The 57,671-nt window shown below is 64.8% G+C and carries 50 protein-coding genes, 3 tRNA genes and 1 pseudogene (2 of these 54 only partly in view); 22 read left to right on the forward strand and 32 right to left on the reverse strand.

The genetic code is table 11. The annotated features are described in order from the left end of the window. The 3 genes from HOY44_RS19415 to HOY44_RS19425 all read left to right on the forward strand — a co-directional run. On the forward strand, positions 1-36 hold the 3' end of the coding sequence (locus HOY44_RS19415) for an RDD family protein (RefSeq protein ID WP_287437038.1). 420 nt of this gene lie to the left of the window's left edge; the window shows 36 of its 456 coding nt (coding positions 421-456); the start codon falls outside the window, past its left edge; it ends in the stop codon at positions 34-36. Positions 37-140: 104 nt separating this feature from the next. Next, positions 141-977 carry an arginyltransferase gene (locus HOY44_RS19420; RefSeq protein WP_008328747.1) on the forward strand — a complete coding sequence of 279 codons (837 nt, stop codon included), beginning with the start codon at positions 141-143 and terminating at the stop codon, positions 975-977. A gap of 79 nt (positions 978-1,056) precedes the next feature. Then, positions 1,057-1,737 carry a hypothetical protein gene (locus tag HOY44_RS19425; protein ID WP_287437041.1) on the forward strand — a complete coding sequence of 227 codons (681 nt, stop codon included), beginning with the start codon at positions 1,057-1,059 and terminating at the stop codon, positions 1,735-1,737. Between the two features lie 68 nt (positions 1,738-1,805). On the opposite strand, the gene HOY44_RS19430 is transcribed toward HOY44_RS19425, so the two are convergent. After that, positions 1,806-3,668, reverse strand: coding sequence for a PhoX family protein (locus tag HOY44_RS19430; protein WP_287437043.1), 1,863 nt, complete (start codon positions 3,666-3,668; stop codon positions 1,806-1,808). Positions 3,669-4,138: 470 nt separating this feature from the next. Between HOY44_RS19430 and HOY44_RS19435 the strand changes: the two genes are divergently transcribed. Then, on the forward strand, positions 4,139-5,893 hold the full coding sequence (locus HOY44_RS19435; protein ID WP_008328736.1) for an acetolactate synthase 3 large subunit: 1,755 nt from the start codon (positions 4,139-4,141) through the stop codon (positions 5,891-5,893). A 12-nt stretch (positions 5,894-5,905) separates the two neighbouring features. Then, positions 5,906-6,469: an acetolactate synthase small subunit gene (gene ilvN / locus HOY44_RS19440; RefSeq protein WP_008328734.1), complete on the forward strand. Its 564-nt coding sequence runs from the start codon at positions 5,906-5,908 to the stop codon at positions 6,467-6,469. A gap of 70 nt (positions 6,470-6,539) precedes the next feature. On the opposite strand, the gene HOY44_RS19445 is transcribed toward ilvN, so the two are convergent. Continuing rightward, the gene (locus tag HOY44_RS19445) at positions 6,540-9,416 is read right to left on the reverse strand and encodes an Rne/Rng family ribonuclease (RefSeq protein WP_287437045.1); all 2,877 of its coding nucleotides are present in this window, start codon (positions 9,414-9,416) and stop codon (positions 6,540-6,542) included. A gap of 475 nt (positions 9,417-9,891) precedes the next feature. Then, complete coding sequence (locus tag HOY44_RS19450; protein WP_008328730.1) at positions 9,892-12,408, reverse strand: penicillin-binding protein 1A; 2,517 nt, start codon at positions 12,406-12,408, stop codon at positions 9,892-9,894. A gap of 65 nt (positions 12,409-12,473) precedes the next feature. Between HOY44_RS19450 and HOY44_RS19455 the strand changes: the two genes are divergently transcribed. Next, positions 12,474-13,175, forward strand: a complete 702-nt coding sequence (locus HOY44_RS19455) for a class I SAM-dependent methyltransferase (protein WP_287437048.1) — start codon at positions 12,474-12,476, stop codon at positions 13,173-13,175. A 1-nt stretch (position 13,176) separates the two neighbouring features. On the opposite strand, the gene HOY44_RS19460 is transcribed toward HOY44_RS19455, so the two are convergent. Both HOY44_RS19460 and HOY44_RS19465 read right to left on the reverse strand, forming a co-directional pair. Then, positions 13,177-14,373 (reverse strand): N-acetylmuramoyl-L-alanine amidase, encoded by a 1,197-nt coding sequence (locus HOY44_RS19460; protein WP_287437050.1) that lies wholly within the window; start codon positions 14,371-14,373, stop codon positions 13,177-13,179. 172 nt (positions 14,374-14,545) lie between these two features. Beyond that, positions 14,546-15,685, reverse strand: a complete 1,140-nt coding sequence (locus HOY44_RS19465) for a pyridoxal phosphate-dependent aminotransferase (RefSeq protein WP_287437052.1) — start codon at positions 15,683-15,685, stop codon at positions 14,546-14,548. A 135-nt stretch (positions 15,686-15,820) separates the two neighbouring features. On the opposite strand from HOY44_RS19465, the gene HOY44_RS19470 reads away from it, so the two are divergent. After that, positions 15,821-16,573: a DsbA family protein gene (locus HOY44_RS19470; protein WP_040885426.1), complete on the forward strand. Its 753-nt coding sequence runs from the start codon at positions 15,821-15,823 to the stop codon at positions 16,571-16,573. Between the two features lie 12 nt (positions 16,574-16,585). Here HOY44_RS19470 and HOY44_RS19475 read toward each other — a convergent pair whose 3' ends face one another. The 6 genes and pseudogenes from HOY44_RS19475 to HOY44_RS19495 all read right to left on the reverse strand — a co-directional run bounded on the left by HOY44_RS19475 (position 16,586) and on the right by HOY44_RS19495 (position 21,524). After that, positions 16,586-16,987: a VOC family protein gene (locus tag HOY44_RS19475; protein WP_287437055.1), complete on the reverse strand. Its 402-nt coding sequence runs from the start codon at positions 16,985-16,987 to the stop codon at positions 16,586-16,588. Further along, positions 16,984-18,117 carry a flavodoxin-dependent (E)-4-hydroxy-3-methylbut-2-enyl-diphosphate synthase gene (gene ispG / locus HOY44_RS19480; RefSeq protein ID WP_287437057.1) on the reverse strand — a complete coding sequence of 378 codons (1,134 nt, stop codon included), beginning with the start codon at positions 18,115-18,117 and terminating at the stop codon, positions 16,984-16,986. The genes HOY44_RS19475 and ispG overlap by 4 nt, the downstream gene beginning before the upstream one ends. Before the next feature lie 79 nt (positions 18,118-18,196). Then, a complete protein-coding gene (locus HOY44_RS19485; protein ID WP_502710711.1) occupies positions 18,197-19,171 on the reverse strand; it encodes a DUF4115 domain-containing protein in 975 nt (324 codons plus the stop codon). After that, positions 19,172-19,423 (reverse strand): annotated as a pseudogene (locus tag HOY44_RS22720) (helix-turn-helix domain-containing protein); the annotation flags it as partial. 129 nt (positions 19,424-19,552) lie between these two features. Beyond that, the gene (gene hemA, locus HOY44_RS19490) at positions 19,553-20,776 is read right to left on the reverse strand and encodes a 5-aminolevulinate synthase (RefSeq protein WP_287437061.1); all 1,224 of its coding nucleotides are present in this window, start codon (positions 20,774-20,776) and stop codon (positions 19,553-19,555) included. A gap of 145 nt (positions 20,777-20,921) precedes the next feature. After that, on the reverse strand, positions 20,922-21,524 hold the full coding sequence (locus HOY44_RS19495) for a hypothetical protein (RefSeq protein ID WP_040884355.1): 603 nt from the start codon (positions 21,522-21,524) through the stop codon (positions 20,922-20,924). Positions 21,525-21,649: 125 nt separating this feature from the next. Here HOY44_RS19495 and HOY44_RS19500 point away from each other — a divergent pair, with 125 nt between their 5' ends. Both HOY44_RS19500 and HOY44_RS19505 read left to right on the forward strand, forming a co-directional pair. Beyond that, positions 21,650-23,041, forward strand: a complete 1,392-nt coding sequence (locus HOY44_RS19500; protein WP_287437064.1) for a M20/M25/M40 family metallo-hydrolase — start codon at positions 21,650-21,652, stop codon at positions 23,039-23,041. Then, positions 23,038-23,904 carry an alpha/beta fold hydrolase gene (locus tag HOY44_RS19505; protein ID WP_287437066.1) on the forward strand — a complete coding sequence of 289 codons (867 nt, stop codon included), beginning with the start codon at positions 23,038-23,040 and terminating at the stop codon, positions 23,902-23,904. The genes HOY44_RS19500 and HOY44_RS19505 overlap by 4 nt, the downstream gene beginning before the upstream one ends. An 87-nt stretch (positions 23,905-23,991) precedes the next feature. Here the strand turns inward: HOY44_RS19505 and HOY44_RS19510 are convergent, their stop codons facing one another. Continuing rightward, a complete protein-coding gene (locus tag HOY44_RS19510) occupies positions 23,992-24,861 on the reverse strand; it encodes a glycosyltransferase family protein (protein ID WP_287437068.1) in 870 nt (289 codons plus the stop codon). Between the two features lie 129 nt (positions 24,862-24,990). Between HOY44_RS19510 and HOY44_RS19515 the strand changes: the two genes are divergently transcribed. Next, positions 24,991-25,734 (forward strand): hypothetical protein, encoded by a 744-nt coding sequence (locus tag HOY44_RS19515; protein ID WP_287437070.1) that lies wholly within the window; start codon positions 24,991-24,993, stop codon positions 25,732-25,734. Here the strand turns inward: HOY44_RS19515 and HOY44_RS19520 are convergent. The 6 genes from HOY44_RS19520 to lon form a co-directional block, all read right to left on the reverse strand. Further along, positions 25,731-25,955, reverse strand: coding sequence for an RND transporter (locus HOY44_RS19520; RefSeq protein WP_287437072.1), 225 nt, complete (start codon positions 25,953-25,955; stop codon positions 25,731-25,733). The two genes, HOY44_RS19515 and HOY44_RS19520, sit on opposite strands and share 4 nt — an antisense overlap. A 138-nt stretch (positions 25,956-26,093) precedes the next feature. Next, positions 26,094-26,170, reverse strand: a tRNA-Asp gene (locus tag HOY44_RS19525). Positions 26,171-26,327: 157 nt separating this feature from the next. Beyond that, positions 26,328-26,403, reverse strand: a tRNA-Val gene (locus HOY44_RS19530). Positions 26,404-26,547: 144 nt separating this feature from the next. Further along, positions 26,548-26,622, reverse strand: a tRNA-Val gene (locus tag HOY44_RS19535). 21 nt (positions 26,623-26,643) lie between these two features. Beyond that, entirely contained in the window at positions 26,644-27,069 is a 426-nt protein-coding gene (locus tag HOY44_RS19540; protein ID WP_138423157.1) for an HU family DNA-binding protein, read from the reverse strand. A 200-nt stretch (positions 27,070-27,269) separates the two neighbouring features. After that, positions 27,270-29,675 (reverse strand): endopeptidase La, encoded by a 2,406-nt coding sequence (lon, locus tag HOY44_RS19545; RefSeq protein ID WP_138423156.1) that lies wholly within the window; start codon positions 29,673-29,675, stop codon positions 27,270-27,272. A gap of 361 nt (positions 29,676-30,036) precedes the next feature. Here lon and HOY44_RS19550 point away from each other — a divergent pair, with 361 nt between their 5' ends. Both HOY44_RS19550 and HOY44_RS19555 read left to right on the forward strand, forming a co-directional pair. Then, complete coding sequence (locus HOY44_RS19550; protein ID WP_008328688.1) at positions 30,037-31,008, forward strand: hypothetical protein; 972 nt, start codon at positions 30,037-30,039, stop codon at positions 31,006-31,008. A 94-nt stretch (positions 31,009-31,102) separates the two neighbouring features. After that, positions 31,103-32,092 (forward strand): hypothetical protein, encoded by a 990-nt coding sequence (locus tag HOY44_RS19555; RefSeq protein WP_287437076.1) that lies wholly within the window; start codon positions 31,103-31,105, stop codon positions 32,090-32,092. On the opposite strand, the gene tgt is transcribed toward HOY44_RS19555, so the two are convergent. Further along, positions 32,089-33,219 carry a tRNA guanosine(34) transglycosylase Tgt gene (tgt, locus tag HOY44_RS19560; RefSeq protein ID WP_287437078.1) on the reverse strand — a complete coding sequence of 377 codons (1,131 nt, stop codon included), beginning with the start codon at positions 33,217-33,219 and terminating at the stop codon, positions 32,089-32,091. The two genes, HOY44_RS19555 and tgt, sit on opposite strands and share 4 nt — an antisense overlap. 135 nt (positions 33,220-33,354) lie before the next feature. Between tgt and rimK the strand changes: the two genes are divergently transcribed. After that, complete coding sequence (rimK, locus tag HOY44_RS19565) at positions 33,355-34,734, forward strand: 30S ribosomal protein S6--L-glutamate ligase (RefSeq protein ID WP_008328685.1); 1,380 nt, start codon at positions 33,355-33,357, stop codon at positions 34,732-34,734. Positions 34,735-34,888: 154 nt separating this feature from the next. On the opposite strand, the gene HOY44_RS19570 is transcribed toward rimK, so the two are convergent. Together HOY44_RS19570 and HOY44_RS19575 are read right to left on the reverse strand one after the other, a co-directional pair. After that, complete coding sequence (locus HOY44_RS19570; protein WP_287437084.1) at positions 34,889-35,962, reverse strand: hypothetical protein; 1,074 nt, start codon at positions 35,960-35,962, stop codon at positions 34,889-34,891. Further along, a complete protein-coding gene (locus tag HOY44_RS19575; protein ID WP_287437086.1) occupies positions 35,959-36,294 on the reverse strand; it encodes a 4a-hydroxytetrahydrobiopterin dehydratase in 336 nt (111 codons plus the stop codon). The genes HOY44_RS19570 and HOY44_RS19575 overlap by 4 nt, the downstream gene beginning before the upstream one ends. A gap of 245 nt (positions 36,295-36,539) precedes the next feature. On the opposite strand from HOY44_RS19575, the gene HOY44_RS19580 reads away from it, so the two are divergent. From HOY44_RS19580 to HOY44_RS19615, 8 genes are all read left to right on the forward strand, one after another. Beyond that, positions 36,540-36,905: an SUF system Fe-S cluster assembly protein gene (locus HOY44_RS19580; protein WP_040884351.1), complete on the forward strand. Its 366-nt coding sequence runs from the start codon at positions 36,540-36,542 to the stop codon at positions 36,903-36,905. Positions 36,906-36,912: 7 nt separating this feature from the next. Continuing rightward, complete coding sequence (locus tag HOY44_RS19585; protein ID WP_008328681.1) at positions 36,913-37,278, forward strand: HesB/IscA family protein; 366 nt, start codon at positions 36,913-36,915, stop codon at positions 37,276-37,278. Further along, entirely contained in the window at positions 37,275-37,586 is a 312-nt protein-coding gene (locus HOY44_RS19590; protein WP_287437089.1) for a TfoX/Sxy family protein, read from the forward strand. The genes HOY44_RS19585 and HOY44_RS19590 overlap by 4 nt, the downstream gene beginning before the upstream one ends. Positions 37,587-37,646: 60 nt before the next feature. Further along, entirely contained in the window at positions 37,647-38,393 is a 747-nt protein-coding gene (gene tpiA / locus HOY44_RS19595) for a triose-phosphate isomerase (protein WP_287437091.1), read from the forward strand. Positions 38,394-38,435: 42 nt separating this feature from the next. Then, on the forward strand, positions 38,436-39,836 hold the full coding sequence (locus HOY44_RS19600; RefSeq protein ID WP_287437093.1) for a pyridoxal phosphate-dependent decarboxylase family protein: 1,401 nt from the start codon (positions 38,436-38,438) through the stop codon (positions 39,834-39,836). Next, entirely contained in the window at positions 39,833-40,672 is an 840-nt protein-coding gene (locus tag HOY44_RS19605; protein WP_287437095.1) for a TPM domain-containing protein, read from the forward strand. Before HOY44_RS19600 ends, HOY44_RS19605 begins: the two co-directional genes overlap by 4 nt. Before the next feature lie 79 nt (positions 40,673-40,751). Continuing rightward, a complete protein-coding gene (gene trhA / locus HOY44_RS19610; RefSeq protein WP_287437097.1) occupies positions 40,752-41,396 on the forward strand; it encodes a PAQR family membrane homeostasis protein TrhA in 645 nt (214 codons plus the stop codon). Between the two features lie 117 nt (positions 41,397-41,513). Then, positions 41,514-42,080 carry a lipid-binding SYLF domain-containing protein gene (locus tag HOY44_RS19615; protein WP_287437099.1) on the forward strand — a complete coding sequence of 189 codons (567 nt, stop codon included), beginning with the start codon at positions 41,514-41,516 and terminating at the stop codon, positions 42,078-42,080. Here HOY44_RS19615 and HOY44_RS19620 read toward each other — a convergent pair. The 3 genes from HOY44_RS19620 to HOY44_RS19630 all read right to left on the reverse strand — a co-directional run bounded on the left by HOY44_RS19620 (position 42,077) and on the right by HOY44_RS19630 (position 44,220). Further along, positions 42,077-42,682, reverse strand: coding sequence for a hypothetical protein (locus HOY44_RS19620; protein WP_287437101.1), 606 nt, complete (start codon positions 42,680-42,682; stop codon positions 42,077-42,079). The two genes, HOY44_RS19615 and HOY44_RS19620, sit on opposite strands and share 4 nt — an antisense overlap. Next, positions 42,679-43,263 (reverse strand): HupE/UreJ family protein, encoded by a 585-nt coding sequence (locus HOY44_RS19625; RefSeq protein WP_287437103.1) that lies wholly within the window; start codon positions 43,261-43,263, stop codon positions 42,679-42,681. Before HOY44_RS19625 ends, HOY44_RS19620 begins: the two co-directional genes overlap by 4 nt. Positions 43,264-43,356: 93 nt before the next feature. Then, positions 43,357-44,220 carry an NAD(P)-dependent oxidoreductase gene (locus tag HOY44_RS19630; RefSeq protein WP_287437105.1) on the reverse strand — a complete coding sequence of 288 codons (864 nt, stop codon included), beginning with the start codon at positions 44,218-44,220 and terminating at the stop codon, positions 43,357-43,359. 77 nt (positions 44,221-44,297) lie between these two features. On the opposite strand from HOY44_RS19630, the gene HOY44_RS19635 reads away from it, so the two are divergent. Continuing rightward, positions 44,298-46,781 (forward strand): penicillin acylase family protein, encoded by a 2,484-nt coding sequence (locus tag HOY44_RS19635; protein ID WP_287437107.1) that lies wholly within the window; start codon positions 44,298-44,300, stop codon positions 46,779-46,781. 281 nt (positions 46,782-47,062) lie between these two features. On the opposite strand, the gene hflX is transcribed toward HOY44_RS19635, so the two are convergent. The 8 genes from hflX to HOY44_RS19675 form a co-directional block, all read right to left on the reverse strand. Continuing rightward, a complete protein-coding gene (hflX, locus tag HOY44_RS19640) occupies positions 47,063-48,346 on the reverse strand; it encodes a GTPase HflX (RefSeq protein ID WP_287437109.1) in 1,284 nt (427 codons plus the stop codon). A gap of 2 nt (positions 48,347-48,348) precedes the next feature. After that, on the reverse strand, positions 48,349-48,585 hold the full coding sequence (hfq, locus tag HOY44_RS19645) for an RNA chaperone Hfq (RefSeq protein WP_008328667.1): 237 nt from the start codon (positions 48,583-48,585) through the stop codon (positions 48,349-48,351). A 139-nt stretch (positions 48,586-48,724) separates the two neighbouring features. Continuing rightward, positions 48,725-50,251, reverse strand: a complete 1,527-nt coding sequence (locus tag HOY44_RS19650) for a TrkH family potassium uptake protein (protein ID WP_287437112.1) — start codon at positions 50,249-50,251, stop codon at positions 48,725-48,727. Between the two features lie 9 nt (positions 50,252-50,260). Then, the gene (gene trkA, locus HOY44_RS19655) at positions 50,261-51,637 is read right to left on the reverse strand and encodes a Trk system potassium transporter TrkA (protein WP_008328664.1); all 1,377 of its coding nucleotides are present in this window, start codon (positions 51,635-51,637) and stop codon (positions 50,261-50,263) included. 57 nt (positions 51,638-51,694) lie between these two features. Beyond that, positions 51,695-53,131 (reverse strand): nitrogen assimilation response regulator NtrX, encoded by a 1,437-nt coding sequence (ntrX, locus tag HOY44_RS19660; protein WP_008328662.1) that lies wholly within the window; start codon positions 53,129-53,131, stop codon positions 51,695-51,697. 16 nt (positions 53,132-53,147) lie between these two features. Next, positions 53,148-55,403: a sensor histidine kinase NtrY-like gene (locus tag HOY44_RS19665; RefSeq protein ID WP_502710705.1), complete on the reverse strand. Its 2,256-nt coding sequence runs from the start codon at positions 55,401-55,403 to the stop codon at positions 53,148-53,150. 108 nt (positions 55,404-55,511) lie between these two features. After that, a complete protein-coding gene (locus HOY44_RS19670) occupies positions 55,512-56,873 on the reverse strand; it encodes a response regulator (RefSeq protein ID WP_008328659.1) in 1,362 nt (453 codons plus the stop codon). Between the two features lie 6 nt (positions 56,874-56,879). Continuing rightward, positions 56,880-57,671, reverse strand: partial view of a two-component system sensor histidine kinase NtrB gene (locus HOY44_RS19675; RefSeq protein WP_008328657.1) — the 3' portion only. It continues 276 nt past the right edge of the window; 792 of the gene's 1,068 nt are visible here — the last part of the coding sequence; its start codon lies beyond the right edge, outside the window; its stop codon occupies positions 56,880-56,882.

Below are 57,671 nucleotides of genomic sequence, written 5' to 3' on the forward strand. Positions count from 1 at the left end.
GGCACCGCCGCGATCAACCGCTCCGCGCGGATGTGACCGGCGGTGATTTACCCAAATGCCCTGCGGGGCTTGGCGGGTTAAGGTTTCGTTGATAGGTTTCGTGAAACTGGGTCCGAAACCACCGAACACTTCGCGTCTCTATGCGTCACACTCTTCCCCTCGCCCCGCAGTTCTACGTGACTGCGCCGCAGCCCTGCCCTTACCTCGAGGGTCGGCTGGAGCGGAAGTTGTTCACGGCGCTTCAGGGCGAACAGGCCGAGGCGCTGAACGATACCCTGTCCAAGCAGGGGTTCCGCCGGTCCCAGAACGTGCTTTATCGCCCGTCATGCTCGGATTGTAACGCCTGCCTGTCCGCCCGGATCAGGGTCAAGGATTTCACCGAGTCGAAAAGCCAGCGGCGCACCGAGAAGAAGAACGCGCAGCTCGCCCGCCGCACCCGTGCGCCCTGGGCGACCGAGGAACAATACGAGCTTTTCCGCAAATACCTCGACGCGCGTCATGCGGACGGCGGTATGGCCGACATGGACGTGTTCGAATTCGCCGCGATGATCGAGGAAACCCCGATCAAATCGCGGGTGATCGAATATTCCGTCCGGTCCGAGGATCGCCGGACCCGTGATCTGGCCGCCGTCTGCCTGACCGACGTGCTCGATGACGGGCTGTCGATGGTCTACAGCTTCTATGATCCCGCCCGCCACGCCGACAGCCTCGGCACCTACGTGATCCTCGATCACATCCGGCTCGCGCAGGAGGCGGGGCTGCCTTACGTCTACCTCGGCTACTGGGTGCCCGGATCGCCCAAGATGGACTACAAGGCCAAGTTCGCGGCGCTCGAAGTCTATGTCGGCGGTCAGTGGACCCCGATGGAAGACGCCGAGAATTTCGACACGCGCCAGCATCCGCTGTCCAACGATCCGATCGCCGAACAGGTCGCCCAGATCGCCCTGCCCGGCGCGCAGCCGGTCAAGAAGCGCTAGTCAAACGCCTCCCAGACGCTAGACTGATCCCGCATTATACTGAACGGGTTCGTTTTCGACGTTTTTTCGGGGGACAGCCATGTCAATACGTGGGTCATTGCAGCGCAATTACGCGGCTCAACGGTCGGCCAAGGTGCCCGATCCATCGTTCAAGCTCGACATGGACGAGGTCATGGGCCTCGCCCGCCTTGCCCGCGACAATGGCGAGAGCGTCGAGACGCTGGAAGCCCGGATCGCCGCAGCCGCTGCGCAGGAGCCGAAGCCGGATGCGGACGCCGACCCCGGCACGGCCAAGGCCAAGGTCACCTCGGCCCTCGACGTGTTGGGGCAGTATTTCCCGGCCGAGATCATGGCGTTCTACATCACCGGGCTTGCGATCTTCAACGGGCTTGGCCAGACCGATGGCGCGGTGTTCTGGCCCTACCTGTTCGTGGCCTGCCACCTGCTGATCTGGCTTTACGTCTTCGTGGACTACAAGGTCGAAAAACGGGCGGAGGACGCAGCCGCCGCGGCCCGCGAAAAGGCGGGGAAGCGTGCGACGCCGTCGGTCCTCACCTTTCCGATGTGGCCGTTTTTGTCTTCGGTCATCGCGTTCTGGGCCTGGGCCGCCGCGACGCCCGGCGACCCCATCGTCACCAGCCCCGCCGCCACGGCCATCGCTGCCGTCGTCGCGATTTTCGTCTCGCTCCTCCTGCCGCAACTTGAGGTGCTCTGGGGCCCGTCGCGCAAGGTCGAGCCGGAACCCGATAACGCCGACTGACCTGCTCCGCTTGAAAAAACAGGCGCCTCCCGTGAGGGAGACGCCCGACCGTCATCAAATGCGTTGGATCAGCCGACCGGGGCACCGTCCGTGCGCCAGACCTGAATGATCGACGAGCGCGGCTTGCCGTTGCCATCGGGCCAAGAACCGCCCGGATGCTGGATGCCGACGAAGGCGACCGTGTTGTCTTCGTTCCAGCACAGGCCCGTCACTTCGGCCCCATTGGGTGCGGTGAGGAAGCGGGCGATTTCCCCGGTTTCGGTGTTCCCGACGAGCATCTGGTTGTTGCCCTGCCCGGCGAAGTCGCCCTCGTTCGAATCGTCGCCATCGGTTTGGATCCACAACATCCCCTTGCTGTCGAACGCCATGCCGTCGGGCGAGTTGAACATGTTGCCGTCGGTGACGTTCTCGGACCCGCCGTATGCGTTGTCGTAGACCTGCGGGTTGCCCGCCATCACGTACAGATCCCAGGCAAAGGTGTCGGCGCCGTGGTCGTCGCCCGCCGGAACCCAACGCACGATCTGACCGTATTCATTGGTCTCACGCGGGTTGGCCGCGTTCACCGGCATGGCGTCGCCGCCGCGCTTGGAGTTGTTGGTGAGCGCGCAATAGGCCTCGGCCTTGAGCGGGTTCGCCGCGATCCATTCCGGGCGGTCCATCGACGTCGCGCCGACAGCCGAGGCGGCCATGCGCGAGAAGACGAGGGTTTCTTCCAGCGACATGCCGGTGGCTTCGGGGGTCAGCGCGATCCATTCGCCGGTCATGTCGTCGTTGAACTTGGCGACGTAAAGCTGACCGTCCGACAGCAGACCCTCGGTCGAGCCGCCTTCGGCATAGGTGCCGTTCGAGACGTAGCGATAGATGAACTCGCCCCGCTCATCGTCGCCCATGTAGACCACGACACGGCCATCGGCGGCCTGCACCATCTCGGCGTTCTCGTGCTTGAAGCGGCCAAGGGCGGTGTGCTTGACGGGGGTGCTTTCGGGATCGGTCGGGTCGATCTCGGTGATCCAGCCGTGGCGGTTCGGCTCGTTCGGCTCGGCGGTCAGGTCGTAGCGCGGGTCGAATTTTTCGTAGGCATAGCGGCCCTCGCCGCCGATGCCGTAGCGCGACAGACCGTCGGTTTCGTCATAACCGCCGGTGGCACCGAAGTAGCCGTTGAAGTTCTCTTCACAGGTCAGGTAGGTGCCCCACAGCGTCTTGCCCGAACCGCAGTTGTTCATCGTGCCTTTGGGGCTCATGCCTTCGGGGTCGGCGTTGGTCTGCACCAGCGCGTGACCGGCTGCGGGGCCGTCCATGGTCATCTGGGTTTCATGCGTGATGCGGCGGTTGTAAGGGCTGTCCTTCACCACCTCATAGGTGCCGCCGTTCTGCGCGACTTCCATGACCGTCACGCCCTGAAGGTTCTTCAAGAGCATCACCTCATCCGCGTTCTGCGGCGTGCCGTCCGAGGCGGCGGGCAGGTTGATCTTGGGGTTCACGTATTCCGAGTTCACGGCGATCAGTTCCTTGCCATCGACAAAAAACGTCTCCATCCCGTCCGTGTTCTCACCGAACACCTTGTCCGACATGGCGGGCGAAACGCCGGTCTCGGCGTCATAGGCGCCATCGGCTTCGGTCCAAAGCGCATCGCCCCAGCGCACGAGCGTTTTCCACTCGTATCCTTCGGGCACGTGGATGTCGAAATCGGTGGCGATGTCGATCGGCTCGAACCCGAAGCCCCCGTGGGCCGCAGCCTGAGCGCGGCTTGAGGTCAGCATGGCCGACCCAAAAACGGTCGCGGCCGAGCCGAAGGCCAGCGCGCCGCCCAGAAAGCCGCGACGGGTGATGGCCCGTTCCACGACGGCGTCGAAATCATTGGTCGCCGGGCGCGGGTCGCGCATCTCGTCGAATTCGTCCCACGACAGGTTCGAGGTGTCTTGGTCTTTCACGGGGCTTGCTCCTTATTGGCTGGCTGTTCGGGTGCGCCGAGTCGGCGTCCGTGCGCGAGCCTCGTTTCGACCTGTGACAAAGCGGAGTCGCTTCCATGACAGCCGTGTAAAATCCGACCGGACTCTATCACGGATGCGTTTCTTCCCGCCTGAAAACACCCGAGTCGGTATCTCGGACGCGCTCGCATTTTCACAATCCCCCTTCAGGCCCGCAAAAAGGAAAGAAAATGTCGCCAAAATCCACTAGTGCGACACTTTATTCAGCCATTTGGCGTTGACGCCCCGACAGCCGACCCATAATGTCCCCGCACCACAAAGGAGAGCGGTCGTGGAAAGCCTTGTAGTCATCGTAGGATATAGGCGCATGGGACGGTAACGGACCCCTGAAGGTTCCCCATGCGCCCCCGACAGAAAATCGGGGGCTTTTTTATGACCGGAGATACGGGCGCGACGCCCACACGGAGAAAGACATGACACGTCAGATGACCGGCGCGAAAATGGTGGTTCAGGCCCTGAAGGATCAGGGTGTGGACACGGTATTCGGATATCCCGGCGGCGCCGTTCTTCCGATCTATGACGAGGTGTTCCAACAAAACGACATCCGTCATGTTCTGGTGCGCCATGAACAAGGCGCGGTCCATGCCGCCGAGGGCTATGCCCGTTCGACCGGGAAACCCGGTGTCGTGCTCGTCACCTCCGGCCCGGGCGCGACCAACGCGGTCACGGGTCTGACCGACGCCCTGCTCGACTCGATCCCGATCGTCGTGCTGACCGGCCAGGTGCCCACCTTCATGATCGGCACCGACGGGTTTCAGGAGGCCGATACGGTCGGCATTACCCGCCCCTGCACCAAGCACAACTGGCTGGTGAAGGACACGAACAAGCTGGCCGACACGATCCATCAGGCGTTCCACGTGGCGACCACGGGCCGCCCCGGCCCGACGCTCATCGACATCCCCAAGGACGTGCAATTCGCCCAAGGCACTTACGTAGAGCCGCAGAAGGCGCGCACCGAACATTACCAGCCGCAGGTGAAGGGCGATATCGACGCGATCACCCGTCTGGCCGAGATGATCGAAGCGGCGGAACGCCCGGTGTTCTACACTGGCGGCGGCGTCATCAACTCCGGCACGGCGGCGAGCCAGCTTTTGCGTGAACTGGTGGATGCCACGAACTTCCCGATCACCTCGACCCTGATGGGTCTGGGCGCCTACCCGGCATCCGGCAAGAACTGGCTCGGGATGCTGGGGATGCACGGGCTTTACGAAGCCAACATGGCGATGCACGACTGCGACCTGATGATCAACGTCGGCGCGCGGTTCGACGACCGGATCACGGGGCGCATTGACGCGTTCTCGCCCGGCTCGAAGAAGGTGCATATCGACATCGACCCCTCGTCGATCAACAAGGTGATCCATGTCGACCTGCCCATCGTCGGGGACGTGGGCCATGTGCTCGAAGACCTTCTGCGCATATGGAAGTCGCGCGGGCGCAAGACCAATGTCGAGGCGCTGGGGAACTGGTGGAAGCAGATCGACGCGTGGAAAGAGGTGAACTGCCTCGACTACAAGAACTCGACCCAGACGATCAAACCACAGCACGCGCTTCAGCGGCTGGAAGCGATCACGCGCGGCATGGATCGTTACGTGACGACCGAAGTGGGCCAGCACCAGATGTGGGCCGCGCAGTTCATGGGCTTCGACGAACCGGGCCGCTGGATGACCTCGGGCGGTCTGGGCACAATGGGTTACGGCCTGCCGGCGAGCGTGGGTGTGCAGATGGCGCACCCGGACAGCGTGGTCATCAACGTGGCGGGCGAAGCCTCGTGGCTGATGAACATGCAGGAAATGGGGACGGCGGTGCAGTTCCGCCTGCCGATCAAGCAATTCATCTTGAACAACGAACGGCTCGGCATGGTGCGCCAGTGGCAGGAGCTTCTGCACGGCGAGCGCTATTCCCATTCGTGGTCCGAGGCCCTGCCCGACTTCGTGAAACTCGCAGAAGCCTTCGGCTGCAAGGGACGGCTGGTCAAAGACCCCGCCGAGCTGGACGACGCTATTCAGGAGATGCTGGACTACGACGGTCCCTTCATCCTCGACGTCATGGTCGAGAAGCACGAGAACTGCTTCCCGATGATCCCGTCGGGCGAGCCGCACAACAAGATGCTTCTGGGTGAAGCCTCGACCGCCGATGCGATCGGCACGTCGGGCGCGGTGCTGGTGTAAGGGGGACAGGATATGAACGCTCTCAAGATCAAAAAAGGCTCCTCCAAGAAGTCGGCCTATGACCTGCGCGATCCGAATTCGGATATCGTCGAGACGCATACGCTGGCGGTGATCGTGGACAACGAACCGGGTGTGCTGGCGCGCGTGATCGGGCTGTTTTCGGGCCGTGGTTACAACATCGACTCGCTGACCGTGGCCGAGGTCGACCACACCGGGCACCAGTCGCGCATTACCATCGTCACGGGCGGGACACCTGCGGTGATCGAACAGATCAAGGCCCAGCTTGGGCGGATCGTGCCGGTGCACCGGGTGCATGACCTGACGGTCGAAGGTGCTTCGGTCGAACGGGAACTCGCGCTGTTCAAGGTGGCGGGCACTGGCGAAAAACGGGTCGAGGCCCTGCGCATGGCCGACATTTTCCGGGCCAATGCAGTGGACTCCACGCTGGAAAGCTTCGTCTTCGAACTGACGGGTGCGCCGGACAAGATCGACGCCTTCGCGGACCTCATGCGCCCGCTCGGCTTGGTCGAAATGGCGCGCACCGGGGTCGCGGCCCTGTCACGCGGGGCCGAGTAAAGCCCTGACATAGAATGAGAAAGGGCGGGTCGCTTGACCCGCCCTTTTTGTTTGTCCGGTGCCCGGGGTCTTACCCTCGGTTCCACCACCCGCGCCGCTTGGGCTTGGATTTCTCGTCCGCCTCGCCCTCGGCCATCGCAGGTTCCGGTTCGGGCTGCGGCGCCGGCTGGGCAAGGGTTTCTTCCACGACCGGATCGCTTTTCTGCGACGGGGCCTCCGCCTCGGACGGCATGTCCTCGGGGTCGTTGCCCGTGGGCGTGGCTTCCGGTTCCGGCGTCGTGTCGGCCTCGGCCATCGCCGCATCGACGGGCGCAGGCGTTTCGTCAGCAACCTCCGGCGCGACCTCGGCTTCCGGGGCCGTGGCTTCGGACACCGTTTCCGGCGCTTCCGTGACCGGCTCGGCCACCGCTTCGGTCACCGGCTCGGTCGGCGTGTCCGCGACCGCCTCGACCGTCTCGTCGGTCTTCTTCTTGCGCGGGGCGCGCTTGCGCTTGGGCTTTTCGGCCTCGGCCGGTTTCTCGGCTTCCGCCTCGGCAGGCGCGGCTTCGGCCTCGTCGGTCTTTTTCTTGCGCGGCGCACGCTTGCGCTTGGGCTTCTCGGCTACGTCCGGCGCTGCTTCGGCTTCGGCAGCCTCGGGCGTCACGTCGGCCTCGGCGGGCGCTTCGGTCGCCGCATCCGCGCCTTCGCTCTCCGCAGGGGCCTCGGCGGCTTCGCCCGGCCCTTGCGCCTCGTCGCCGCTCTCGTCGCCATCCTCATCGGAGCGCGACTTGTTGCGGCCTCGGCCACCGCGACGGCGGCGGCGGCGGCGCTTTTTCTTCGGCTGATCGTCGTCCTCGTTGGTCTCGGACGCTTCCGAGGTCTCTTCGGACTGATCCTCTTCGGTCTCGTCCTCGATATCCTCGTCCAGATCCTCCATCAGCGACGCATCGACTGAGACGACCGGCGCGGTCACTTCGGCCACGCTGCGGGTCGCGGTCTTGAACTTCTCGATCTCGAAATCGGGCGAGATCAGGAAGGGATCGGCCTCAAGCCGGATCGCCATGCCATAACGCGCCTCGATCTGCGCGATATGCTCGCGCTTCACGTTCATGAGGAAGTTCACGATACCTACCGGGGCCTTGAGCAAGACCTCTTTCGAGCGGCCCCGCGTGCCCTCTTCTTCCAGCTGACGCAGGATGTTGAGCGCGAGGTTGTCGTCGGACCGGATCAGACCCGTGCCGTGGCAATGGGCGCAGGGCTGGGTCGTCGCCTCGATCATGCCGGGGCGCAGGCGTTGGCGGCTCATCTCGAGCAGGCCGAAGCCCGAGATGCGGCCCACCTGAATGCGCGCGCGGTCGGTCTTGAGCTTGTCTTTCAGCTTCTTCTCGACCGCGTTGTTGTTCTTGCGCTCTTCCATGTCGATGAAGTCGATCACGATCAGACCGGCAAGGTCGCGCAGACGCAGTTGGCGCGCCACTTCTTCGGCGGCTTCGAGGTTGGTCTTGAGCGCCGTTTCCTCGATCGAGCCCTCTTTTGTGGCCCGGCCCGAGTTCACGTCGATGGCGACCAGCGCCTCGGTCACGCCGATGACGATGTAGCCGCCGGATTTCAGCTGAACGGTCGGGTTGAACATCGACGACAGGTAGCTTTCGACCTGATAGCGGGCGAAGAGCGGCAGTTGGTCGTGGTAGTTCTTCACGTTCTTGGCGTGGGACGGCATGATCATTTTCATGAAGTCCTTGGCGATCCGGTAACCGCCCTCGCCCTCGACGAGCACCTCGTCGATGTCCTTGTTGTAAAGGTCGCGGATCGACCGTTTGATGAGGTCACCCTCTTCATAAATCTTCGCCGGCGCCGTGGATTTCAGCGTCAGTTCGCGGATCTGTTCCCACATGCGCTGAAGGTATTCGTAGTCGCGCTTGATCTCGGTCTTGGTGCGCTTGGCACCCGCCGTGCGCACGATCAGCCCCGCGCCCTTCGGCACGTCGAGCGAGGTCGCGATTTCCTTGAGCTTCTTGCGGTCCACCGCGTTGGTGATCTTGCGCGAAATGCCACCGCCACGGGCGGTGTTCGGCATCAGCACGCAGTAGCGACCCGCCAGCGACAGGTAGGTGGTAAGCGCCGCACCTTTGTTGCCGCGCTCCTCTTTCACGACCTGAACGAGCAGGATCTGGCGAACCTTGACGACTTCCTGAATCTTGTACTTGCGCGGGCGCGGTTTGCGCGGCGGGCGAATATCTTCGTGGTCGTCGTCGTCGGCCACGGATTCGATGGTGTCGTCCTTTTCGGCCGCATCGACCGGCTTGGCGTCTTCCTCGTCGCTCGGGCGCGATCTGGACCGCGACCGGGAGCGCGACCGCGAGCGGCGCGACCGGGACGGTTTCGCATCAGAGTCGTCGTCGCCGGAAGCCTCGGCCTCGTCGGAGGCATCGGCACCCTCTTCGGCGTCGTCCACATCCTCGCCCGTCTCGTCCGACGGTTCTTCAACCGGCGTATCCGCGACCCGTTCCATCGGCGACGAGGCTTCGTCAGCCTCCCCACCTTCGTCGAGGTCGATCACGTCCATGCCCTGCGGCTCGGCGTCCTTGGTCACGACCTCGTCGTCCGAGCGGGTTTCCTCGGCTCTGGGCGCGCTGCGGCGGGACTTGCGCCCCTCTTCCTCACGCTCGAGCGCCTCGGCATAGGCGCGCTCTTCCTCGAGCAGCGCCTCACGGTCGGCGACCGGGATCTGGTAGTAGTCCGGGTGAATTTCCGAGAACGCGAGGAAGCCGTGGCGATTCCCGCCGTAATCGACAAAGGCCGCCTGAAGCGAGGGCTCCACACGGGTGACTTTGGCGAGGTAGATGTTTCCGGCTAGCTGGCGTTTGTTTTCGGATTCGAAGTCAAATTCTTCGACTTTGTTTCCGTCCACCACGACAACGCGGGTTTCTTCCGCGTGCGTGGCGTCGATGAGCATTTTCTTGGCCATTTGATCTCATTGCACCCGCATATGCGAATGCCGCCCCCGGGGGAGCGGTCGTCGATTTGGGGTGTCTTGTCTGGGCGAGCGTCGGTGCGGTGGCACGCAGGCTGCGCACGGGCTCTTGCCCTGCGTCATGTCCCATCAGTGCCGCGTCGCGCCTCATCGCGTTTCTTCTCCGACCCCTTGATGGGGCCCGTTCGGGTCCGGACGGGTCTGTGCCCCCGGACGAATGTCTGGCGTTCGGGTTTTGTCATGCCCGCCTGCCCTGGCCTTGCGGCCAACTCGGTCTGCTCCCAGCCTCCTGCGCGATCCTCGCGCGGTGCGGCGTGCAAGCAGCGAAACTTTCGGGTCATCCGGCAAGCGGACCACCGCCCATTGAACATAGTGGTCCGGGGGGTGTCATGACAATGGCGAAAATGATCCGAAGATCGGATTATTCCGGTGATCGCATGAACAGGTGGCCCACAACCCTTTGTTCAGGTTAATAAAGTCCGCCTGCGGACAGGGACGAGGAATTCGCGCGGTCGGGAATGACCACAGTTTCGCCCGTCGAGGTCTGGACCTGCTGCTGGCCGCCGAAACCGCTGTCCGGATCGCCGAAAAGCGGCAGGTTCGACCCCATCGCGAAGCCCCCGTCGAACACGATGCCGAAGATCGGTTCTTCGCCGTCACGGAAATATTCCGCCACCACGCTCGGCCCCGACGCGCTGTCGGGCAGACGGGCGCCGGAATAGCGGTCGATTTTCACGAAGTGACCGCCCGGCGGGATCTTGAACTTGCCGCCACCGTATTTCTTGACCGCTTCGACCATGAAACGCTGGAACACCGGGCCGCAGGTGCCGCCGCCCGACGCCCCACCCAAGGGGCGCGGTCGGTCGAAACCGATGTAGCAACCCGCCACGATGTTCGAGGTGAAGCCCACGAACCAGACGTCCTTCGAATCGTTGGTGGTCCCGGTCTTGCCCGCCGTCGGCACCGGAAGGCGCACGGACCCCGATGCCGTGCCGCGCTGAACCACGCCCTGCATCATCGAGGTGAGCTGATAAGCGGTAATCGCGTCCATCACCCGTTCGCGGTTCGAGGTGATCTGCGGCGCTTCGCCGGACGGCAGGCGGGCCGCCTTGCAGTCGGCACAGTCGCGCTGGTCGTGACGATAGATCGTACGCCCCCAACGGTCCTGTACGCGGTCGACGAGCGTCGGTTCCACCCGCTCGCCGCCGTTTGCGAACATGGCATAGGCCGACACCATCTTGAACAGCGTCGTTTCCGCCGAGCCGAGCGCGTTGGCGAGATAGGGGTCGAGGTGATCGTAGACGCCAAACCGTTCGGCATAACGCGCGACGGTCTGCATTCCGACCTCCTGCGCCAGACGCACGGTCATCAGGTTGCGCGACCGTTCGATGCCGGTGCGCAGCGGCGTGGGCCCGTAAAACTGGTTCGACGCGTTCTTGGGCCGCCAGATTTCGCCACCCGTGTCGATCTCGATCGGCGCGTCGATGATGATCGAGGCGGGCGAGAACCCGGTGGAAAGCGCCGAAGCGTAGACGAAGGGTTTGAAGGACGAACCGGGCTGGCGCGTGGCCTGCGTCGCGCGGTTGAAGGTCGAATGCTCGTAAGAGAACCCGCCCTGCATCGCGATCACGCGGCCGGTGTTCACGTCCATCGCCATGAACCCGCCCTGCACTTCGGGCACCTGACGCAGCGACCAGCGCACGAAGTTACCCTCGGACCCCTCGCCATCCGTCATGCGGCGCACGTGGATCACGTCGCCGCGTTCGAAATTGTCGGCGAAGCTGCCCCGGAACCACGATGTATCGCTGCGCGGAATGACCCAAGGCTGCGGCTCGGGCTGGCCTTCGATCTTGACCGTCATTTCGTTCGAGCCGATCTGGTCCACGACCGCGACATACCATTGCCCGTTCAGGTCGATGTCGCGCGCCACGCGCAATTCCCCCAGCGCCTCTTCCCAGGTGCCGTTGTCGATGGTGGCCGGGTCGATGGACTTGCCGGTCCCGCGCCACGGCGAGCGGGCGCGGTCATAGTCCTCCAGCGCCTTGCGCAGCGACCATGCGGCGATTTCCTGCATCTCCGGGTCGACCGTCGCGCGGATCGTCAGACCGCCGCCGAAGAATTCCTCTTCCCCGAAATCGCGGCTCAACTGACGGCGGATCTCGTCGGTGAAATAGTCGCGGCGCGGCATGGCCGACCGGAAGCTTTCGAAATCGCCGTTCTGGACCGAGCGAATGGGCTCCTGCCGTTCGGACAGATACTGATCCTCGGTGATGTAGCCGTTCTCGTACATCTCCTTGAGGATGAAATTCCGGCGGTTGAGCAGCCGGTCGTAGTTGCGCACCGGATGATAGTCGGACGGCGCCTTTGGCATCGCCGCCAGCGTCGCCGCCTCATGCGGCGCAAGCTCGTCCAGCGTCTTGTTGAAATAAGTCTGCGAGGCCGCCGTGACCCCGAACGAGTTCTGGCCCAAGAAAATCTCGTTCAGATACAGCGCGAGGATGTCTTCCTTGTCGAGCGTGTTTTCCAGACGGCTCGCGAGGATCAGTTCCTTGATCTTGCGCTCCGCCGAACGGTCGGACGACAGAAGGAAGTTCTTCATCACCTGCTGGGTGATCGTCGACGCCCCGCGAAGCCGCCCGCCCCGCGCGGCTTCCACCGCTGCCGCCAGCATCCCGCGCGGATCATACCCTTTGTGGGTGTAGAAATTCTTGTCCTCGGCCGAGATGAAGGCGTATTTCACCAGATCGGGGATCTGCTCCGGCGGCGTATAAAGACGACGCTCGCGCGCGAATTCGTCCATCAGCTGCCCTTCGCCCGAATAGATCCGGCTGATCGTGGCGGGCTGATAATTCTCGAGCTGCTCGGTCGACGGCAGACCCTGCCCGTACATCCAGAAGATGCCACCGATGGCAAGGGCGGCCATGAGCGCACCAAGGGTCAGCCACGAGAAGATGGCGCCGAAAAATCCCAGTATGAATCGGATCAAGACTGCCTCCGAGGTTGAGCCAAAGGGTATAGGGTCGATCGTTGTCCGGGTCAAAAAAGAACGGCATGACATGGCCTGCACGAATGCGCGATGGGCAGGATTTCGCCCGCCATTCAAATGCCTTCTGGACATGCGGGAAGTTCCGCCCCCTTCTCGCCCGCATGAGACCCGACGACATCCTTCCCACATACGACCGAGTCGCGCGCGGATTCGCCCGGTCCCGCGACCGGACGCTTTTCGAACGCCGATGGCTGGACCGTGCGCTGAACCATGCGCCGGGGCGTCGGGTGCTCGACCTCGGCTGCGGTCCGGGCAAGCCCATCGCGGCCTATTTGCAGGAACGCAATGGCGAGGTCACGGGGGTCGACGGGGCCGGGTCGATGCTGGTCCTGTTTCGCGACAACCTGCCCCGCGCTCGCGCCATTCACGCCGATATGCGCGGGCTCGATCTGGGCGAAACCTTCGACCTGATCCTCGCGTGGAATTCGATGTTCCACTTGTCGGCGGACGACCAGCGCGGCATGTTCGCCACCTTCGCGGCCCATGCCCGGCCACGCACCGCGCTTCTCTTCACCACCGGGCCGGCGGCGGGCGAAGCGATGGGCCGGGTCGAAGGCGAAAGCGTCTATCACGCATCGCTGGACCCGGACGAGTATCGCAAGCTCCTGAACGAAAACGGCTTCGACGAGGTCGCCTTCGTGCCGGAAGACCCGACCTGCAACGGCCACTCGGTCTGGCTTGCTCAGTATCGCGGGCTAAACGCCTGACCTACTGCCTCAGCCGGTCCTGCGCCGCCGTGTCTTCGAGCGCCCAGTCGAGGATCGCGTTGCGAATGCCCTCGGCGGCCTGACGCCGCCATTCGGGGTCGACCATCTTTTCGCGGTCCCGCTTCGACGACAGGAACCCCAGTTCGATCAGGACCGAGGGAATGTCGGGCGCCTTGAGGACCGAGAACCCGGCCTCCAGCCGCGGCGTCTTGTAGGTCGAGCCGGTCGCCTCGCGGATCCCTTCGACGATCGCATCCGCAAGCGCGTCGGACCGGGGCCGGGTTTCGACCCGCGCCATATCCATCAGAACCAGCGCCACCTCGTCGCCCGTCTCGCTCAGGTCCACCCCGGCCAGCAGGTCGGCCCGGTCATGGCGTTCGGCCAGCTTCTGCGACGCGATATCGGTGGCCTCTTCGGCCAGCGTATAGACCGTCGCCCCGTTGGCCCGGCCTTCGGCCAGAGCGTCGGCATGGAGCGACAGGAAAATATCGGACCCGGCGGCACGCGCCATCGACACCCGCTCCTCGAGCGGGACGAACACGTCCTCGTCGCGCGTCAGAACGACCTCGACCCCGTCCTGCCTCAGCAAAACCTCCTTCAATTCACGCGCGAAGGTGAGCATGAGATCGGCCTCACGAATGCCTTCGCGTTCGGCGCCCGGATCGATCCCCCCATGGCCGGGGTCGAGCATGACCACCAGCGGCCCCTCGCCCCGGCGCACCGGCGGCGGCGCGTCGGCCATCCTGAACACCGCGCTCGGCGGTGCCCCGACCGTGCGCGCAAAGGTCGCCGCATCCGTCGGCACCGTGCGCACCGACACCTCGGACCGGGTCTCGCTCACCTTGCGCATTCCCGCGCTTTCGACAAGAAACGGGCCGTCCAGCGTCACGACGATCCGCGACCAGCCGGGCCGAAACAGCCCCGTCCGCACCTCGCCCACACCGTCCACGGTCGCGAGCGCCGCCTCGTCCACACCAGTCCAGTCCAGTTCCGAGAAATCCATCACCAGCCGCGCCGGATCGGCGAGCGAGAACACGCGCCACGGCACCGCCCGTGTCATGTCGATGCGCAAAGCGACCCCGCCCGCGTTCGGCGACAGAATGACCCCGTCGCCGGTCAGACGCGCCAATGCCGACATCTGCGCCTGTGCCATCCCGGCCCAGCACGTCATCACGATCAGAAAAATCGCCCGTCTCATGCACCACCCGCTCGTTTTGCGCAGATCATAGCAAGGGCGCGCGCCTGCGCCCATCCCTTCTCTGTTTCAAGGAAACCTCGGGGTGCGGGGCTGGCCCCGCATCGCGGCGTCCCGGCGTCAGCCGGGGCGCTGCACATCCTGCGCGGGCGCAAGCCCGCACAATCTGGTAACGCTACCTTGCCGCCATGAACGCCTGAAGGCGTGAAAGCCCCTCGCGGATGTCGTCGGTGGAGCGGGCATAGGAAAACCTGAGCGTCCGCGCCCCACGGACCGGATCGAAATCCAGCCCAGGAGTGACCGCGACCCCGGCCTTGTCGAGGATTTCCCGCGCGAAGGCCCGGCTGTCGTCCGTATGATCGGACACATCGGCATAGACGTAGAACGCCCCGTCCGGCGGCGCGATCCGGTCGAATCCGGCTTTCGGGAGACCGTCCAGCATCAGGGCGCGGTTCGCGCGATAGACCGCGCGGTTCGCCTCCAGTTCGTCCACCGCGTCCAGTGCCGCCAGCGCGGCCACCTGACTCGCATGGGGCGGGCAAATGAACATGTTCTGCGCGATGCGTTCGACCGTACGCACGTGATCCTCCGGCACCACCATCCAGCCGACGCGCCAACCGGTCATCGAGAAATACTTGGAGAACGAGTTGATGACGTGGACGTCGTCGGACAGCTCCAGCGCGCTCACCGCACGATCCTCGTAGTGTAGTCCGTGGTAGATCTCGTCCGAGATGAACGACACGCCCCGTTCGGCGGTGGTGCCGATGAGCGCGCCCAGTTCGTCGCGCCCCAGCATCGTGCCGGACGGGTTCGCGGGCGAGGCGACCATGAGACCGTCGATCCCCTCGGGCAGATCCTCGGGCACGGGCTGATAGCGGTTCTCGGGCCGCGCCGGGAAGCCGACGGGCGTGAGGCCCAGGGCTTTCAGGATCTGGCGGTAGGACGGGTATCCGGGGTCGGACAGGCCGATCCGGTCGCCGGTGTCGAAGAGCGTCGTGAAGGACAGAAGGAACGCCGCCGACGAACCCGAGGTCACGACGACCCGGTTCGGATCGAGCTCCACGTCATACCAGCGCCCGTAAAGCCCGGCGATCCCGCGCCGCAGCGCCGGAAGGCCCAGGGCGACGGTGTATCCCAGCGCGTCTGTGGACAGTGCCGCCTCGACCGCGCGGCGGGCCGCCTCGGGTGCGGGGGTCGAGGGCTGGCCCACCTCCATGTGGATGATGTGACGCCCCGCCTCTTCCGCCTTCCGCGCGGCTTCCATCACGTCCATGACGATGAAGGGGTCGACCTCGCTTCTCTTTGATTTGCGCATCCTGTCCTCGACGGTTAGTGCCTGTGACATCCCGCGTCGGCGGTAAAAGGTCAACCTTACGGACCCGGTGCGCTTGGGGATTGAACCCCGACCGCCACCCCCGTAGCGTCTGGCCAACCTGATTTTGGAGTGACCATGACCCGCATCGTTTCCGCCGCCGCCCTCGCTCTGGGCCTCGCCTCGACCCCGGCCCTGTCGTTCGACATCGGCGCAATGACCGAGGACGAGCGTGCGATGTTCCGTGACGAGGTGCGCGGGTATCTGCTCGAGAACCCCGAAGTTCTGATGGAAGCGATCGCGGTTCTCGAACAGCGGCAGGCGGAACAGGCCGAGGCCAACGACGTCGCCATGATCGCGGCGAATGAAGAGAGCATCTACAACGACGGTTACAGCCATGTTGCGGGCAACCCGGATGGCGACGTGACGCTTGTCGAATTCGTCGATTACCGCTGCGGCTATTGCCGCAAGGCCTTCCCCGAAATCAACGCGCTGCTCGAAAGCGACGGCAATATCCGCCTGATCTACAAGGAATTCCCGATCCTCGGGCAGGAAAGCGTCACCTCGGCCCGCTTCGCCATCGCCACCAAGCTCGCCCATGGCGACGAAGCTTATGGCGAGATGCACGACGCCCTGATGACCCTGCGTGCCAACGCGACCGAAGAAGTGCTTGCGCGGATGGCCGATGACATGGGCTACGACAGTCAGGAAATTCTGGCGAAGATGGAAGACCCCGAGGTGAACCGGCAGATCGAGGAAAACCACCTGCTCGCGCAACGTCTCGAAATCTCCGGCACGCCCACCTTCGTTCTGGGCGGCCAGATGATCCGGGGCTACGTGCCGCTCGAGGCGATGCAGGAAATGGTCGCGGCCGAACGCGAGGATAGCTGAGGCGAGCTGCGCTCAGGGGCGCCCGTCGGTGAATTCGACAAGATCCCAGAGCGTGCCGTACAGGTCCTGAAACACCGCGACAGTGCCATAATCGGCCTCTTTCGGCGGGCGGACAAACGTCACACCTTTGGCCGTCAGCGCGTTGTAATCGCGCCAGAAATCATCGGTGCGCAGGAACAGGAACACGCGACCTCCGGCCTGATCGCCGATGAACGCCGCTTGCCGGTCATTCGAAGCGCGCGCCAGCAGAATCGACGTGCCGTCGGGGCCGGGGCGCACCACGACCCAACGCTTGTCCTGTTCCGGTTGATAACTGTCCTCGACCAGTTCGAAACCGAGCGTGCCGACGTAGAATTCGATGGCCTCGTCATAGTCCCGCACGACGAGCGAAACATGGGCGAGGCTGCGGGTCACTGCGCCGCTTCTTCCGCGGCGGCATTCTCGGCCTCGATCTCTTCGGCTTTCTTTTCGACCAGTTCGACGATGTGGTCGATCATACCCTCGTTCCCGATCTTGTGGTCCTGCTTGCCGGCCATATAGACCATGCCGTGCCCGGCCCCGCCGCCGGTGAACCCGACGTCGGTCATCAGCGCTTCGCCCGGCCCGTTCACCACGCAGCCGATGATCGACAGGCTCATGGGCGTCTTGACGTGCTCCAGCCGTTTTTCCAGCGCCTCGACGGTCTTGATGACGTCGAACCCCTGACGCGCGCAGGAAGGGCACGAGATGATGTTCACGCCCCGGTGCCGCAAGCCCAGCGATTTCAGGATCTCATAGCCGACCTTCACCTCTTCCACCGGATCGGCGGAAAGCGAAACGCGGATCGTATCCCCGATCCCGGCCCACAGCAGGTTGCCCAGACCGATGGACGACTTGATCGTGCCGGAGGTCAGCCCGCCCGCCTCGGTGATCCCAAGGTGCAGCGGCGCATCGGTGACGTCGGCCAGCGCGTGATAGGCCGCAGCCGACAGGAATACGTCCGAGGCTTTGACGCTGATCTTGAAATCGAAGAAATCGTTGTCTTCGAGGATGCGGATATGCTCCAGCCCGCTTTCGACCATCGCTTCGGGGCACGGCTCGCCGTATTTTTCCAGCAGGTGACGCTCCAGCGACCCGGCGTTCACGCCGATGCGCATGGAACAGCCGTAATCGCGGGCCGCCGCGATCACCTCGCGCACGCGGTCCTCGGAACCGATGTTCCCGGGGTTGATGCGCAGGCAGGCCGCGCCCGCCTCGGCGGCTTCGATGCCGCGTTTGTAGTGGAAATGGATGTCGGCCACGATCGGGACCGGGCTTTCCGCCACGATCTCTTTCAGCGCCTTGGACGACGCCTGATCTGGGACCGAGACGCGCACGATGTCCGCACCCGCTTCGGCGGCGGCCTGCACCTGCGCGATGGTCGCGGCCACGTCGGTCGTGACCGTGTTCGTCATGGTCTGGACCGAGATCGGCGCGTCTCCCCCGACGGGGACGTTGCCGACCATGATCTGACGGGATTTGCGGCGCTCGATCGAACGCCAGGGGCGGATCGGATTGTGCGACATGCGGCCTCGCAAACGTTGGAACGCCCGACCGATACCGCGTGTGCGGCAGCGCGGCAAGGCACTAGACTGTGAGAGGGACTTACTGGCTGGCGTCCGCGACGGCGATGAAATTCGCCAGATCCTGATCGGCCTGCACATCCGCGACCGCGAAGCTTTCGTGGATCGCCGTCGGCGCAAGAGCCACGTTCGACACGACGCTCGCCCCCTCGCCCGCAGGGCCATAGGCCTCGCCGTTCACGGCGAAATAGACCGAGCCCGCGTTGCCGGTGCGCAGGACCGGCGGTTGTTCGGAGTTCGGCAACACATACCGTTCGCCCGCGTCGAGGATCTTTTCAAAAAGCGTGGTGCCGTCAGCCGATTGCACGCGCACCCAGCTTGGGCGCACCGCGAAAATGGCGACTTCAGGCGCGTCGGGGCCGAATACCGTCACGGCGCCGGAGGACGCGGCGCCCGCATCCGCAACCGCTTCGTTGACGGCCTCGTCGATCGCCTGTCCGGGGCGCGGCGCGGTGCGCGCGATCCGGTCGTCGCCGCTGCGGTCGGGCATCGTGCCCACTTCGCGCGGATCGAGGGTCGAGATCGGGCCGTCCCGCGCGATCAGCACGGGCACGTCGAGCGCCTCGGGCCGATACATGCGATCCATCGCCTCGACCGACGGGGGCGAGTTCAGGCCAGCCACGTCGCGCGGCGCATCGCCATCGGTCGGGCCGATGGGCGCATCGAGTTCCGGCAGGTCTTCGAGAACGCCGACGCTTTGTTCGACGGGCGCGAAATCCACCTTTTGAATTTCCTGAAGCAGCGACCAGCCACCGAAACCGAGGATGCCGACGATGCCGACCAGCACCGCGACCGATCCCACGGCGCCCGGCTCGATCCCCTCGAAAATCGACGAGGGGCGCGGCACATAGCTTGCATTCGGATTGGCCAACGGGTCAGGCGCGGTCTCGCGCACCTTTTCGGGCTTTGCGACGACCGAGGCCGAAGGCGACAGCCCATGCGCGGGTTCGAACCCGCTTTCGGCGCAGAATGCTTTAAACGCCCAGTCCGGGTCCATGCCCAGATACCGGGCGTAGGACCGCACGTATCCGGCGATGAAGCTGGGGGTTTCGAAGGTGGTGATGTCGCAATTCTCGATCGCCGCGATGTAGGTCGCCTTGATCTTGAGTTCACGCTGAACGTCGAGCAGGGATTTGCTCAGGGTGGCGCGTTCCCCGCGCATGATGTCACCCAAGCGCAACTCGAAAGAGTCGAAACCGGTCGGTTGCTCTTCTTTCGTGACCTGAGGCGTGATCCAACGCCTGATCATGCAGCCTGCCCCTATTACTCGTGGCCGTACCTTCGGCGGTTTCGTTAGTCCCGTAACGATTCCGAACCGCTATGGGTTCCTTAACCGATATTTAGCAGCCTGCAACGATTCTTGCACGAGATTAAGTGGTTAAGCGGAGAGCTCGGCGCGATTCAGCGCACAGTGCGACCAGAGTTCGTCCATCGCCTTGACCAGCGCGTCCATCTCTTTCGGGCCGTGAACGGGCGACGGCGTGAAGCGCAGACGCTCGGTCCCGCGCGGCACGGTCGGGAAGTTGATCGGCTGCACGTAGATGCCATAGCCGTCGAGCAGCATGTCCGACAGTTGCTTGGTATGAACCGGGTCGCCGACGATGACGGGCACGATGTGCGAGCCATGGTCGATGATCGGCAGACCCAGCCCCTTGAGCCGGGTCTTGAGAATCTTGGCCTGCGTCTGGTGCTGGTCGCGCAGGGTCTGATCGGTCTTGAGGTGACGAACCGAGGCCGCCGCACCCGCGGCGAGCGCCGGGGCCAGCGACGTGGTGAAGATGAAGCCCGGCGCGTAAGACCTTATGGCATCAACCATTTTCGCCGATGCGGCGATGTATCCACCCATCACGCCGTAGGCCTTGGCCAGCGTGGCGTTGATGATGTCGATTCGGCCCATCAGACCGTCACGCTCGGCAACACCGGCCCCGCGCGGGCCATACATGCCGACCGCATGAACCTCGTCGATATAGGTCAGCGCGTTGAATTCGTCGGCGAGATCGCAGATCGCTTCGATCGGGCCGAAGTCGCCGTCCATCGAATAGACCGACTCGAACGCGATCAGCTTGGGGGCCGCCGGATCGTCGGCGGCGAGGAGTTCGCGCAGATGCTCGACATCGTTATGGCGGAAGATGCGCTTGGCCCCGCCGTTGCGCCGCACGCCTTCGATCATCGAAGCGTGGTTCAGCGCGTCGGAATAAATGATGAGACCGGGGAACAGCTTGGGCAGCGTCGACAGGGTCGCGTCGTTGGCGATGTAGGCCGAGGTGAACAGAAGCGCCGCTTCCTTGCGGTGCAGATCGGCCAGTTCGGCTTCCAGACGCTTGTGATAGACGGTCGTGCCGGAAATGTTGCGCGTGCCGCCCGACCCCGCGCCGGTGGCGTCGATGGCCCCGTGCATCGCCTCGAGCACCACCGGGTGCTGGCCCATGCCGAGATAGTCGTTCCCGCACCAGATCGTGACGGGGCGTTCCGTGCCGTCTTCCTTGCGCCATGTCGCGTGCGGGAAATTCCCCTTCTCACGCTCGATGTCGATGAAGACGCGGTAGCGCCCTTCGTCATGCAGCCGTGTCAGTGCCGCATCCAGTTTGGTCTCGTAATTCACGCGCATCCCTCCCGGGCGTCCCGATTCTCCTGTTCACGTTCTGCACAATACCTATGCACATCCAGTAAACATATGCAAAAAACCTGATACACTCTGTCGCAGCCCGCGCGTTGACGTGGATCAAACCTGAGCGGGTTTTTCACATTTATTGGTCTGCGATGGCAACCACGCAGTCCGACTCCTTGCAGCTTTCGATCGCGGTGCGCGCGCTCGCCGTCGGCCCCTTGGCAATGCCCCAGGCATGGGTCGTCGGCGAATAGGCCAGGAATTTCGGCATCCCGCCGTCGTCCCACCCATCCACGACGCGCTTGGTCGCGGCCTGGCTGAGCGTCAGATCACGGGCCTTGTACCCGCGCGGCAGAAGCAGCGCAGCCACCGCGCATTGCCCGCCGTTCGCCTGCTGACAGGCCGCGACAGCCGCCGCGCCCGCCGCATCCGGCGTGTTCAGTTGCGCGATGATCGTAGGCGGCACCTGCCCGTCACCGGACACCGGAAACGCCACCGCGCCATAATAGCCGTAGCCCGCCTCGAGGAACTTGGCCATCTGGCTCGGCGCCTTCATCTGGTCGAGCGTCAGGTTGACCGCCTGTTTCATGCCCGCGCCGAACTGGCTCAGATCCGCGATGTGCATGATCATCTTCGACGGCGAGAACAGCTGTTTCTTCGCGGCATCGCCCGTCATCGGCTCGGCCTGTGCCGTGCCGGCGGCCATGAGGGCTACAGCGATGCCTGCAATCGCTTGGCGCATTTGTGGAATCCTTTTCAGACTACTCGTTCGGCGGGACCATAGTCCCTGACCCCGGGGCTGACCAGTGTGGCTGGACGTCGCTCACGACAATGCTACGGTCCACGCCGATGACAGAAGGAGTTCCCATGTCCCTCGATACCGTCCTGCACAAGATCGACGGCGAGATCGACCTCGCACTCGACCGCCTGATCTCGCTGCTCAAGATCCCGTCGATCTCGACCGACCCCGCCTACAAGGGCGATTGCCGCACCGCCGCCGAAACCATCGTGAACGATCTGGCCACCATCGGCTTCGACGCGCAGGTGCGCGACACCCCCGGTCATCCGATGGTGGTGGCCCACGGCGGCCCAGATCCGGTCGACGGCCTGCCGCACCTGTTGTTCTACGGTCATTACGACGTGCAGCCGGTCGACCCGCTGGAGCTTTGGAACACCCCGCCGTTCGACCCCGTCATCGAAGACACGCCGAAGGGCAAGGTCATCCGCGCGCGCGGCTCGTCCGACGACAAGGGCCAGCTCATGACCTTCATCGAGGCTATGCGCGCGTGGGAGGCGGTGAACGGCGCCCTGCCCTGCCGCATCACCATCTTCCTCGAAGGCGAAGAAGAATCCGGCTCCCCGTCCCTCGTTCCGTTCCTGAAAGAGCACGCCGGGGAACTGACCGCCGATATCGCGATGATCTGCGACACCGGGCTTTACGACGGGCGCGTCCCCGCCATCGTCACGCAGCTTCGCGGGCTGCTGGCCGAGGAAATCACGCTGAAGGCCGCCAACCGCGACCTCCACTCGGGGTTCTACGGCGGCCTTGCGCAGAACCCCATTCACCTCCTGACCCGTATCGTCGCCGACCTGCGCGATGAAAATGGCAGCGTCACCCTGCCCGGCTTCTACGACGACGTGCCGGAGCTTTCGGACGAATTGCGCGCCCAGTGGCAGGGTCTGAACTTCGACCATGCCCGGATGCTCGAAGACGTGGGCCTTTCGGTGCCTGCGGGCGAACAGGACCGCACACCGCTTGAAAAGGTCTGGTCGCGCCCGACCTGCGAAGTGAACGGCATCTGGGGCGGTTACACCGGCGACGGGTTCAAGACGGTCTTGCCCGCCGAAGCCCATGCCAAGATCAGCTTCCGCCTCGTCGGGCAACAGGACCCGGACAAGATCCACGCGGCCTTCGTCGATTTCGTGAACGCCCGCCTGCCCGATGACGTCGAATGCGTGTTTTCCAACGGCCACGGCGCGCCCGCCTCGGTCATGTCCACCGACAACCCGGCGTTCGAAATCGCGCGCGGGGCACTCTCGGACGAATGGGGCGTCGAAGCGGCCTTCGTGGGCGCCGGCGGCTCCATCCCCGTCGCGGGGCATTTCAAGGAGGTGCTCGGCATGGACGCCATGCTGATCGGCTTCGCGAAAGAGGATGACGCGATCCACTCCCCGAACGAGAAATACGATGTCCAGAGCTTCCACAAGGGCATCCGCAGCTGGGCGCGCATCCTCGCGGCGCTGGCGGAGCGGTCGTGACACCGCAGGGCTTTTCGACCCGGACCTTCGACCACGACGGGGTCGAGATCGCCTACGACATCGGGGGGAGCGGCCCGCCGCTCCTCCTCCTGCACGGCTTTCCGCAGACGCGTGCGCTGTGGTGGCGCGTGGCTCCGGCCCTGGCCGCGACCCACACGGTGATCGCGGCCGACCTGCGCGGCTACGGCGCCTCGTCCAAGCCCGACGATCCCGCGCTTTATTCCTTCCGCCACATGGGCGGCGACATGCTGGCGCTGATGTCCGACCTCGGTTTTAAGCATTTCGCGATCGCAGGCCACGACCGGGGCGCGCGCACGGCCTATCGGATGACGCTGGACGCGCCCGACCGGATCGCACGCCTCGCCCTCATCGACGTCGTGCCGACCGAGCTGATCCTCAACGGTCTCACGCATCCGGTCGCGCGCGCCTATTACCACTGGTTCTTCCTGTCACAGCCCGCCCCCTTCCCCGAAACGATGATCGGCCACGATCCCGACACCTATTTCGAAAGCTGCCTGCTGGGCTGGGGCGCGGCGAACCTCACCGATTTCGCAGCGGATCAACTTGCCGTCTACCGGAAAAGCTGGCGCGACCCCGCCTGCATCCGCGCGATGTGCCACGACTACCGCGCCGCCATCGACATCGACCTCGCGCTGGACGAGGCCAACCCTGACCGAAAGGTCCGCGCCCCGACGCTCATCGGCTGGGGCCGCGACGGCGCGATGGGCCGCGCCTACGATGTGCCGGCGACCTGGGCCGAAAGGGTCGAAACGATCACCCCGGTGCCCTTGCCGGGCGGGCATTTCATGATCGACAGTCACCCGGGTGCGGTGACGACGGCACTCGCCGATTTCTTCGCCTGACCCTGCCCCTTCTCTGTTTCAGGAAACCTTGGGGGGTTTGGGGGGCTAGCCCCCCAACGGGTCGCGCCAGCTTGCTGGCGCGAAACCTCACACGATCCCGAAGAACCGCTCGGGCAGCTCATGCATATGGGGGTAAAGCCCGCGCGGGAACTGCCACATGCCGTGGCCGCGCTCTTCCCACCCGTCGTGCATCTTACGCCGATACGGCGACATGTCGAAACCGCGCACGATGGGGCGCGTGTTGAACTGGGCGAAGACCTCGTCGTCCGACCCGCGTTCATCCGCGAACCAGTGCCCGCCGATGCCGGTCTCGCCCTTGGTCACCCCCGCCGCCGCCACCGTCGCGTTGCGTCGGTCCATCACACCCGAATACTGGGCCGAGTCGCAGAATTTCATGTGAAAGAGATACAGCGCCTCGGGCGTGAAAAGCTGATCGTATTCCGCGAAATGCCCGCCGCGCGACAGCTTGCCGGGAAACCCCACGACGCAGGGTTTTGAGTAATGGAAATTCACGCGCACGAACCGGCGCGGGCCGAGGATCGGGCCGGTCACCGGGTCGCGCTCCTGCTTGGTGCGATGCGTCACCTCGAGCCCGAGAGGTGTCAGGATCTTGCGCCCCGGCGCTTTTTTCAGAAACCCGAGCAGGTCCAGCCCGGCTTTCGGATCGACCACGACGAATTCGTCGACGTCGCCCACCACGACGTATTTGAAATACGACCTGAGCCCCGTCGACAACCCGTTGAACAACCGCCAGCGGCGCTGGTCGAATTTCTCGGACGTGTCGGGAATGGCGATCAGATTGCAGCCCGCCGCGATCTCGCGCACCGCGGCTTGGTTGCCGTGGTTGACGACATAGCAGTTCTCGCGCCCGAACAGCCCGCCGTAATACCGCACCCAGCGTTCAAGGAAGAAATCGTCGTCGCGCACCATGGTCAGCGCGGCGGCTGTCGTCTGCATCGTCTGTCCCCGATCCGGCCTCTCTGGACCCGTTTCGCAAAGGTTACACGGGCGCCGACGACCCGCCTAGCCCCTTTGGGCTTTCCAAGCCGCGGGTCACACGGCACTGTCGGCGCAAAAGGGTAAGGCATGACGCTGGCAGAAACGGGCATCGGGATCTATCGCAGGCACGGGGCCACCCCCGACCACCTACAGGTGTTCGGCGAACGTTCGTCGGGCACGAATTTCGTGAACCGCCTGCTCGCCAAGAACACGACGCTGACCCCGACCGACGCCTATGGCTGGAAACACGGCTTCGCCCAGATGACCGGCATCGGGCAGCGCGCGCTGATCGTGGGCGTCCTGCGCGAACCTCTGGGCTGGGTCCGGTCGATGTATGCGAAGCCTTGGCACTGCCCGCCCGACATGCAGGCCCTGACCTTCTCGGACTTCCTGCGCGTCGAATGGGGCACGATCGTCGACCGCAAGCGGTATTTCCCGCGCTCGGGCGAACTTGGCACGGTGGGAACGCCCCTCCAGCAAGACCGCCATCCCGTCACCGGCCAGCCCTTCGCCAATATCGCCGATCTGCGGGCGATGAAGGCCGCGTATCTGCTGGGGCTGCGCAACCGGGGCTGCAACCTCGTCCTGTGTCGGCTTGGCGATGTTCAGGCCGATCCCGAAGGGTTCGTCGTGAAGGTGAGCGAGGCGTTCGATCTGCCGCCGGTCGACACATACCGACCCGTCACCAAACGGCTCGGGTCCAAGTTCCTTGCGAATGTCGAAGACCGTCCAACCCCGCCCGAGACCGTCAGCGATGCCGACAGGTCATATCTCGCATCGACCCTCAACCCCAAGGTCGAGGCCGCGTGGGGCTTTCCCCTGCCCGCCTAGGCCGTCACGCGGCGCTGCACCAGACGCGCGAGTTTCACGATCAGCACGAGCCACGGCGCCCCGTGCATGACCAGATCGAGAATGTCGATCGGCTCGGAAAGCGTGCCCGCGACCAGCATTTGCAACTTTTCCCACACATGCGGCGGCGTGAACGGGGCCAACCCGATGGTCGCGCAGAAAATCAGGATCGTGGTCAGGGGAATGGAAACGAGCAGGCGCATCTTCGGTCCTCGTTTGCCCTGAACCTAAGATGGCCGCGCAAAGGTTCAACGCGCCAAACTGGCGCACCGCCCAAGGCCTGGACGCGAAAAAGGCCCCCAGTCGGAGGCCTTTTCACCCGAAATTCGGGATCGCAGCAGTGGCGCGGTTGACGGGGCTCGAACCCGCGACCCCCGGCGTGACAGGCCGGTACTCTAACCAACTGAGCTACAACCGCCCGCTGCGTGAGGGGCCTTCTACGGCCCTGCGCCGGGGGCGTCAAGCGGTTTGGACCGGGTTTTGTGACGATTTTTTCGTGCGGGTTTCAGGGCGCGATCCGGCACCCTGCGCGCCGGCGGTGCGAGAGCGGTTCGGGGCCATGAAAACGGGGAATTTGGTGGGTGGTGAGGGGCTCGAACCCCCGACATCCTCGGTGTAAACGAGACGCTCTACCAACTGAGCTAACCACCCGTGAGGCGGGGATTTAACGGGCCGATGGGCGGGTGGCAAGAGGGTCGGTGTACTTCAAGGCCCGTCCTGCGGCGAACCGGGCGTCGCGTCGGCCAGACCGCACGTAACCCGCCGGGACCAGCAGAACTGCGAGATGTGAGGGAATGGTGGGTGATGAGGGATTTGAACCCCCGACATCTTCGATGTGAACGAAGCGCTCTACCACTGAGCTAATCACCCGCCGTGGCGCGGCTTTTAGCGTCACTCCGCAGCGGCTGCAAGGGGATCGTCGCCTTCGGGCGTGTCCTTTTTCCGCTTCACCTTGGTGATGATGACTTCGCCATCCGTGACGTCCTTGCGACGCTGCACTTTCACGGTGCCAAGCGGTTGAAGTTGCATGGTTTCCGCTTCTTCCAGCATCTCGCCCAACTCGACGAGCAGCGCATCGACCACGGGGCGGACATAGCGCGGCTTGACCCCGGATCGTGCGATCACGCGGTCGATCAGGTCTTTCTTGACGATCTTGCCGTCGTTTTCGCCCTCGGCGGTCGGGACCGCACGTGTCACCCCCTGCACGGCGGTCGTCGGCGCATCCGCCACGGGCGCGTCGGCCTCGGGTTTGGCGGTGGTCGCCTTGCGGGTGCCGGTGGATGATTTGGTCGCAGATTTCTTGGTGCTCGTGGCCATAATGGATTTGCCTGTATGATGCCCGGCTTCTCTGGCCGGTTCTGATGAAAGCGATGCCCCGGCGCATCCGGGCACACATCGCCCCCAAGCGTATAACGAAATGGTTAACAAATAAAGGGGCATGACCGGAGCGCCCCGCAAAATCTAGGGCCGGACGCTAGATACAGCGCCCGGCCCCAAATGTCTCTGACGGTCGGAAATCAGTGCGCGATCTGCGCCGGCTCTCCGCTCGTCTTGGCGGCTGCGGCGGCCGCAGCTTCCTCGGCCGCCTCGTCCCATTCGATCGGTTCCGGTTCGGACACGAGCGCCTGTTTCAGCACGTCGCGCACATGGGTGACCGGAATGATCTCGAGCCCTTCCTTCACGTTGTCCGGAATGTCGGCCAGATCCTTGACGTTCTCTTCGGGGATGAAGACCGTCTTGATCCCGCCGCGCAGGGCCGCGAGCAGCTTTTCCTTCAACCCGCCGATGGGCATGGCATTGCCGCGCAGCGACACCTCGCCCGTCATGGCGATGTCCTTGCGCACCGGAATCTGCGTCAGCACAGACACGATGGAGGTCACCATGGCTAGGCCCGCGGACGGACCGTCCTTGGGCGTCGCCCCGTCCGGCACGTGGACGTGAATGTCCCAGCGGTCGAACTTCGGCGGCTTCACCCCGATCTCGGGCGCGATGGACCGGACATAGGAACTTGCGGCGTCGATCGATTCCTTCATCACGTCGCCCAGTTTCCCGGTCGTCTTCATCCGGCCCTTGCCCGGCAAGCGCAGGGCTTCGATCTGGAGCAGATCGCCACCCACGCTGGTCCAGGCCAGCCCGGTCACGACGCCGATCTGGTCTTCCTTCTCGGCCAGACCGTAACGGTGCTTGCGCACGCCAAGATAGTCTTCAAGCGACTCCGGCGTGATCTTCACCTGCTCCTCGTCCTTGCGCACGATCTTGGTCACGGCCTTGCGCGCCAGTTTCGCGATATCGCGTTCGAGGTTTCGCACCCCCGCCTCGCGGGTGTAGTAGCGGATGATGTCGGTCAGGGCGCTGTCGGTCACCTCGAACTCGCCCTTGCGAAGCCCGTGGTTCTTGACCTGCTTGTCGACGAGGTGCTGCTTGGCGATCTCGCGCTTTTCGTCCTCGGTGTAGCCCGCCAGCGGAATGATCTCCATCCGGTCCAGAAGCGGGCCGGGCATGTTGTAGGAGTTCGCCGTGGTCAGGAACATCACGTTCGAGAGGTCGTATTCCACTTCGAGATAGTGGTCCACGAAGGTCGCGTTCTGCTCCGGGTCGAGCACTTCGAGCATCGCCGAGGCCGGGTCGCCGCGGAAATCCTGCCCCATCTTGTCGATTTCATCGAGCAGGATGAGCGGGTTCGTGGTCTTGGCCTTTTTCAGCGCCTGAATGATCTTGCCGGGCATCGAGCCGATATAGGTCCGGCGGTGACCGCGAATTTCGCTTTCGTCCCGCACGCCGCCCAGCGAGATGCGAATGAACTCGCGCCCCGTGGCCTTGGCGACCGATTTGCCGAGCGACGTCTTACCGACACCCGGAGGACCGACGAGGCACATGATCGGCCCCTTCAGCTTTTTCGAGCGTTGCTGCACGGCGAGGTATTCGACGATCCGTTCCTTGACCTTCTCAAGCCCGTAATGGTCGTCGTCCAGAACCTTCTGTGCGTTGTCGAGGTTCTTCTTCACGCGGCTCTTCACGCCCCACGGGATCGACAGCATCCAGTCGAGGTAGTTGCGCACGACCGTCGCCTCGGCGCTCATCGGGCTCATGTTCTTGAGCTTCTTGAGCTCCGCATCGGCCTTTTCGCGGGCCTCTTTCGACAGCTTGGTCGCGTTGATGCGGTTTTCCAGTTCCTGAAGCTCGTCCTGGCCTTCGCCGTCCTCGCCCAGTTCCTTCTGGATCGCCTTCATCTGTTCGTTCAGATAATACTCCCGCTGCGTGCGCTCCATCTGGCTCTTCACGCGCGTCTTGATTTTCTTTTCGACCTGAAGAACGGACATTTCGCCCTGCATCAGGCCATAGACCTTCTCAAGCCGCTCGTCGATCGGGAGGGTTTCCAGAAGATCCTGTTTCTGGTCGACTTCCACGCCCAGATGACCGGCCACGAGGTCGGCGAGCTTCGCCGGTTCGCGGGTCTCGGACACCGCCGAAAGCGCCTCTTCGGGGATGTTCTTCTTCACCTTGGCATAGCGCTCGAATTCCTCACGAACCGACCGCACGAGCGCCTCGGCGGCGGCTTCGTCACCAATGGTTTCGATAAGGATTTCGGCCTCGGCCTCGAAGAAGTCGGGGTTGGACAGGAATTCGTTGATCTGCACCCGCGCCTGGCCTTCGACCAGCACCTTCACGGTTCCGTCGGGCAGTTTGAGCAGTTGCAGGACGTTGGCCAGAACGCCGGTGCGGTAGATGCCGTCTTCGTCCGGGTCGTCGACCGACGGGTCGATCTGGCTCGACAGCAGGATCTGCTTGTCGTCCGCCATCACCTCTTCCAGCGCCTTCACGCTCTTCTCGCGACCGACGAAGAGCGGCACGATCATATGCGGAAAGACCACGATGTCGCGCAGCGGCAGGACAGGATGGATTTGTGTTGATTGCTCGGTCATGACTGTTCCTTATCTGGCAAGGTGCCCCGGTCCCGATCGTCGGCAACGCGCAGCACCCCCTGTTCGCCTGAATGATCTGGGGGTCTCGCGCCCCGGTTTCAAGCAGACCTGTTTGCCCCGTTCCAGACATAGTGCCCGCGCCCCGAACCGACGACAAGACCTAGAGTGCTTCAAACTGGCCACAATTCGGGGGACTGTCCCGGATCGCGCAACGGATGGGCAAAACAGTGAGGGCAACCCTACCGTATTGTCAGCCACAGACGCACAAAATCCCCCCGAATTTCACAAATCCGACCCAATTCGCCCAACTCCCGCCCGCATTCAAAAGGATAACGAAGGGTAACCAAGGACGGACAAGACCATGTTCACACGGATACTACGACGCCTGCACAGGGACCGCCGCCGGATCGCGGTCAGCTTCGCGCTGCTCTTCGGCGCGGGCGTGGTTGAGACATGGAACAAGTCGGACCTGTTCCCGCCGGGCGTGATGGAGGTCGGCGCGGGTCTCGGCCTCCTCGTCTTTTTCGGCGCCTTCATGATCGCGGGCGGGCTCGCCCTGCCCTCGCTGCGTCACGCCTATGTGCCCATCGGCCTCACACTATTCGGTGCCGCCGTGCTGGGCCGCATCTTTCCCGGCTCGTCCTTTTCGCTTTTGACCATCACCGAGGGCGGCACGCGCTCCATGGCGGGTCTCATCACCACCGGGCTTTTCGTGCACTTCCTGTTCTACGGGCGCTGGTCCGACAAGCTTCTGGTCATGCGCCGCTCGCGCAACACGACGCGGCTGGTCACCTTCAAGCTGGAATCCGACCAGCTGTGGCACGGTTTCGTGCCCACGCCGGGCCGGCGCGAAATGCTGCACGACCCCGATATCCTGTCGGTGGACTGGGTCGACCGGGACCGCTCCCGCATCCGGGTGATCCGCTGGGCCCCGCCGTCCAAGAAGATCGAGGAATACCTTCAGGTCGAGGATTACCTGCCCGGCGCCTATATCGTCTATCGCTGGGTGCGGCAGGACGAGGAAAAGAAGGACAAGCTTCAGCGCGGTCTGAAAGCGGTCAAGATGATCGACATGGTGGACCGCCGTGTTCTTTACATCACCGAGTTCAACCACAACCGACCGCTGCGCCGCGTCCTGTTCGACTGGGTCGACGACAGCCTTGGCCGGAAAGAGGACGAACGCCTCCTGAAGCTGGAAGCCGCCATTTCGAACTCCCGCGCCAAAGAAGACGCGCGGCGCGAGCAGCTGGCCGTCGGTGGCGTGCTGCGTCCGAAGGCGAAAACGCCGCTGCGGACGATGCGCCCGGAACCGCTCCTGTCCGCCGCCGAGTAACCCGGCCTTTACCACGTCATACGAAACAGGCCGGGCGGTCACATTCCTGCCCAGCTTCACGCGCATCTCCATGGTCCGGCCAAGGAGATTTGCCATGCGCAACCTGTATCGCCACATCTTTCGCGACCGTCGGCGGCTGTCATTCACGGCCCTGATGCTCGCCCTGTCGCTGACCCTCGGATGGAACACGGCATCCACCGACCTGCCCATCGCCCGTGACGTGGGCACCGTTCTGTTCCTGCTCGTCGTGGCGGGCGGTGTCGCGATCGCAGCCCCGCGCCTTCGCTTCGCGGTCGAAGTGGCGGCGGTCTCCAACTTCGTGTTCGTGGGTCTCGGGCATCTTCTGCCCAAATCGAACTTCAACCTCGCCAACCCGCATCTGAACGCGGCCTCGGCGGTGCTTCTGTATCTCTTCGTCATCGTCGTGATGCATACGGCGCTGAACGGGCGCTGGTCCGACCGCTTCACCCCGATCCGCCGCCGCGCCGTCGCGCGCGCGTCCTCGACCCTCAGCGCGAAAGACCTGTGGTATGGTCTGGTGCCGACGCCGGGCCATCTGGACGAGATACCCGATCCCGATGTCGTGTCGATCGACTATGCCGACCCGTCGCGCCGGGTGATCCGCCTGTTGAACTGGCGCCCGCCCGGTCGGTCGTCCGAGCTTCTGCTGCATGTCGACGAAATCGACGCGCCGCATTTCGTCCGGCTGCGCATCGAACGGGTCGACCCCGAACGTGGCAACACCTTCGAGGGCACGACATCGTTCCGCATCACCGACCAGGGTGCGCGGCGGCGCGTCGAAATCTGTCACGTCGCCGATGCCCTGCCGATCCGCCGCCACGCGCGGGGCTGGCTTGACGATACCCTCGGTCGCTGGCTCGACCTGCGGCTGTCACGGGTCGAAGAGACCACGCAGGCGCTCTGCCACAGCGCGGGGGGCGTGCGCATCAAATGCCCCGAAAAGATCTCGTCCGCCGACTATTTCAACAGCGTCTACGCACAGGCGAAACCGCACAAAGGCCCGGACCGCAGGCGCGCGCCCTTGCCGCAATGGATCGCATCGCTGCCCCGGACGGAACGCTAGAGCGGGTCGATATCGCCCTCGGCCCGCAGGGCGTGGAACTGCGCCTCGAACGCCGCGAACCGCCCCTCGGCGATCGCCGCCCGCATGTCCGACATAAGCTCCTGATAATAATGCAGGTTGTGCCATGTCAGGAGCATCCCTGAAATCATTTCCCCCGCCCGGAACACGTGGTGCAGGTAGGCGCGCGAATAGCCGGTGCAGGCCGGACAGGTGCAGGCCTCGTCCAGCGGGCGCGGATCGTACGCATGGCGCGCGTTCTTGATGTTGACCTGTCCGCGCCGCGTCCACGCCTGCCCGGTGCGCCCGGAACGGGACGGCAGCACGCAATCCATCATGTCCACGCCGCGCTTCACCGCCCCCACGATATCGTCGGGCTTGCCCACGCCCATCAGGTAACGCGGCTTGTCTTCGGGCAACATGTCGGGCGCATAGTCGAGCACGCCGAACATCGCCTCCTGCCCCTCGCCCACGGCCAGACCGCCGATGGCGTAGCCGTCGAACTCGATGGCCCTCAGCGCCTCGGCACTCTCGCCCCGGAAATCTTCCGTCACACCGCCCTGCTGGATGCCGAACAGCGCGTGGCCCGGCCGATCCCCGAACGCATCGCGCGACCGCTGCGCCCACCGCATCGACAGACGCATACTTTGCGCCACGGTCGCCTCATCCGCGGGCAACGCGGGGCATTCGTCGAAGCACATCACGATGTCGGACCCAAGCTGACGCTGGATCTCCATGCTCGTCTCGGGGCTGAGGACATGTTTCGATCCGTCCACATGGCTGCGAAACGTCACGCCCTCCTCGGTGAGCTTGCGCAATTCGGCCAGGCTCATCACCTGAAACCCGCCGCTGTCCGTGAGGATCGGTTTGTCCCAGTTCATGAACCTGTGCAGCCCGCCCAGACGCTCCACCCGCTCGGCCCCGGGGCGGAGCATCAGGTGATAGGTGTTGCCCAGAAGAATATCCGCCCCGGTCGCCGCCACGCTTTCGGGCAGCATCGCCTTCACGGTCGCCGCCGTGCCCACGGGCATGAAGGCGGGCGTGCGGATCTCGCCACGCGGGGTCGAGATGACGCCAGTGCGGGCCTTGCCGTCGGTGGCGTTCAGGGAATAGGAAAAGCGTTCTGTCATGGCGGCGCTCATAGCCCCGCCATGACACCAGAGCAAGCGGCGCACCCTGTCTTTGTGACATGCGGAGATGTTAGGGCTGGGGTCCGCGCACCGAGAGAATCACAAGAGGCGAGGCACGTTTTGACCGGCACACCAATGCATTTCGGGTGGGAGGAATGGCTCTCTCTCCCCGACCTCGGCGTCCCTGCCGTCAAGGCCAAGATCGACACCGGCGCGCGCACCTCCGCGCTCCATGCCGACGATATCGAAACCTTCGGGCCTTCGAACCACCCCAAGGTGCGCTTCACGGTGCGGCCCGTGCCGGGGCGCGACGACATCGTGATCCCCTGCTCGGCCACCGTCGTCGACCGGCGCGAGGTCACGTCGTCCAACGGCGAAAGCGAGAACCGGGTGGTGATCCAGACGACCCTGTCGGTCGGCGGCCAGAGCTGGCCCATCGAAGTGACCCTGACCAACCGCGAAACCATGGCCTCGCGGATGTTGCTCGGACGACAGGCGCTGCTCGACCACATCACGATCTCGGCCCATGACCGTCTGCTTCAGCCGGAACTGGGCTATGACGTCTACCACACGTCCGAGGTCGCCAAGGCCCAGCCCCGCCGGGCGCTGCGTGTCTGCGTGCTGTCGCGTGAGAACAACTACTCGACGAACCGGCTGGTGGAAGAAGGCGAAAGCCGCGGCCACACGGTCGAGGTGATCGACACCACGCGCTGTTACATGGCGATCAACGCGCTCGCCCCCGAAGTGCATTACGACGGCAAGCGCCTGCCGGTCTACGACGCGGTCATCCCACGCATCGGCGCTTCGATCACCACCTACGGCACCGCCGTGGTGCGCCAGTTCGAAACCATCGGCACCTTCTGCCTCAACTCCTCCGCCGGGATCGCCGGGTCGCGCGACAAGCTTTTCGCCCATCAGCAGATGGCCAAGGCGGGGATCGGCATGCCCGACACCGCCTTCGCCGCCTCCCCCAAGGACAATGCCAACCTCGTGGGCCTCGTCGGCGGCGCGCCGATGATCGTCAAACTGCTCGAGTCCACCCAGGGGCGCGGCGTGGTGCTGGCCGAAACCCGCAAGGCCGCCGAATCCGTGATCGACGCTTTCCGGGGCCTCAAGGCGAACTTCCTCGTCCAGCATTTCGTCAAGGAAGCGGCGGGCGAGGACATCCGCTGCTTCGTCATCGGCGCGAAAGTCGTCGCCTCGATGAAACGCACCGGGGCCGACGGCGATTTCCGCTCGAACCTGCATCGGGGCGGCAAGGCCGAAAAGGTCCGCATCTCGGCCGAAGAGCGCCGCACGGCCCTGCGCGCGGCCCGCGCTTTCGGCCTTTCCGTGGCGGGCGTCGATCTTCTGCGGTCGTCCACCGGCCCGAAGGTGCTCGAGGTCAATTCCTCTCCCGGTTTCGAAGGCATCGAAACCGCCACCGGCAAGAACATCGCGGGGCTTCTCTTCGACGAGGTCGAACGCCGCGCCCGCCCAGTCCCGAAACGCCGCCGCAAAAGCGGGGCGGCCTGACCCCTTCTCTGTTCCTCAAATACCTCAGGGGGTGAGCCGCGTTCGCCTGCGAACGTGGCGAGGGGGACTGGTCCCCTTCCTACCGCGCGTGTCCGCCACAGGCGGAAACGCGCAAAACCTGTGCGGGCTTCAGCCCGCACCTTTTGCGAAATCGTCAGTGCGTTTCGAGCACCAGCGCCGCGACGCCGTCCGGGTCCGCCAAACGGCGGACGGGAAATCCGTTGGCATAGCGCCGCGCGGCCACCTCCGCGCGCTCGACGACGGCACCGTGGCCGGGCAGCACACGGCCCGCTCGCCAGTCCTGGGTGTCCTGAACCCCGTCGCGCAGGGCGATCATGGCGCCCAGAAACGCCTCGCCATCCGGCACCGACAGCCGCGCCACGACCGGCCCCTGATCCCAACGCGTACCCAGAAACGCCCGCAGGCTCAGGGGGGTGTCGCGCCAGACGTGACCGTCCGGGCGCCAGGGCACGACCCCCGGCGGCACCGGGCGCCATGCGCCAATCTGCACCGCGCGCACCTCGATGTCCCGGCGGAACAGATGTTGCATGTCGCCGATCACCCCGGCGGCCCCGCTGAGATACCACGCGAAGGTCAGGCACCCGCCCCCCTCGAAGCGGCGGGGGTCGGCCAGCAGCCCGAAATTCCGCGCGGGCTGCGCGGGATGCGTCACGAAATCCTCCAGCGCCCGCCGAAGCCGCGTGCAGCTCGCCCGGTCCACCTCGACCGCCGTGACAACGCCCTTGCCCTGTCGAAAGGCGAGGTCGTGACGCGGGATGAACCCGGCTTCGGTGTAGAGATGCCCGTCCTGAAAAGTGGACAGAAGCGGCACGATCCCCCAGCCCGACAGCATCATCCGTGTGGCCTGCAACCGCGTCTCTCCGGTCATCGATGTCACGCCCTGATGCGCGCCGCATTGCCACGCGACGATCGTATGCCCGATCTTGGTCTTGGCCTCGGCCAGCGCCGCCGGGTCGCTCAACCCCGCCCGGAGCGTCGCGCGCATCGTTTCCGGTGTGCGCAGGTCGAGCGGCACGGCCGGCGGCAGGTAGGACAGGATCACGTAATCCCGGTCACGCGGCAGAGCGAGGTCGGTCAGGTACCTAGGCCACGCCGCCGCCTCATAGGGTGCCAGAACATCGTCTCCGGCGGCGCTTGAAACGTCCGGCACCTCGCCGCAGGACACCAGCGCGACCAACGCCAGCGCGGCAAGGCGCCAAAGCCTCACCCGGCGAGGCCCATGGCGTCGAGCTTGGCCGCGCAGATGAAGTCGTTTTCCGAAAGCCCGCCGACGGAATGCGTCGTGAAGCTCACTTCCGCATAACCCCAGCCCAGCTTGATGTCGGGGTGATGCCCTTGGGCCTCGGCCAGATAACCGACCCCGTTCACCAGCATCAGCGCCTTGGCGAAATTCTTGGTCTCGTATCTGCGTGTCAGCACCGTCTCGTCCACCTGCCATGCAGGGTCGATCTGGGCCTTCAGCGTCGCCAGTTCATCGGCTTTCAGCGCAGGCGTGCCTTTCGGCAGGTCGGTGCAGGATTTTTCGGTCAATGCTGTCATCGTGTCCTCCAGTCTGTCAGGTCCTGCCCAACGCGTGAGGCCGCATTCGAGTTCAGACCTGATCCGCACCGCCCACAGCGTTCAGATTCCGGCGCGAATCCGCATCCGTCAATGCGACACGCCATCCCCAACGGATCGCAATAGCGTGAAATCCGCCCTCTCATCGCCCATGCAGGGCCGTGCGCCCCCTAGACCTCACCTGCCGAAAATCCTATATGTTCAGTCAGGAATTCGAAGGACGAACGATGAACACCGAAAGCCCCGAACAGATGGAAGGCGCGCCCCTCATCAAGCCGTCGAGCACAGAACACCCGCTTTACGATCAGGTGGTCGAGGCGTGCCGGACCGTCTACGACCCGGAAATCCCGGTCAACATCTACGACCTTGGGCTTGTCTACACCATCGACATCAATCCCGAGAACGACGTCTACATCATGATGACGCTGACCGCCCCCGGCTGCCCGGTGGCAGGTGAGATGCCCGGCTGGCTGATGGACGCGATCGGGCCCGTGGACGGTGTGAAATCCGTCGACGTGGACCTGACGTGGGATCCGCCCTGGGGCATGGACATGATGTCGGACGAAGCCCGACTCGAACTCGGATTCATGTGAGGAAACCATGTTCGCAATACCCGGAAAACAAGCCGTGACCATCACCGACACTGCCGCCGTGCAGATCGCGCGGCTGATGGACAAGGGTGGTCACAAGGGCCTGCGCATCGGCGTCAAGAAAGGCGGCTGCGCGGGTATGGAATACACGATGGACTACGTCGACGACGTGGACCCGAACGACGAGGTCGTGGAACAGGACGGCGCACGCGTGATGATCGCGCCGATGGCGCAGATGTTCCTGTTCGGCACCGAAATCGACTATGAGACCTCGCTTCTGGAAAGCGGGTTCAAGTTCCGTAACCCGAACGTGGTCGATGCCTGCGGGTGCGGCGAATCAATCAAGTTCGACGAGACCATCGGTTCGCAGAAGTGAGCGTCTCGGACGACGAGATCGCCCATGTCTACGAAGTGTTCGACGCAATCGGGGGCCTCTCCCATCGCAAGATGATGGGCGGGGCCTCTTTCTATTCCGAGGGTCGGATTTTCGCGATCCTGTCCTCGGACGGTCGGATTTTCCTCAAGGCCAAGGGGCCTTTCGCGGAAAGCCTCGCCGCCGAAGGGTCCACCAAGTTCGAGATGGAGGACGGGCGCGGGATGCATTACTGGACCCTGCCCGACGCGGCCATCGACGACCCCGACCTCGCCGCCGACTGGGGCCGCCGCGCGCTTGCCGCGCTCTGACCCCTTGCCCTCGCGCCCCTGCACGTTACGGTTTCCCGCACACTGATGAGGGAGACGGAAATGCGGCGCAAACTGGCGGCTGGCAATTGGAAGATGAACGGCACGGCGGCCGATCTGGCCGTGGTCGAGGACATCTGCAAAGCGCATAAGGGCGCAGGCGTCGACATCCTGATTTGCCCCCCGGCCACCCTGCTCTCTCGTCTCACCGACGCCGCCGGCGACGTGATCGCGGCAGGCGGTCAGGATTGCCATGCCAAGGACAGCGGCGCGCATACCGGCGACATCGCCGCCGGGATGCTGGCGGATGCGGGCGCGACATATGTGATCCTCGGCCATTCGGAACGGCGCGAGGACCATGAGGAAACCGATCAGGACGTCCGCGAAAAGGCCAAGGCCGCGCTGGCCGCGGGCCTCAAGGTCGTGATCTGCGTCGGAGAATCGCTGGAAGAACGCGAAGCCGCCAACACGCTGGACATCATCTCGGGCCAACTCGCAGGGTCGATCCCCGATGCCGTGACGGGAGAGACGCTGGTCGTGGCCTATGAACCCATCTGGGCCATCGGCACCGGCAAGATCCCGACCCTCGACCAGATCGGCGAAGTGCACGATTTCATCCGCGCACGGCTCGAGGAACGCTTCGGCGCGGGCGTGGGCCGCTCGACCCGCATTCTCTATGGCGGGTCCGTCAAACCCGGCAACGCGGCCGAAATCTTCGCGGTCTCGAACGTGGACGGCGCCCTCGTGGGCGGTGCGAGCCTCAAGGCTGCCGATTTCTCGCCCATCATCTCGGCCCTTGAGGATTCGTGACCGGCCCGCTACTACTTAACACGTTAAGTAAGGGAGGACGGCATGGATCACGACGAGCTGGCGCATTGGTCGAAACGCGCGGCGGACTGGGCGCGCGATTATCACGCGGGCCTGCGGGACCGTCCGGTGCGCCCCGACCTCGCCCCCGGTGACTTCCGCAAGCTGATCGACGCCCCGGTGCCGGAACAGCCCGAGGCGATCGAAACGATCTTCGACGATTTCGCCCGTCTCGTCCCCGATGCCATGACCCATTGGCAGCACCCCCGGTTCTTCGCCTATTTCCCGGCCAATGCCGCGCCCGTGTCGATGCTGGCCGAGCAACTGGCGAACGCGATGGCCTCGCAGGCGATGCTCTGGCAGACCGCCCCGGCGGCGAACGAGATGGAGGCGCTGGTCGTCGACTGGATGCGCGATGCGCTTGGCCTGCCTGCGGATTTCACCGGCACGATCCACGATTCAGCGACCACCGCGACCTTTTCCGCCGTGACGACGATGCGTGAAAAGGTGCTTGGATTTCAGGGCATTGGCGAAGGGCTTTCAGGTGCCCCGACCCTGCGTATCTACGCGTCCGCCCAGACGCACAGTTCGGTGGACAAGGCGGTGCGCCTGTCCGGTATCGGCCAGAACAACCTCGTCAAAGTGGCCGGCAAGCCGGACGATCCGCGATACTCCATGGACCCCGGCGCCCTCGACGCGGCGATCCGCGCGGATCTGGACGCGGGCCTCAGGCCGGCGGGTGTCGTGCTGGCAACAGGCGGGACCGCAATCGGGGCCTGCGACGACATCGCGGCCTGTATCGACGTGGCGCGCGCCAACGGCTTGCCGACGCACGTCGACGCGGCATGGGCCGGATCGGCCATGATCTGCCCTGAATTCCGGGACTTGTGGGCCGGTGTTGAGAAAGCGGATTCGGTCGTGTTCAACCCGCACAAATGGCTCGGCGCACAGTTCGACTGTTCGATCCAGTTCCTGCGCGACCCCGGCCCGCAAATTCAGGCGATGGGGTTGCGCCCCGATTACCTGCAAACCCCCGGCGCGGACGAGATCGTCAATTACAACGAATGGACGCTGCCGCTGGGCCGTCGCTTCCGGGCTTTGAAAATCTGGTTCCTCCTGCGATCCGAAGGGCTTACGGGCCTGCGTTCACGCATCCGCAACCACGTGGCCTGGGCGAACGAGGCACGCGACGCGATCGCCGCCCTCGACGGGTTCGAGATCGTGACCGAGCCGATCCTGTCGCTCTTTTCCTTTGCCTACCGCGACGATGCCACGACCGCGCGGCTGCTCGACGCCGTAAACCGCGACGGGCGCATCTACCTGACCCAGACCACCCACGCGGGCCGTTATGTCATCCGGATGCAAGTCGGGCAGTTTGACGTGACGCGCGAGGATGTCATGATGGTGCCTGACGTTCTGAACGAGATCGCCGGGAGCCTGCCATGATCCGCCTCGTCGCCCTTCTCGCCCTCCTTTGGCCCGCACTGGCCACGGCGCAAAGCTGGCCGGTCTACGAAAACATCTACGTCAACGACTACGCGCGCATCCTGCCGGAGGATGTCGAGACGCGGATCAAGCGCCAGCTCGAAGTGCTGCGCGAGGATACCGGGGTCGAGGCGACCGTGCTGACGCTCAACACGCGCGGCGGCTTCACGCCAACCGACACGATGGAAGACTTCGCGACCGGCCTGTTCAATGAATGGGGCATCGGCGACGCGGGCCGGAACGACGGTATCCTGATCCTCGTCCTGCGCGACGACCGTCAGATGCGGATCGAGTTGGGGTCGGGCTACGGCAGCGCCTTCAACCGCGAGGCGCAGGACATCATCGACCGCGTGTTCCTGCCGGAGTTTCGTAACGACAACTATGCCGAGGGGATCGAAGACGGCACCGACGCGGTGATCCAGCGCATCGCCCGTGTCCACTGGAACGGCGAGGAACCCCCGGAACGATCCGGCGGAGACGGGAGCCCGCTGGGTTGGGTGCTGGGCACATTGGCGGTGATCGGCGGCGTGGTGGCCGCGTTTTCGCGCAAGATCCTCGACCGCTTCCGCACTTGCCCCCAGTGCGGCGAACGCGGGATGCACACCACCCGTCACCGCCTGCTGGCCCCGACCCGCTCGCGCACCGGCAAAGGGGAAAAGGTCACGGATTGCCCGCGCTGCGGCTATCACTCGGTCGTCCCCTACACGATCCCGATGATAACCTCGTCCTCCTCCTCGTCCGGCGGTTCGTTCGGCGGCGGGTCGAGTTCCGGGGGCGGCGCGTCCGGAAGCTGGTAGGCGAGCGATTGCCGAAATGTGACCGAAGTGACCGCCACGTCAACTGAACTTTATCCGTTCCGTGCGTTACTTTAGAACCATGACCCGTTTCGTTCTGTCAGATAGCCCCAAGGAACACCTCGCGGATGGCGTGCTTCACGTCATCGGCGTGATTGCGGCCGTCGCCGGTGCCAGCGTCCTGCTCACCTGGGCGGCACTGTCGGTCGAGGGCGCGCATCTGGCCGCGCTCGTGCCCTATGCCATCGGCCTTATCGCCACCTTCGCGTTCTCGGCCGCCTACAACATGACGCTTCATGCCCCGATCCGGGCCGTGCTGCGGCGGTTCGACCATGCCGCGATCTACCTGATGATCGCAGGCACCTATACGCCCGTGGCGCTGATCGGCGTAGGCGGCGGCTATGGCATCGCGCTGGCGGTGGCGAGCTGGGCCATCGCGATGACTGGCGTGGTGCTCAAGGTCGTCTGGTTCGACCGGATCGAAAAGCTCGGCTTCTGGCTCTACATCGCGCAGGGCTGGCTCTGTCTTGCCGCCATCGGCCCCATCGTCGCTGCGCTGCCGCTGGCCGCGCTGGTTCTGCTCGTCATCGGCGGCGTCGTCTACACCGTCGGCACGATCTTTTTTCACAAGGCGCTGCCCTATGCCCGCGCGATCTGGCACGGCCACGTCCTTGCCGCCGCCGCGACGCATTACGCCGCTGTCCTGCTGGTCGTCCGCTTCGCCTGAGACCCGCGCGGTTTTCCGCCTGTGGATCACCCTTGCGTGACAGGCCCGCCCAACTCGCGTAGACTTGCCCCCAATCCGGGCGAAGACCCGGCAAGCCACAACACAGAGGCGACGGGCATGAAAACATACACCAGACGTGGGGTCCTTATGGCCGCCGGGGGCGCGGGCGCGAGCCTTGCACTCGCTGGCTGCGACAACGGCATGGGCTCGAACGCGGCGGGCACGATCGACGCGCGGGTCGACAGCACGCTGAACTATCTCTTCTCCACCTATCCCGAGGCGCAGGACCTGCGGTCGAAATCGGTCGGTATGCTGGTCATGCCGCTGGTGACCGAGGCCGGCATCCTCGTCGGCGGCGCCTATGGGCGCGGCGCGCTTCGGGTCGGCGGCGCGACGGTCGATTACTACTCGCAGACCAAGGCGAGCCTCGGCATTCAGGTCGGCGCGCAGCAATATGCCCACGTCCTGTTCTTCATGACCGAGGATGCGCTGGGCGAGTTCCGCTATTCCCCCGGCTGGGTCGCGGGCGCGGACATCAAGTATGCGGTTCTGAACGAGGGCGACCGGTTCTCGGCCGACACGCTGGCAGGCACCACGCCCGTCGTCGCGATGGTTTTCGGGACCGCAGGTCTGATCGTGGGCGCGACCGTCGAAGGGTCGAAATACACCCGGATCATTCCCTAAACCGCGGGGCCAGCCACGGCGAAGGCGAGATAGAGCACGAGGATCGCGGCCAGCCATGACGCCGCGATCCGCGCGCCGATGCGGGCCACCTGCCCGTCCCATCGGTCGAGGATCACACGCACGACACCGGCCAGCGCCGCCGTGGCGATGTTCGCCGCGACGAAAAGGCCCAGCCGGATCGCAACCCCGATCTCGGTGAAGCTGTGCCCCTCAAGCGCCGCAGCCATGACGGCGGCCCCGGTGAGACCAGCAAAGACTGGCATCGCCGGGCCAAGGCGTTCGAGCGGCGCGATGGCCGACAGCGCCCCCAGCACCAGCCCAAAGGCGAGCGGGACGAGCGCGATCCAGAGCCCCACCAACGGTGCCAGCGCCATGCCGATCACCTGACCGATGAGGAACGCGGGCCAGGCGGCCACCATCCCCTCGGTCTTCCACAGGGCGAGCGCGACGGCGAGCGTGGCGAGCGGCAGGATCAGCGCGGGATAGCCCAGAACGACCCCGGCCCCTTCCAGAAACGCGCCATAGGCATCGGCCCCGGTGCTGAACGCATGCGCGTTCGCCGCGCCGGGGACGAGGATCAGAGGAAGAACGAGGCGCTTCACGCGACGCCGAACAGGAACGCCGCACCGACCGCGGCGATCAACGCACCCGCCGCGCGCACAACGATCCGGCCAGCGGCGGAACCGACCAGCAGCCCCAGCGCGATCCCGCCAAGGTGCAAAAGCCCGGTGCCGATCACGAAGCCGATGCCGTAGGCGAAGGGATTGGCCGCCGTCGGAAGTTCGGTGCCATGCGCATGGCCGTGGAAAATCGCGAACACCCCGACGATCACGCCCGCGACCCAAAGCGGCGCGCGCACGGCGAAGGCGATCAGCAGGCCAAGCACCACGCCCGATAGCGCGATCCCCGCCTCGACCGCCGGGATCGGCACGCCGATCACCCCAAGGGCGCCGCCGACGGCCATGACCAGCGGAAAGACCACGGGCAGGATATAGATCGCAGGCTTGCCAAGGAACGCGCCCCACAGACCCACCGCCACCATGGCGATGACATGGTCCCAGCCAAGGATCGGATGGGTGAAGCCCGAGATGAACCCGCCCACATCGCTGTCGGTATGGGCCGCCGCGACCGAGGCGACGAGCATGAGCGGCAGCGCCGCCGCGAAGGTTTTCGTGATACGCATGATCTCTCCCTGTCCGGCGGTCTGTCCGCCACTTGTTCTTTTAGTCACGCTAACGGGGGTCGGTCAGTTTCACCAGACGCTCGTTTTGCCGGGTCACCGCAGCCGCTTGATGAGCGACGAGGTATCCCAGCGGTTGCCGCCCATGTTCTGCACGTCCTTGTAGAACTGATCGACCAGTGCCGTGACCGGAAGCACCGCCCCGGTCTGTTCGGCCTCGGCCAGACAGATCGCCAGATCCTTGCGCATCCAGTCGACGGCGAATCCGTGGTCGAAATGATCGTCCAGCATGGTTTCGTGACGGTTCACCATCTGCCAGCTTCCCGCCGCGCCGCCCGAGATCGCCTCGACCACCGCGCGCCCGTCAAGCCCGGCCTTTTCGGCAAAGGCCAGCCCTTCGGACAGGCCCTGCACCAGCCCGGCGATGCAGATCTGGTTCACCATCTTGGTGAGCTGCCCCGCGCCCGTGTCGCCCAGCCGTTTGATCGAGCGGCCATAAGCGGCCATCACCGGCTCCGCCTTGGCGAAGGTTTCCTCGGCCCCGCCGCACATGATGGCGAGCACGCCGTTTTCGGCCCCGGCCTGACCGCCCGATACCGGCCCGTCGACGTAACCGATCCCGGCCTCGCCCGCGACCTCGGCCATGTCCCGCGTCACCATCGCCGACACCGTTGTGTGATCGACGAAAATCGCGCCCTCGCTCATGCCCGCGAATGCACCATCGTCGCCGGTGCAGACCGCCCGCAGATCGTCGTCATTGCCGACGCAGGCCATCACGAATTCGGCACCCTCCGCCGCTTCGCGCGGGGTGGCTGCCGCCCGCCCGCCATGCTCGGCGACCCAGGCCTCGGCCTTGGCGCCCGTGCGATTGTAGACGGTTACCTCATGCCCCTTGGCCGCAAGGTGGCCCGCCATCGGGTATCCCATCACGCCAAGCCCCAGAAATGCGCATTTGGCCATCTCGCTCTCCCTTCATTGCACCTGTTGTTTGGAGCCTTTAATGAACGGGGGCAGCGGACAGGTCAACAAAGGGTCCCATGGCGTCTCTCTTCAAATGGATGGTGCGCGGTGTGAGTGCCGTATTGGTGCTCGCCGTTCTCGCGCTCGCCTTCGTCTACTACCTCGCATCCCGGTCGTTGCCGGATTACGAGGCCGAGCGGAGCGTGATCGGGCTGGAAGCCCCGGTCGAGATCGTGCGCGACAACCACGACGTGCCGCATATCTTCGGCAAGACCGACAATGACGTCTATTTCGCGCTCGGCTATGCCCATGCGCAGGACCGGCTCTGGCAAATGGTCACGATGCGCCGCACGGTGCAGGGCCGCCTGTCCGAGATGTTCGGGGACCGGACGCTCAAGACCGACGAGTTGATGCGGCGGCTCGACCTCTACCGGCTCGCGCAAGCGTCGGTCGAGGCACAGGACGACGCGACCAAGGCGGCGCTCACGGCCTATGCGCGCGGTGTGAACGCGTGGCTCGACCGGGTGAACGACGAGGCGCTGGGGCGCGGCGCGCCGGAATTCTTCCTGTTCGACAACGCGATTTCCCCGTGGGTGCCCGCCGATTCCATCGCGATCCTCAAGCTCATGGGCGTGCAACTCGCCGGGCATATCGAGGAGGAAGTGCTGCGCGCCCGCGTTTCTCTGTCGCTGGACGAGGACCGGGTGGCCGACATCCTGCCCGACATGCCGGGGAGCGGCGTGGCCGCCCTGCCCGACTATGCCTCGCTGTTCCCCGACCGCCCGGACGCCACGCAGTTCGCGGCCTATGACGACAGCCCGGAGGACGCGCTGCTCTACCCGGCGGCGGACCGGGGACTGGGCGGCGCATCGAACGCATGGGCCGCCGCGCCCGATCGCTCTGCGGCGGGTGGCACGCTTCTGGCCAACGACCCGCACCTTGGTTTTTCGGCCCCGACCATCTGGTATCTCGCGCGGCTGGAGCTGGCCTCCGGCGCCGTCATCGGCGGCACGCTGCCCGGTGTGCCCGCGGTCCTTCTTGGCCGGTCCGCCGATTTCGCATGGGGCCTCACCTCGTCCTACCTCGACGATCAGGACGTGTTCATCGAAAAGGTGAACCCCGAGAACCCCGCCGAGGTGATGACCCCGCTTGGCTACCAGCCCCTGACGCAGCGGTCGTCGATCATCCGGGTCAAGGATGCCGCGCCGGTCACGATCAACCTGCAATGGTCCGACAACGGCCCGATCATCCCCGGCAAGCACTACAACCTCGCCTCGGTCACCCCGCCCGGTCACGTCGCCGCGCTGGGGTGGACGCTGCTGGCCGGCAACGACCGCTCCATGACCGCCGCGATGAAGCTGATGCAGGCCAAGTCGGTGGTTCAGGGGATCGAGGCCGGTCGCGATTTCGTGGCCCCCAGCCAGAACGTCACGATGATCGACCGCGACACCATCGCGCTCAAGACCATCGGCGCCATGCCGCGCCGCGACGCCGATCACATGACCTTCGGTCGCCTGCCCGCCCCCGGCTGGCGGGAGGAGAACCGCTGGGTCGGGCGCGAAGCCTATGCGGCCAATCCGCAGTTCGTCTCGCCCTCGGGCGGGATCGTCGGCAACACCAACAACAAGCTGCTCGAGCGGCCTTTTCCGCTCCATGTGAGTTACGACTGGGGCGACAGCCAGCGCATCCAGCGGTGGGAATTCCTGATGCAGAACCGCGAGGTGCACACCCGCGAAAGCTTCATCGAGGCCCAACTCGACATCGTGTCGCCTACCGCGCGCAACCTTCTGCCGCTCGTGGGGGCCGATCTGTGGTTCACCGGCGAGGCCGCGCCCGAGGGCACGCCCGACCGCAAGCGGCAACAGGCGTTGGACCTGCTGGCCAATTGGAACGGCGAGATGAACGAGCATCTGCCGGAACCGCTGATCTACATGGCATGGATGCGTGCGCTTCAGAACCGCCTGATCCGCGACGAGATGGGGCCGCTCGCCACCGTGTTCCACCATGTCGAGCCGATCTTCATCGAACGGGTCTATCGCGACGTGGACGGTGCGAGCGTCTGGTGCGACGTGGTGCAGTCCGCGCCCACCGAGACCTGCACCGAGATCGCGCGCGAGGCGCTGGACGACGCGCTCCTGTGGATCGACGAGCATTACGGCAGTTCCTATGAAAGCCTGCGCTGGGGCGATGCGCACGAGGCGACGCATGACCATCAGGTGCTGGGCGATCTGCCCGTGCTGAAATGGTTCGTGAACATCCGTCAGTCCACCTCGGGGGGCGACAACACGCTGTTGCGCGGCAAGACCTCGGGGCGCGACCCTGACCCGTTCCTGAACGTGCATGGTGCGGGCTACCGGGGCGTCTATGACTTCGCCGACCCGGATTCGTCGCTGTTCATCACCTCGACCGGGCAATCGGGCCATTTCCTATCGCGCCATTACGACGATCTGGGCGATCTGTGGCGGCGCGGCGAATACGTGCCGATGTCTCTGGACCCGGATCTGGCCCGCGCCGCCTCGGTCGGGACGACGGTTCTGACCCCGGCCGGACTCCAGAACTGAACACTTGGTCATTTATGACGCTACGTCACGGAAAACGGCGTTTTCGCAGCGCCGCGTCTTAGCGGTTTGATCTTGTTCCGTTTTAGACCAACTGGTCAGACGAAGAATGTTTCGGTCAGCAATTATTGGCCTATCCGCGATTTCGAAGGGGTAGGCAAATCGTCACGCAATCGTCATATAGCGCCTCGGTTGATCCCGAACGCTTCGCAACGCGAGGGCAACCTGCCGTCACTCACGGTAATAGGCTGGCCGTCGCCGAACGCCCTCTGGCGGCGGCCGGTCTATGCGTGGGATTTGTGGAACTGATTGGCCTGCTTGTCGGTCCAGCGCACGGTGATTTCCCATCCGTCCTCGGTCTGCACCTCGTCAAGCACCACGCCCGTCTCATGAAGCGAGGCCCGCTTGCGCCCCTCGGAAAACGGGATCAGCAGATCTTCCTCACGGGTCTCGACACTGAGCGCCGCGTCGATGGCGGGATAAAGCGCATCGACCCCCTCGCCGGTCCAGGCCGACATCGCCACCACCTCGTCCGTGCGGTCGGCCTGTGTGAGATAGGCGGCGCGGGTCTGGTCGTCGAGCTTGTCGATCTTGTTCCATACCTCGATCAGCGGCACGTCCTCGTCCACGCCCAGATCTTCGAGAATCGCGAGCACGTCCTCAGCCTGTTCCTGCGTTTCGTCATGGGCGATGTCGCGCACGTGCAGGATCAGGTCCGCGCCCAGCACCTCTTCCAGCGTCGCGCGGAAGGCGGCGACGAGTTGCGTGGGCAGGTCCGAAATGAAGCCCACCGTGTCCGACAGGATCACCGTGCGCCCGCCGGGCAGATCGACGCCGCGCATGGTCGGGTCGAGGGTCGCGAAGAGCATGTCCTTGGCCATGACCTCGGCCCCGGTCATGCGGTTGAACAGCGTCGATTTGCCCGCGTTGGTATAGCCGACCAGCGCGACCACCGGGAACGGCACCTTGGCACGGGCGGCGCGGTGCAGCTCGCGCGTTTTCACGACCTTCGCCAATTGCTTGCGCAGCCGGGTCAGCTGTTCGTCGATCGCGCGCCGGTCGGCCTCGATCTGCGTTTCGCCGGGACCGCCGACGAAGCCGAGCCCGCCGCGCTGACGTTCGAGGTGGGTCCACGCCCTGACCAGCCGCGTGCGCTGATAGGACAGCGCGGCCATTTCCACCTGAAGCACGCCCTCGCGGGTCGCGGCGCGGTCCGAGAAAATCTCGAGAATCAGCCCGGTCCGGTCGAGGATCTTGACCTTCCACTCGCGTTCGAGGTTGCGCTGCTGCACCGGCGACACCGGCCCGTCGATTAGGACCAGCTCGATTTCGTTGGCCTTGAGCTGCGTGGCCAGTTCTTCGGTCTTGCCGGTGCCGAACAGGTGACCGGGGTGCGGCTTGGGCAGGCGCACGATCTGGCTGCCCACGACCTCGAGCCCCGGCAGGGCCAGCGCAAGGGACACGGCTTCTTCAAGCGCGGGCCCTGCGTCCCGCCGCTCCTGATCCGAGGTCAATTCAGGATGAATGACCCAGGCGCGCGTCGCGCCCGGCTCGCCCGTCGGTTCCAAAATCAGTTATCGTCGCCGTCGTAGAGGTTGATCGGCTGCGACGGCATGATGGTGGAAATGGCGTGCTTGTAGACAAGCTGGCTCTGCCCGTCCCGCTTCAGGAGCACGCAGAAGTTGTCGAACCACGAGATGACGCCCTGCAACTTGACCCCGTTGATGAGGAAGATCGTCACCGGCACCTTGGCCTTGCGGACGTGATTCAGGAATGCGTCCTGAAGGTTTTGCTTGTCAGCAGCCATCGCTTATTGCCCTTGTTTTATCGTGCTGCCGCAAGACGGCAGGTATCCCTAACTCTTTCAATAGTAATGAAGGCGTTAGGAATTTAAACCCCCCAAAAATAATCGCTCTGCCGAAATCTTTTGCACCCCGGTCCCCGGCTCACCGTCCGCGCCGTTGCCAGACATCCGGCGACAGGAGTGCCACGATGGCGAGGAGTTCGAGACGGCCCAGCACCATCGCCGCCGACAACACCAGCTTGCCGGAGGTCGACAGAAGCCCGTAGCGGATCGGTTCCGAGGCGGCGAGTTCCGCCAGTTGCCCGGTGGTGGTCAGCGACGCGACCGTCAGTACGACGGATTGCTCGAAATTCTCGCCGGTGAAAGAAAACGCCATCATCACGACCGCGACCGAAAGCGTCATGAGCATGAAGAACACCCATGCCATATAGGCCCCGCCGCGGCGGATATGGCGCGCCTCGCTCCCCGATCCCGCGACCGAGTTCGGATGCACCAGTTTGTCGAGCTCGCGCCGCCCATGCTGGTAGAGCGCCCAGACGCGCAGAAGTTTGGCCCCGCCCGCCGTGGTCGCTACGCCGCCGCCGACAAGGGCCAGCCCCATGAGGATCAGGCCGGGCGTCGACAGGCCAGACCAGGCCTGGCTCGTGTTCCATGCGTTCGAGACGAAGCCGTTCGTGGTCAGGAACGACAGCACGGTGAAAACGGACCCCCAGAGCGACGCGAGACCGGACCACAGCGTCATCTCGCTCGCCACCTCATAGGCGCCCATGAAGTGCCGGGCGAACAGGAACAGCGGCACGACGACGACGATGATGGTGGCGAGTCGCACTTCGGGGTCGTGGATGAACCGCGCCATTTCCGACCCCTGCCCGTCCCGCGAAAACGCCAGACGGGACACCGCGAAGATCATGAAGATCGCGATCATCACCTCGCCCCCATAGCCCGACGCGCCGTTCGCGACCCCGCCCACCGGCGAAATCCCCGAGGTCGACAGCGTCGACATGGCATGACACAGCGCGATGAGCGGCGTCTCACCGGCGAGGATCAGGCCGAGCCACAGGGTCGCCGTCAGCCCGGTGTAGATCGGGAACAGCCGGATCGCATAGGTCCGCACACGGGCCGAGAGGTCGGCGACCTTTTCGATCTGCGTGATCTGCGCGCCCTGCGTCGCGATACGCCGCGCCCGCACCTCGAACCCGCCAAGCGCCATCGGCGCCAGCACGGCGATGGCGCTGACCCAGACGAACAGGCCGCCCAGCCAGCCCACGGTCGCCCGCCACAGGTGGATCGAGGGCGACAGCCGCCCCGGCTCGTGAAACAGCGTGGCCCCGGTCGAAGTCAGAGACGACACCATTTCGACATAGGCGTTCAGGAACGAGGTGTTGCGCACCGCCTGCTGGAACGGGATCGCCAGCAGCAGCGGCAGCACGGTGAAGATGAACAGAAGCCCGATCAGGTGACGGCGTGGCCGGTCCAAGCGGCTTTGCCCGGCCATGGCGATGGCGAGCATCAGCGCGAAAACCAGCGTCAGCATCGACCACAGAAAGAACGTCCCCGCCACGTGATCGTCTTCCATCACCAACGCATGGGCCGCCGGAAGCAGCATGGCCAGCGCGCACAGACCGATGACCGTGACCAGAAGCGGAAGCTTGGCGAGCGTCTCGAACATCGCGCGCGGCTAGAAGTAGTCGATCGAGACCTGAAGCAGGCGCTCGACCTCGGGCACGTCCCCGGCCATGGCGAAAATCACCACCACGTCGTCTTCGTCGATCCGGGTGGAGCCGGCGGGCTTCACATAACGGTCGCCCTTGAGCACCCCGCCGACCAGCACGCCCTCGGGAAAATCGATGTCGGCAATCCGGTTCCCGGCCATGGGACTGGTCGACAGAACCTGCGCTTCGATCACCTCGGCCTCGGCGTCGCCCACCGAATAGACGCCGCGCACCCGACCATGCCGGATATGGCGCAGGATCGAGGACACCGTGGTCTGACGCGGGTTGATATAGGCGTCGACGCCCAGAGGCTCCATCAACGGCACCAGAGACGGGTCGTTCACCAGACAGATCGACATCGGACAGCCCATGTTGCGCGCGCGCACGGCGGCCAGCATGTTCACCTTGTCGTCCGAGGTGACGGCCAGAACCGCGTCGGCCCGGCTGATCCCGGCCTCTTTCAACAGTTCTTTGTCCATCCCGTTTCCGTGCAGAACCACGGTCCGTTCCAGCGAATCCGCCGCCCGTTCGGCCACACCCCGGTCAAGCTCGATGATCTTGGCGCGCACCCGGTCGGTCCGGGTTTCCAGCGCCTCGGCCACGGCGCGGCCCACGTTGCCGCCGCCAAGGATCACGACGCGTTCCTGCCGCTTCACCTGCTTGCCGAAAATCTCGAGCGTGCGGTTCACGTCCTTGGTTTCGGAAAAGACATAGATCTGGTCGCCGGGGAACAACTGGTCATTGGCTTCGGGCGCGAACAGCGTGCCCTCGCGCCGCACCCCCACGACGATGGCGTTCAGGGTCGAGAACAGGTCGGTGAGCTGCCTGAGCGGGGTGTTCACCACCGGGCAGTCCTCTTCCAGCGCGATCCCCAGAAGGGTCGCCCGGTCGTTCAGGAACCGCTCGGTGTCGAAGGCGGTCGGGGCCTGCAACCGGCGCAGCGCGGCCTCGGCCACCTCGCGTTCCGGGCTGATGACCACGTCGATGGGCAGATGGTCCTGCCGGTAGAGGTCGCGGTAAATGGCGGTGAGATAGCTTTGCGCCCTGAGCCGCGCGATCTTGCGCGGCACGGCGAAAACCGAATGCGCCACCTGACAGGTGACCATGTTCACCTCGTCCGAATGGGTGGCCGCGATCACCATGTCGGCGTCACGCGCGCCTGCGCTGTCCAGAACGTCGGGATAAGAGGCGAAGCCGGTGATCCCCTGCACATCCAGCGTTTCGGTCGCGCGGGCGACGAGATCGGGGTTGTTGTCCACGACGGTCACGTCGTTGCGTTCCCCCGACAGGTGGCGCGCGATCTGCCAGCCGACCTGGCCCGCGCCGCAAATGATGACTTTCATTCGGACATCCTGCTTTGTCGTCGCTCAACCCTTGGCAGGAACCGGGCCAAGGGTCAATCAGGAGGCCTCGGCCTGATCCTCGCCATCCTCGCCCTCGGCCACATAAGCCACCCGCGCACCCGACTTGGTGCCGGTCACGATCCCGAGGCTCTTGAGCTTGCGGTGCAGCGCCGACCGTTCCATCCCGACGAAATTCGCGGTGCGGGAAATGTTGCCGCCGAAGCGGTTGATCTGGGTCATCAGATACTCACGCTCGAAGGCCTCGCGCGCCTCACGCAGCGGCAGGGTCGCAAGCGCGGTGGGCAGAATGATCCCGCCCCCCGGCGCGACGCCCATGTCGCCCCCTTCGCTGCCCGGCAGTTCGCCCGCGTCGATCGGGCCGGTGCCGTCGCCGAGTATCAGCACCCGTTCGACCACGTTCTTCAACTGGCGCACGTTCCCCGGCCACGGCATCGACTGAAGCACGGCCACGCTTTCATCCGTCAGATCGCGCAGCGGCAGACCCTGGGTGGCGTTGAACACCTTGATGAAATGTTCGGCCAGCACCGGGATATCCTCGCGCCGGTCGGCCAGCGGCGGGACATGGATCGGCACCACGTTCAGCCGATGATACAGTTCCTCGCGGAACCGCTTGGCTTCGATCTCGGCCTGAAGATTGCGGGTGGTGGACGAAATCACGCGCACGTCCACCTGAATCTTGTCCGACCCGCCGACACGGGTGAAGCTCTGCTCGACCAGCACGCGCAGGATCTTGGATTGCGTGCCGGGGGGCATGTCGGCCACCTCGTCGAAATAGATCACGCCACCGTTGGCCTGCTCCAGAAGCCCCTCTTCGATGCCCCGCTCAGGGCTTTCCCTGCCGAACAGAACCTCTTCCATATGGTCGGGCTCCACCGCGGCGGAGTTCACGATGACGAAGGGCGCGCCCGAGCGATCGGACCCCGCGTGAATCGTGCGCGCGGCCAGTTCCTTGCCCGATCCCGCAGGCCCGGTGAGCAGAACGCGCCCGTTCGAGCGCATGACCTTTTCCAGATTGGATTTCAGGGACTTGAACGCGGCAGACGCCCCGATCATGTCGACCGGCCCGGTTCCCTTGCGCTTCAGTTCCACGTTCTCGCGACGCAGGCGCGAGGTTTCCATCGCCCGCGCGATCACCACCATCAACTGGTCGATGTTGAAAGGCTTTTCGATGAAGTCGTAAGCGCCCTGCTTGATCGCCGCCACCGCGATCTCGATGTTGCCGTGGCCCGAGATGATGACGACCGGCACCTCGGGATAGTCGCGCTTGACGGCCTTGAGGATGTCGATCCCGTCCATCGCGCTGTCTTTCAGCCAGATGTCGAGGATCATCAGCGCGGGCGGCTGGCTGGTCACCGCCGCCATCGCCTCGTCCGACGTGCCCGCCTTGCGCGTCGTGTATCCTTCGTCCTCAAGGATATCCGAAATCAACTCACGGATATCGCGTTCATCATCGACGATCAGGATGTCGGTCATAGGTCCCTCAATTCGGTCATTCGGCAGCGCGGGAGGCCCCCGCGGCAGCCGGAAGTGGCAGCGTAATGACGGCCATCGCACCGATCTGACCCGAGCCGAAATCCGGTGCATCGGTCAGGGCGAGTGTGCCGCCGTGTTCTTCGATAATCTTCTTCACGATGGGCAGGCCAAGGCCGGTGCCCTTGTCGCGGGTCGTCACGTAGGGTTCGAACAGGCGGGCGCGGTCGACCGGAAGGCCGACACCGTTGTCGGCAATGGTGATCCGCGCGTCGATCTCGTCGGAAGTCAGCGCGATGCGGATTTCGGGGACATGCCCGTCTGGTGGGCCTTTTTCCTGAAGCGTCTCAATCGCTTCGCCCGCGTTCTTGATAAGGTTGGTCAGCGCCTGTCCGATCATCGTCTCGTCCAGTTCGGCGGGCAGTTCGCCGCGCGGAATGTCCACGTCGAAGGTGACGCCCTCCTGCCCGGCTTCCTGCAACACCACCGCCTCGCGCAACAGTTTCGCCAGATCGGTGGGCCGCTTTTCAGGCTCCGGCATCCGCGCGAATTTGGAGAACTCGTCGACGATCCGGCGCAGAATGTCGGTCTGGCGCACGATGGTCCCGGTCAGCTCTTCGAGTTTCTCGGCATCCTCGTCCTCCATCGTCCGTCCGAACTTGCGGTTGATGCGTTCGGCGGACAGCGCGATGGGCGTGAGCGGGTTCTTGATCTCATGCGCGATCCGGCGCGCCACGTCGCCCCAGGCCGCGACGCGCTGGGCGGAGACAAGGTCGGTCACGTCGTCGAAGGCGATCACGTAGCCTTCGAGCGCGCCCTCGTCGGAATAGCGCCGCGCGATGCGCACCAGCAGGCGTTCGGCCTTGCCCATGCGCGTCAGCCCCAGCTCCTCCTGAACCTGACTGCGCGCCTCGCTGCGCAGACGGTCGAAGAGCGGCCCGAATTCCGGCACCAGAAGCGACAGCGGCACATTCGATGGATCAGGCCCGGCGAGGTCGAGCAGTTTGGCCGCCGCGCGGTTGAGGAACGTCACCTTGCCCTCGGGGTCCAGCCCCACGACGCCCGCCGTGACGGACGAAAGCACGCTGTCGAACAGACGCCGCCGCGTTTCGATCTGGTCGGCGCTGGCGATCAGCGTGTCGCGCTGGCCCTTGAGTTGCCGGGTCATCGCATTGAACTGACGGCCCAGCGTGGCGATTTCGTCGTCGCCGTCCTCTTCGATCACCTGAACGTCGAGATCGCCTTCGCCCACCCGTTGTGCCGCCCCCGCAAGCCGCCCGACAGGCCGCGACAAGCGTTCCGCGAACCACATGCCCAGCCACGTCGCGGCAAGGATGAGGATCGCCGCGAAACCAAGGTAGATCAGGCCGAATTCGAACAGGACGCGGCCCCGCTGGTTCTCAAGCTGTTGATAGAAAAGGACGGTTTCCTGCGTTTCGTCCAGCAGGCTCAGAACTTCGCCATCCACGCTGCGCGAGACGTAAAGGTAATGATCGGGGAAGCTGTTCAATTGAACCAGCGCCCGGAATTCGTTGATGTCCCAATCTTCGATCACCACGACCTCGCCCTCGGACGCGCGCGCGATATCCTTGGCGTCGGGTTCTTCGTAGTCGAACAGATAGGATCGGTCGCCGCGCACGCGAATGTCGCCGCTGCTGTCGATCACGAAGGCTTCGCGCAGCCCGCGCTGGATCTGGTTCTGCGCCTGCTGCAACGCCTGTCGAAGCTGCGCGTCAGTCAGAAAGCGGTTCGCCTCTTTCGACAGGTTCAGATAGGCGGCGAGCGCATTGGCGTCCTGCACAAGCCCCTGACGGTGCTCCTCCTCATAAGCCTGCGCGGCCTCGAGGCTGTTGCCCACCACCCGACTCACCCGGTCGGAAAACCAGCCTTCCAGACCCACGTTCACGGTGAGAACGGCGAAGACCGCGACCAGCACCGTCGGAATCAGCGCGATGATCGCGAACACCCCGGTCAGCCGCAGGTGGAGCCGCGACCCCGCCGATTTCGCCCGGCGCGCCGCGATCATCCGGGTGACCCCGGACAGAACCAGCGCCGCGACCGCGAGGATGTAGATGAAATCGCCGAGCAGAACGAAGCGCAGCGTGTTGCTCGCCACGCCCTGATCGAGCGGCCCGAGAATCAGGTAGGTCGCGAGCGCGAGGATCGGACCCAGAACGACGATGCCGACGGTGATGACCGACTGCATCCGGCGCCAGCGCCTGAGCCGCGCCAGCCGTTCCAGTGTCCATTGTCGCTTTGCGCCGCGCGCCGCCATCACTCAACTGCTCCGAGGTCGGTCCGGGCCTGCTCGTAACGCGTCACGCCCGTCGCTCAGCCCGCCTGTGCCCGAAACGACACCACCGACGGCCCTGCTGTGGCAGTTTTACATCAACTTGCGCCGCCGTGTCACCTCGATTTCCAACTCGGTGATCTTCTTGCGCAGCGTATTGCGGTTGATGCCGAGGAGGTCGGCGCATTTCGCCTGATTGCCACCCGTGGCGTCCAGCGCGATCTCAATCAGCGGCACCTCGATTTCCTTGAGGATGCGTTGGTAAAGCCCCGGCGGCGGCAGCGTGCCCCCGTGCAGATCGAAGTAGCGTTTGAGGTGGCGCGCCACGCTTGTCGACAGCTTCTCGCCCTCGTCCGCGGCAGGCACCGGCCCGCCCGACGGCGCGCCCAGGGTGGCCTCGACCTCGGCCCGGCTGATCTCGGCCTCCGACCCCGTAACCATCAGGCGTTGAACGGTATTTTCAAGCTGGCGCACATTGCCCGGCCACGGATAGGCGCGCAGAACCTCGGTCGCGTCCTTGGACAGAGCGCGCGGTGTCATGCCGTCACGCTCGGCCCGCGCGAGGAAGTGTTCGGCAAGCGACGGAATATCCTCGAGCCGCTCGCGCAGCGCCGGAACCGGGATCGTGACACCGCCCAGACGGTAATACAGATCCTGCCGGAACCCGCCCTCCTTGATCCGCCCCGACAAATCGCCTTGCGAGGTGGCGATGATCCGCGGACTGGGGTCGGTGAGGCTGTCGAGCATCCGGGTGATCCGGGCCTGCGCATCCGAATCGAGATCGCCGATCTCATCGAACAGGATCGTGCCTTGGCCGGCCTTCGACAGCACCCGCGCCGGCCCGTCGATGGGCGTCAGGTCGTCGGGCGTCACCACCACGAACGGCAGGTTGCGCCGGTCGGAGAAGTCGTGGATCGCCCGCGCGATCAGGCTCTTGCCCGTTCCGCTTTCACCCGTGATGAGCACCGGAAGTTCCGTGTTCATCACACGCGCGACAAGCCGGTAAAGCGATTGCATCGCGGGCGTGCGGCCCACCAGCGGCAGGTCGTCGCCCCCCTCCTTCGCCTCGGCCCGTGGCGAGGGTGCGCGCCGTTTCTGCTCCAGCGCCCGCGAGGCGCGTTTCATCAGGTCAGGAAGGTCGAAGGGCTTGGGCAGGTAATCGAACGCCTCGGCCTCGGCCGCCTGAATGGCGGTCATGATCGTGTTCTGCGCCGAAATCACGATCACGGGCAGATCGGGCCGCATCTGCGCGATCTCCGGCAGCGCCTCAAGCCCGTTTCCGTCCGGCATCATCACGTCCGAAATCACCAGATCGCCGCGCCCCTCTTCGACCCAGCGTTTCAGCGTGACCAGCGACGAGGTGGCGTGCACCCGGCAGCCCGCCCGCGTCAGGGCCTGCGTCAAAACCGTGCGGATCGTGCGGTCGTCGTCCGCAACCAGTACCGTCCCGTCCATCGTGGATTACTCCTTGTCCTTGGGTGCGACGGGTAGCGAAATCCGAAACACCGTCTTGCCGGGGACCGAATCGACGGACACCCATCCGTCGTGGTCCGAAATGATTTTCGAGACGAGCGCGAGGCCCAGTCCGGTGCCGTTTTCGCGCCCCGACACGAAGGGCTCGAAGATCTGATCGACGATCTCGGGCGGAATTCCCGGCCCGTTGTCGATGATCTCGACCTGAAGCGGCAGGCGGTTGCCGGTGCCGTCGGTCCGCCTGAGCCGCAACGAGTGGTCATAGAACGTGCGGATCTTGATCGTTCCGCCTTCGTCGCCCGCGACTTGCGCGGCGTTCTTCAACAGGTTCAGGAACACCTGCATCAACTGGTCCGGGTCCACATAGGTCGGCGGCAGCGACGGGTCGTAATCTTCATGGATCGACATTTTCGCCGCGAACCCGACCTCGGCCGACTTCTGCGCCCGGTCCAGAAGGTCGTGCACGTTCACCTCGCGCTTTTCCGGCGGACGCAGGTTCCCGAACTGTTCGACCTGCTCCAGAAGCGCCACGATGCGGCGGCTTTCGGCCACGATCAGATCGGTAAGCTCAAGATCGTCCGCCGACAGGTTCATCGACAGAAGCTGCGCCGCCCCGGTGATCCCGGCGAGCGGGTTCTTGATCTCATGCGCCAGCATCTCGGCCATGCCGATGGCGGATCGGGCGGCCGATTTCACCCCGTGCGCCTTGCCCATCCGGTCGGCAAGTTTGCGCGGCTCCATCAGCATCAGAAGCTGGTCTTTCGTGTGCATCATCGGCGC

Source organism: Maritimibacter sp. (assembly GCF_016774595.1).
In the GTDB taxonomy this organism is placed as follows: Bacteria; Pseudomonadota; Alphaproteobacteria; order Rhodobacterales; family Rhodobacteraceae; genus Maritimibacter; species Maritimibacter alkaliphilus.

Bases quoted from the DNA above. Each gene is read 5' to 3' on its own strand.
- rimK (WP_008328685.1), top strand. From the start codon at position 33,355: ATGCATTTCGGGTGGGAGGAATGGCTCTCTCTCCCCGACCTCGGCGTC.
- HOY44_RS19670 (WP_008328659.1), bottom strand. From the start codon at position 56,873: ATGGACGGGACGGTACTGGTTGCGGACGACGACCGCACGATCCGCACG.
- HOY44_RS19585 (WP_008328681.1), top strand. From the start codon at position 36,913: ATGTTCGCAATACCCGGAAAACAAGCCGTGACCATCACCGACACTGCC.
- ilvN (WP_008328734.1), top strand. From the start codon at position 5,906: ATGAACGCTCTCAAGATCAAAAAAGGCTCCTCCAAGAAGTCGGCCTAT.
- HOY44_RS19495 (WP_040884355.1), bottom strand. From the start codon at position 21,524: ATGCGCCAAGCGATTGCAGGCATCGCTGTAGCCCTCATGGCCGCCGGC.
- HOY44_RS19445 (WP_287437045.1), bottom strand. From the start codon at position 9,416: ATGGCCAAGAAAATGCTCATCGACGCCACGCACGCGGAAGAAACCCGC.
- HOY44_RS19510 (WP_287437068.1), bottom strand. From the start codon at position 24,861: ATGCAGACGACAGCCGCCGCGCTGACCATGGTGCGCGACGACGATTTC.
- HOY44_RS19600 (WP_287437093.1), top strand. From the start codon at position 38,436: ATGGATCACGACGAGCTGGCGCATTGGTCGAAACGCGCGGCGGACTGG.
- HOY44_RS19605 (WP_287437095.1), top strand. From the start codon at position 39,833: ATGATCCGCCTCGTCGCCCTTCTCGCCCTCCTTTGGCCCGCACTGGCC.
- HOY44_RS19435 (WP_008328736.1), top strand. From the start codon at position 4,139: ATGACACGTCAGATGACCGGCGCGAAAATGGTGGTTCAGGCCCTGAAG.
- HOY44_RS19635 (WP_287437107.1), top strand. From the start codon at position 44,298: ATGGCGTCTCTCTTCAAATGGATGGTGCGCGGTGTGAGTGCCGTATTG.
- trkA (WP_008328664.1), bottom strand. From the start codon at position 51,637: ATGAAAGTCATCATTTGCGGCGCGGGCCAGGTCGGCTGGCAGATCGCG.
- HOY44_RS19625 (WP_287437103.1), bottom strand. From the start codon at position 43,263: ATGCGTATCACGAAAACCTTCGCGGCGGCGCTGCCGCTCATGCTCGTC.
- HOY44_RS19540 (WP_138423157.1), bottom strand. From the start codon at position 27,069: ATGGCCACGAGCACCAAGAAATCTGCGACCAAATCATCCACCGGCACC.
- HOY44_RS19470 (WP_040885426.1), top strand. From the start codon at position 15,821: ATGACCCGCATCGTTTCCGCCGCCGCCCTCGCTCTGGGCCTCGCCTCG.
- HOY44_RS19650 (WP_287437112.1), bottom strand. From the start codon at position 50,251: ATGTTCGAGACGCTCGCCAAGCTTCCGCTTCTGGTCACGGTCATCGGT.
- HOY44_RS19555 (WP_287437076.1), top strand. From the start codon at position 31,103: ATGCGCAACCTGTATCGCCACATCTTTCGCGACCGTCGGCGGCTGTCA.
- HOY44_RS19615 (WP_287437099.1), top strand. From the start codon at position 41,514: ATGAAAACATACACCAGACGTGGGGTCCTTATGGCCGCCGGGGGCGCG.
- HOY44_RS19515 (WP_287437070.1), top strand. From the start codon at position 24,991: ATGACGCTGGCAGAAACGGGCATCGGGATCTATCGCAGGCACGGGGCC.
- lon (WP_138423156.1), bottom strand. From the start codon at position 29,675: ATGACCGAGCAATCAACACAAATCCATCCTGTCCTGCCGCTGCGCGAC.
- HOY44_RS19485 (WP_502710711.1), bottom strand. From the start codon at position 19,171: ATGGACCCGGACTGGGCGTTTAAAGCATTCTGCGCCGAAAGCGGGTTC.
- HOY44_RS19520 (WP_287437072.1), bottom strand. From the start codon at position 25,955: ATGCGCCTGCTCGTTTCCATTCCCCTGACCACGATCCTGATTTTCTGC.
- HOY44_RS19460 (WP_287437050.1), bottom strand. From the start codon at position 14,373: ATGAGACGGGCGATTTTTCTGATCGTGATGACGTGCTGGGCCGGGATG.
- HOY44_RS19580 (WP_040884351.1), top strand. From the start codon at position 36,540: ATGAACACCGAAAGCCCCGAACAGATGGAAGGCGCGCCCCTCATCAAG.
- ispG (WP_287437057.1), bottom strand. From the start codon at position 18,117: ATGTCGCACAATCCGATCCGCCCCTGGCGTTCGATCGAGCGCCGCAAA.
- HOY44_RS19575 (WP_287437086.1), bottom strand. From the start codon at position 36,294: ATGACAGCATTGACCGAAAAATCCTGCACCGACCTGCCGAAAGGCACG.
- tgt (WP_287437078.1), bottom strand. From the start codon at position 33,219: ATGACAGAACGCTTTTCCTATTCCCTGAACGCCACCGACGGCAAGGCC.
- HOY44_RS19455 (WP_287437048.1), top strand. From the start codon at position 12,474: ATGACATGGCCTGCACGAATGCGCGATGGGCAGGATTTCGCCCGCCAT.
- ntrX (WP_008328662.1), bottom strand. From the start codon at position 53,131: ATGACCGACATCCTGATCGTCGATGATGAACGCGATATCCGTGAGTTG.
- HOY44_RS19465 (WP_287437052.1), bottom strand. From the start codon at position 15,685: ATGCGCAAATCAAAGAGAAGCGAGGTCGACCCCTTCATCGTCATGGAC.
- HOY44_RS19630 (WP_287437105.1), bottom strand. From the start codon at position 44,220: ATGGCCAAATGCGCATTTCTGGGGCTTGGCGTGATGGGATACCCGATG.
- HOY44_RS19665 (WP_502710705.1), bottom strand. From the start codon at position 55,403: ATGGCGGCGCGCGGCGCAAAGCGACAATGGACACTGGAACGGCTGGCG.
- tpiA (WP_287437091.1), top strand. From the start codon at position 37,647: ATGCGGCGCAAACTGGCGGCTGGCAATTGGAAGATGAACGGCACGGCG.
- HOY44_RS19550 (WP_008328688.1), top strand. From the start codon at position 30,037: ATGTTCACACGGATACTACGACGCCTGCACAGGGACCGCCGCCGGATC.
- HOY44_RS19500 (WP_287437064.1), top strand. From the start codon at position 21,650: ATGTCCCTCGATACCGTCCTGCACAAGATCGACGGCGAGATCGACCTC.
- trhA (WP_287437097.1), top strand. From the start codon at position 40,752: ATGACCCGTTTCGTTCTGTCAGATAGCCCCAAGGAACACCTCGCGGAT.
- hfq (WP_008328667.1), bottom strand. From the start codon at position 48,585: ATGGCTGCTGACAAGCAAAACCTTCAGGACGCATTCCTGAATCACGTC.
- HOY44_RS19420 (WP_008328747.1), top strand. From the start codon at position 141: ATGCGTCACACTCTTCCCCTCGCCCCGCAGTTCTACGTGACTGCGCCG.
- HOY44_RS19425 (WP_287437041.1), top strand. From the start codon at position 1,057: ATGTCAATACGTGGGTCATTGCAGCGCAATTACGCGGCTCAACGGTCG.